General features: G+C 36.3%; 58 protein-coding genes and 1 tRNA gene (2 of these 59 cut by a window edge). 27 read left to right on the top strand and 32 right to left on the bottom strand.

The genetic code is table 11. The features are described from left to right. The 10 genes from FB2170_RS01970 to FB2170_RS01930 all read right to left on the bottom strand — a co-directional run. Positions 1 to 2,161: the 5' portion of a M14 family zinc carboxypeptidase gene (locus tag FB2170_RS01970; protein ID WP_013304818.1), read on the bottom strand. Its footprint begins 359 nt before the window's first position; 2,161 of the gene's 2,520 nt are visible here — the first part of the coding sequence; it begins with the start codon at positions 2,159 to 2,161; its stop codon lies off the left edge, out of view. 102 nt (positions 2,162 to 2,263) lie between these two features. Then, the gene (locus FB2170_RS01965; RefSeq protein WP_013304817.1) at positions 2,264 to 3,478 is read right to left on the bottom strand and encodes a sensor histidine kinase; all 1,215 of its coding nucleotides are present in this window, start codon (positions 3,476 to 3,478) and stop codon (positions 2,264 to 2,266) included. A gap of 197 nt (positions 3,479 to 3,675) precedes the next feature. Beyond that, on the bottom strand, positions 3,676 to 5,070 hold the full coding sequence (locus FB2170_RS01960; protein ID WP_041632637.1) for a Gfo/Idh/MocA family oxidoreductase: 1,395 nt from the start codon (positions 5,068 to 5,070) through the stop codon (positions 3,676 to 3,678). A 93-nt stretch (positions 5,071 to 5,163) separates the two neighbouring features. Then, positions 5,164 to 8,526: a preprotein translocase subunit SecA gene (gene secA / locus FB2170_RS01955; RefSeq protein WP_013304815.1), complete on the bottom strand. Its 3,363-nt coding sequence runs from the start codon at positions 8,524 to 8,526 to the stop codon at positions 5,164 to 5,166. A 294-nt stretch (positions 8,527 to 8,820) separates the two neighbouring features. Continuing rightward, positions 8,821 to 9,045: a DUF2795 domain-containing protein gene (locus tag FB2170_RS01950; RefSeq protein ID WP_013304814.1), complete on the bottom strand. Its 225-nt coding sequence runs from the start codon at positions 9,043 to 9,045 to the stop codon at positions 8,821 to 8,823. A gap of 114 nt (positions 9,046 to 9,159) precedes the next feature. Continuing rightward, positions 9,160 to 9,735, bottom strand: a complete 576-nt coding sequence (locus tag FB2170_RS01945) for a cob(I)yrinic acid a,c-diamide adenosyltransferase (protein WP_013304813.1) — start codon at positions 9,733 to 9,735, stop codon at positions 9,160 to 9,162. Between the two features lie 18 nt (positions 9,736 to 9,753). Continuing rightward, a complete protein-coding gene (locus FB2170_RS17405) occupies positions 9,754 to 9,903 on the bottom strand; it encodes a hypothetical protein (RefSeq protein WP_013304812.1) in 150 nt (49 codons plus the stop codon). A 54-nt stretch (positions 9,904 to 9,957) separates the two neighbouring features. Continuing rightward, positions 9,958 to 10,260: a hypothetical protein gene (locus FB2170_RS17275; protein WP_148232040.1), complete on the bottom strand. Its 303-nt coding sequence runs from the start codon at positions 10,258 to 10,260 to the stop codon at positions 9,958 to 9,960. A gap of 214 nt (positions 10,261 to 10,474) precedes the next feature. Beyond that, the gene (locus tag FB2170_RS01935; protein WP_013304810.1) at positions 10,475 to 12,355 is read right to left on the bottom strand and encodes an ABC-F family ATP-binding cassette domain-containing protein; all 1,881 of its coding nucleotides are present in this window, start codon (positions 12,353 to 12,355) and stop codon (positions 10,475 to 10,477) included. After that, complete coding sequence (locus FB2170_RS01930) at positions 12,352 to 13,461, bottom strand: DUF4105 domain-containing protein (RefSeq protein WP_237701151.1); 1,110 nt, start codon at positions 13,459 to 13,461, stop codon at positions 12,352 to 12,354. Before FB2170_RS01930 ends, FB2170_RS01935 begins: the two co-directional genes overlap by 4 nt. Before the next feature lie 180 nt (positions 13,462 to 13,641). Between FB2170_RS01930 and FB2170_RS01925 the strand changes: the two genes are divergently transcribed. Beyond that, positions 13,642 to 14,400 (top strand): CDP-alcohol phosphatidyltransferase family protein, encoded by a 759-nt coding sequence (locus FB2170_RS01925; protein WP_041632636.1) that lies wholly within the window; start codon positions 13,642 to 13,644, stop codon positions 14,398 to 14,400. Between the two features lie 4 nt (positions 14,401 to 14,404). On the opposite strand, the gene lptB is transcribed toward FB2170_RS01925, so the two are convergent. From lptB to FB2170_RS01910, 3 genes are all read right to left on the bottom strand, one after another. Continuing rightward, on the bottom strand, positions 14,405 to 15,145 hold the full coding sequence (gene lptB, locus FB2170_RS01920) for an LPS export ABC transporter ATP-binding protein (protein ID WP_013304807.1): 741 nt from the start codon (positions 15,143 to 15,145) through the stop codon (positions 14,405 to 14,407). 82 nt (positions 15,146 to 15,227) lie between these two features. Continuing rightward, positions 15,228 to 16,070, bottom strand: a complete 843-nt coding sequence (tatC, locus tag FB2170_RS01915) for a twin-arginine translocase subunit TatC (RefSeq protein WP_013304806.1) — start codon at positions 16,068 to 16,070, stop codon at positions 15,228 to 15,230. Continuing rightward, entirely contained in the window at positions 16,070 to 17,035 is a 966-nt protein-coding gene (locus tag FB2170_RS01910) for an SIS domain-containing protein (RefSeq protein WP_013304805.1), read from the bottom strand. The genes tatC and FB2170_RS01910 overlap by 1 nt, the downstream gene beginning before the upstream one ends. Before the next feature lie 211 nt (positions 17,036 to 17,246). On the opposite strand from FB2170_RS01910, the gene recQ reads away from it, so the two are divergent. Continuing rightward, the gene (gene recQ, locus FB2170_RS01905; RefSeq protein ID WP_041632982.1) at positions 17,247 to 19,442 is read left to right on the top strand and encodes a DNA helicase RecQ; all 2,196 of its coding nucleotides are present in this window, start codon (positions 17,247 to 17,249) and stop codon (positions 19,440 to 19,442) included. A gap of 75 nt (positions 19,443 to 19,517) precedes the next feature. On the opposite strand, the gene FB2170_RS01900 is transcribed toward recQ, so the two are convergent. The 5 genes from FB2170_RS01900 to FB2170_RS01880 all read right to left on the bottom strand — a co-directional run bounded on the left by FB2170_RS01900 (position 19,518) and on the right by FB2170_RS01880 (position 23,723). After that, a complete protein-coding gene (locus FB2170_RS01900) occupies positions 19,518 to 20,849 on the bottom strand; it encodes a carboxypeptidase-like regulatory domain-containing protein (protein WP_237701150.1) in 1,332 nt (443 codons plus the stop codon). 250 nt (positions 20,850 to 21,099) lie between these two features. After that, the gene (gene rluF / locus FB2170_RS01895) at positions 21,100 to 21,837 is read right to left on the bottom strand and encodes a 23S rRNA pseudouridine(2604) synthase RluF (protein WP_013304802.1); all 738 of its coding nucleotides are present in this window, start codon (positions 21,835 to 21,837) and stop codon (positions 21,100 to 21,102) included. A gap of 9 nt (positions 21,838 to 21,846) precedes the next feature. After that, the gene (locus FB2170_RS01890; protein ID WP_013304801.1) at positions 21,847 to 22,989 is read right to left on the bottom strand and encodes a serine hydrolase; all 1,143 of its coding nucleotides are present in this window, start codon (positions 22,987 to 22,989) and stop codon (positions 21,847 to 21,849) included. A 17-nt stretch (positions 22,990 to 23,006) separates the two neighbouring features. Next, complete coding sequence (locus FB2170_RS01885; RefSeq protein WP_013304800.1) at positions 23,007 to 23,249, bottom strand: hypothetical protein; 243 nt, start codon at positions 23,247 to 23,249, stop codon at positions 23,007 to 23,009. An 18-nt stretch (positions 23,250 to 23,267) separates the two neighbouring features. Then, complete coding sequence (locus tag FB2170_RS01880; RefSeq protein ID WP_041632635.1) at positions 23,268 to 23,723, bottom strand: SRPBCC family protein; 456 nt, start codon at positions 23,721 to 23,723, stop codon at positions 23,268 to 23,270. Between the two features lie 163 nt (positions 23,724 to 23,886). Between FB2170_RS01880 and FB2170_RS01875 the strand changes: the two genes are divergently transcribed. The 7 genes from FB2170_RS01875 (at position 23,887) to FB2170_RS17270 (ending at position 31,121) form a co-directional block, all read left to right on the top strand. Beyond that, positions 23,887 to 24,729, top strand: a complete 843-nt coding sequence (locus tag FB2170_RS01875) for a peptidyl-prolyl cis-trans isomerase (protein ID WP_237701149.1) — start codon at positions 23,887 to 23,889, stop codon at positions 24,727 to 24,729. Beyond that, positions 24,707 to 26,158, top strand: a complete 1,452-nt coding sequence (locus FB2170_RS01870) for a peptidylprolyl isomerase (RefSeq protein WP_013304797.1) — start codon at positions 24,707 to 24,709, stop codon at positions 26,156 to 26,158. The genes FB2170_RS01875 and FB2170_RS01870 overlap by 23 nt, the downstream gene beginning before the upstream one ends. Before the next feature lie 2 nt (positions 26,159 to 26,160). Then, positions 26,161 to 27,114: an AAA family ATPase gene (locus FB2170_RS01865; RefSeq protein WP_013304796.1), complete on the top strand. Its 954-nt coding sequence runs from the start codon at positions 26,161 to 26,163 to the stop codon at positions 27,112 to 27,114. Positions 27,115 to 27,286: 172 nt separating this feature from the next. Further along, positions 27,287 to 29,554 (top strand): aconitate hydratase, encoded by a 2,268-nt coding sequence (locus FB2170_RS01860; protein ID WP_013304795.1) that lies wholly within the window; start codon positions 27,287 to 27,289, stop codon positions 29,552 to 29,554. Positions 29,555 to 29,656: 102 nt separating this feature from the next. Further along, complete coding sequence (locus FB2170_RS01855; RefSeq protein ID WP_041632980.1) at positions 29,657 to 30,214, top strand: TlpA family protein disulfide reductase; 558 nt, start codon at positions 29,657 to 29,659, stop codon at positions 30,212 to 30,214. 7 nt (positions 30,215 to 30,221) lie between these two features. Continuing rightward, positions 30,222 to 30,782 (top strand): TlpA family protein disulfide reductase, encoded by a 561-nt coding sequence (locus FB2170_RS01850; protein ID WP_013304793.1) that lies wholly within the window; start codon positions 30,222 to 30,224, stop codon positions 30,780 to 30,782. An 87-nt stretch (positions 30,783 to 30,869) separates the two neighbouring features. Further along, a complete protein-coding gene (locus FB2170_RS17270) occupies positions 30,870 to 31,121 on the top strand; it encodes a hypothetical protein (RefSeq protein WP_148232039.1) in 252 nt (83 codons plus the stop codon). 137 nt (positions 31,122 to 31,258) lie between these two features. Here FB2170_RS17270 and FB2170_RS01845 read toward each other — a convergent pair. The 3 genes from FB2170_RS01845 to FB2170_RS01835 all read right to left on the bottom strand — a co-directional run bounded on the left by FB2170_RS01845 (position 31,259) and on the right by FB2170_RS01835 (position 32,624). Then, positions 31,259 to 31,342: transfer RNA gene (locus FB2170_RS01845), tRNA-Leu, on the bottom strand. 82 nt (positions 31,343 to 31,424) lie between these two features. Continuing rightward, the gene (locus FB2170_RS01840) at positions 31,425 to 32,366 is read right to left on the bottom strand and encodes a L,D-transpeptidase (RefSeq protein WP_013304792.1); all 942 of its coding nucleotides are present in this window, start codon (positions 32,364 to 32,366) and stop codon (positions 31,425 to 31,427) included. 21 nt (positions 32,367 to 32,387) lie between these two features. Further along, positions 32,388 to 32,624 (bottom strand): hypothetical protein, encoded by a 237-nt coding sequence (locus FB2170_RS01835; protein ID WP_013304791.1) that lies wholly within the window; start codon positions 32,622 to 32,624, stop codon positions 32,388 to 32,390. A gap of 160 nt (positions 32,625 to 32,784) precedes the next feature. Here FB2170_RS01835 and FB2170_RS01830 point away from each other — a divergent pair, with 160 nt between their 5' ends. The 9 genes from FB2170_RS01830 (at position 32,785) to FB2170_RS01790 (ending at position 40,898) form a co-directional block, all read left to right on the top strand. After that, positions 32,785 to 33,567 carry an MlaE family ABC transporter permease gene (locus FB2170_RS01830; RefSeq protein WP_041632979.1) on the top strand — a complete coding sequence of 261 codons (783 nt, stop codon included), beginning with the start codon at positions 32,785 to 32,787 and terminating at the stop codon, positions 33,565 to 33,567. A 1-nt stretch (position 33,568) separates the two neighbouring features. Continuing rightward, a complete protein-coding gene (locus tag FB2170_RS01825; protein ID WP_041632978.1) occupies positions 33,569 to 34,351 on the top strand; it encodes an ABC transporter ATP-binding protein in 783 nt (260 codons plus the stop codon). A gap of 4 nt (positions 34,352 to 34,355) precedes the next feature. Then, on the top strand, positions 34,356 to 35,336 hold the full coding sequence (locus FB2170_RS01820) for an MlaD family protein (protein ID WP_013304787.1): 981 nt from the start codon (positions 34,356 to 34,358) through the stop codon (positions 35,334 to 35,336). A 602-nt stretch (positions 35,337 to 35,938) separates the two neighbouring features. After that, positions 35,939 to 36,328 carry a DUF302 domain-containing protein gene (locus FB2170_RS01815; protein ID WP_013304786.1) on the top strand — a complete coding sequence of 130 codons (390 nt, stop codon included), beginning with the start codon at positions 35,939 to 35,941 and terminating at the stop codon, positions 36,326 to 36,328. Between the two features lie 126 nt (positions 36,329 to 36,454). Next, complete coding sequence (locus FB2170_RS01810) at positions 36,455 to 37,066, top strand: flavin reductase (RefSeq protein ID WP_013304785.1); 612 nt, start codon at positions 36,455 to 36,457, stop codon at positions 37,064 to 37,066. Positions 37,067 to 37,071: 5 nt separating this feature from the next. Beyond that, entirely contained in the window at positions 37,072 to 38,235 is a 1,164-nt protein-coding gene (locus tag FB2170_RS01805) for a M20 family metallopeptidase (protein WP_202795953.1), read from the top strand. A gap of 12 nt (positions 38,236 to 38,247) precedes the next feature. Next, positions 38,248 to 39,267: a hypothetical protein gene (locus FB2170_RS01800; protein WP_013304783.1), complete on the top strand. Its 1,020-nt coding sequence runs from the start codon at positions 38,248 to 38,250 to the stop codon at positions 39,265 to 39,267. A gap of 26 nt (positions 39,268 to 39,293) precedes the next feature. Beyond that, positions 39,294 to 39,941, top strand: coding sequence for a hypothetical protein (locus FB2170_RS01795; RefSeq protein WP_013304782.1), 648 nt, complete (start codon positions 39,294 to 39,296; stop codon positions 39,939 to 39,941). 213 nt (positions 39,942 to 40,154) lie between these two features. Then, positions 40,155 to 40,898, top strand: coding sequence for a slipin family protein (locus FB2170_RS01790; protein WP_013304781.1), 744 nt, complete (start codon positions 40,155 to 40,157; stop codon positions 40,896 to 40,898). Positions 40,899 to 40,929: 31 nt separating this feature from the next. Here the strand turns inward: FB2170_RS01790 and FB2170_RS01785 are convergent, their stop codons facing one another. The 6 genes from FB2170_RS01785 to deoC form a co-directional block, all read right to left on the bottom strand. Then, the gene (locus tag FB2170_RS01785; protein ID WP_013304780.1) at positions 40,930 to 41,697 is read right to left on the bottom strand and encodes a GNAT family N-acetyltransferase; all 768 of its coding nucleotides are present in this window, start codon (positions 41,695 to 41,697) and stop codon (positions 40,930 to 40,932) included. A 109-nt stretch (positions 41,698 to 41,806) separates the two neighbouring features. Next, entirely contained in the window at positions 41,807 to 42,568 is a 762-nt protein-coding gene (locus FB2170_RS01780) for an SDR family NAD(P)-dependent oxidoreductase (protein WP_013304779.1), read from the bottom strand. Between the two features lie 10 nt (positions 42,569 to 42,578). Beyond that, positions 42,579 to 43,220 carry a WG repeat-containing protein gene (locus tag FB2170_RS01775; protein ID WP_013304778.1) on the bottom strand — a complete coding sequence of 214 codons (642 nt, stop codon included), beginning with the start codon at positions 43,218 to 43,220 and terminating at the stop codon, positions 42,579 to 42,581. 32 nt (positions 43,221 to 43,252) lie between these two features. Beyond that, a complete protein-coding gene (locus FB2170_RS01770) occupies positions 43,253 to 43,705 on the bottom strand; it encodes a DUF2267 domain-containing protein (RefSeq protein WP_013304777.1) in 453 nt (150 codons plus the stop codon). Between the two features lie 113 nt (positions 43,706 to 43,818). After that, the gene (gene deoD, locus FB2170_RS01765; protein WP_013304776.1) at positions 43,819 to 44,517 is read right to left on the bottom strand and encodes a purine-nucleoside phosphorylase; all 699 of its coding nucleotides are present in this window, start codon (positions 44,515 to 44,517) and stop codon (positions 43,819 to 43,821) included. An 11-nt stretch (positions 44,518 to 44,528) separates the two neighbouring features. Further along, positions 44,529 to 45,173, bottom strand: coding sequence for a deoxyribose-phosphate aldolase (deoC, locus tag FB2170_RS01760; protein ID WP_013304775.1), 645 nt, complete (start codon positions 45,171 to 45,173; stop codon positions 44,529 to 44,531). Positions 45,174 to 45,350: 177 nt separating this feature from the next. On the opposite strand from deoC, the gene FB2170_RS01755 reads away from it, so the two are divergent. From FB2170_RS01755 to FB2170_RS01720, 8 genes are all read left to right on the top strand, one after another. Next, positions 45,351 to 46,205: a universal stress protein gene (locus FB2170_RS01755; protein ID WP_013304774.1), complete on the top strand. Its 855-nt coding sequence runs from the start codon at positions 45,351 to 45,353 to the stop codon at positions 46,203 to 46,205. Positions 46,206 to 46,213: 8 nt separating this feature from the next. Further along, on the top strand, positions 46,214 to 47,077 hold the full coding sequence (locus FB2170_RS01750; RefSeq protein ID WP_013304773.1) for a universal stress protein: 864 nt from the start codon (positions 46,214 to 46,216) through the stop codon (positions 47,075 to 47,077). Positions 47,078 to 47,227: 150 nt separating this feature from the next. Beyond that, the gene (gene pta / locus FB2170_RS01745; protein ID WP_013304772.1) at positions 47,228 to 49,324 is read left to right on the top strand and encodes a phosphate acetyltransferase; all 2,097 of its coding nucleotides are present in this window, start codon (positions 47,228 to 47,230) and stop codon (positions 49,322 to 49,324) included. A 5-nt stretch (positions 49,325 to 49,329) separates the two neighbouring features. Next, entirely contained in the window at positions 49,330 to 50,517 is a 1,188-nt protein-coding gene (locus FB2170_RS01740; RefSeq protein WP_013304771.1) for an acetate/propionate family kinase, read from the top strand. A gap of 137 nt (positions 50,518 to 50,654) precedes the next feature. Continuing rightward, positions 50,655 to 50,984 carry a YtxH domain-containing protein gene (locus FB2170_RS01735; RefSeq protein WP_013304770.1) on the top strand — a complete coding sequence of 110 codons (330 nt, stop codon included), beginning with the start codon at positions 50,655 to 50,657 and terminating at the stop codon, positions 50,982 to 50,984. Between the two features lie 6 nt (positions 50,985 to 50,990). Then, positions 50,991 to 51,335 carry a phage holin family protein gene (locus tag FB2170_RS01730; RefSeq protein ID WP_013304769.1) on the top strand — a complete coding sequence of 115 codons (345 nt, stop codon included), beginning with the start codon at positions 50,991 to 50,993 and terminating at the stop codon, positions 51,333 to 51,335. Between the two features lie 2 nt (positions 51,336 to 51,337). Further along, a complete protein-coding gene (locus tag FB2170_RS17675) occupies positions 51,338 to 51,565 on the top strand; it encodes a DUF6327 family protein (protein ID WP_013304768.1) in 228 nt (75 codons plus the stop codon). 103 nt (positions 51,566 to 51,668) lie between these two features. Then, positions 51,669 to 52,445, top strand: a complete 777-nt coding sequence (locus tag FB2170_RS01720) for a patatin-like phospholipase family protein (RefSeq protein ID WP_013304767.1) — start codon at positions 51,669 to 51,671, stop codon at positions 52,443 to 52,445. 107 nt (positions 52,446 to 52,552) lie between these two features. Here the strand turns inward: FB2170_RS01720 and FB2170_RS01715 are convergent, their stop codons facing one another. After that, complete coding sequence (locus FB2170_RS01715; RefSeq protein WP_013304766.1) at positions 52,553 to 53,020, bottom strand: Hsp20/alpha crystallin family protein; 468 nt, start codon at positions 53,018 to 53,020, stop codon at positions 52,553 to 52,555. Positions 53,021 to 53,224: 204 nt separating this feature from the next. On the opposite strand from FB2170_RS01715, the gene FB2170_RS01710 reads away from it, so the two are divergent. Continuing rightward, positions 53,225 to 53,923, top strand: a complete 699-nt coding sequence (locus FB2170_RS01710; protein WP_013304765.1) for a hypothetical protein — start codon at positions 53,225 to 53,227, stop codon at positions 53,921 to 53,923. On the opposite strand, the gene FB2170_RS01705 is transcribed toward FB2170_RS01710, so the two are convergent. The 4 genes in view from FB2170_RS01705 to FB2170_RS01690 are tightly spaced (at most 51 nt apart) and all read right to left on the bottom strand, a layout consistent with a single transcriptional unit that may run on beyond the window. Next, on the bottom strand, positions 53,910 to 54,371 hold the full coding sequence (locus FB2170_RS01705; protein ID WP_041632634.1) for a GNAT family N-acetyltransferase: 462 nt from the start codon (positions 54,369 to 54,371) through the stop codon (positions 53,910 to 53,912). The two genes, FB2170_RS01710 and FB2170_RS01705, sit on opposite strands and share 14 nt — an antisense overlap. A 51-nt stretch (positions 54,372 to 54,422) precedes the next feature. Next, positions 54,423 to 56,057, bottom strand: coding sequence for a S41 family peptidase (locus FB2170_RS01700; protein ID WP_013304763.1), 1,635 nt, complete (start codon positions 56,055 to 56,057; stop codon positions 54,423 to 54,425). Positions 56,058 to 56,074: 17 nt separating this feature from the next. Continuing rightward, on the bottom strand, positions 56,075 to 57,577 hold the full coding sequence (locus tag FB2170_RS01695) for a serine hydrolase domain-containing protein (protein WP_013304762.1): 1,503 nt from the start codon (positions 57,575 to 57,577) through the stop codon (positions 56,075 to 56,077). A gap of 19 nt (positions 57,578 to 57,596) precedes the next feature. Then, a protein-coding gene (locus FB2170_RS01690; protein ID WP_013304761.1) for a hypothetical protein crosses the window boundary here: on the bottom strand, positions 57,597 to 57,671 show its end. 123 nt of this gene lie beyond the right edge of the window; the window shows 75 of its 198 coding nt (coding positions 124-198); its start codon lies off the right edge, out of view — the gene reads right to left on this strand; the stop codon is at positions 57,597 to 57,599.

Raw genomic sequence — 57,671 nt, 5'->3', positions numbered from 1 at the left:
CACTTTCTTTGCCTAGATTTTCACGAGCATCAACATAGGGTTTTCGAACAGCTATTGCTGTGGTGTCTTTTTCTTTTTTAGTTAATTCTTCTTTTACCAATTTCTTGTCCACTGCCCATTTGGTGGCTGTGCCAATTGTAATCAATGTGTTGCCTTTGCTCACCCAAGATTTGATTTTGGCCAATTGTTTTTCTGTAAAACTATACCTACCAGATACCATTACCAAGGTCTTGTATTTGTCCAAACTGGCTTTGTTAAAATTTCGCATTGGGATTTTTGTAATTGGCATATGAACTCGAGTATCCAGTAAATGCCATACTTCACCAGCTTCATAAGAGCGAACTCCCTCACCAATGAGCATGGCTGCTTTTGGTTTTTTAAGCGGGGAAACATAACTACTTCCAAGGTCAATGCCTTTTAAGCTATACCCAGAATTCACGCCAAAGACCGGGACTTGGTATTTTTTTTGCACTTTTTGAACAAGCTGAAATACGGTGTTTGCATCCTTCTTTTGAAGACTTACCGGTATTACCAACGCCCCATAGTTAAAAGATTTTGAGTTTGAACCAACTTTTGCAGTGAATGGCTTAAATGAGGAGGAAACTGTTAAACCATTTGTTTGAAGGTAATTGAGTGCTGCAGGAGCATTGTAATCATCCCAGTCAACTATATAGGCATAATTGGATTTTTGGATTGGGGAAACCTTCACAAGGTTATCGGTTGTTGTGATTTTGTCTCCTATGTTCAATGATGTGACTGGTCGGTACTTCATGTTGTAAAAGTTACCTACAGACCAGGCGGAAGCATCATAATAAACACTGTCTCTATATTTAGAATAGGTTTCGAACATGGTCTGTACCATTCTGTATTGTGGTTGCTTCGTCGGTACCACGAATTTATTCCCCGATTTATACACATCTATCTTATGTAAGAGCAATTTATCAATGAAAGCCTTATTTCTATTTTGATCATGGGCATCACCAAAAGTGTATCCCTTTATCTTACTCTTAGAAGATTTGGTAATTGCACTTTTAAAAAATTCTTGTTGATACTTTCGCATATACGCCTTGTTCTTGACAGCTGTTTTTACCGTTGTGATACTTGAGGTGTATTGATTACGTATCGTGAACGGAAAAGTGATTTCCCCGAAAGCCGTTGTTTGCTTATGTCCTCTAGAGCTGGCCTGTTCAAACAACAACCCCAATCCCCCTTGCAAGTCTGGGTATGAAGAGCCATAGCCAGGGTAAGTACCGTCAAAAACTTCTTTTGTAAAATAAAAAGAGCCTATACTGTCCAAGGCTTTCGCAAATTGTGCTCCGAACATATCATTTAAATCTCTATAATTTTCTTTGGGCATGATTGGGTTCAATGAACCATTTTCTTTCATAGGCTCAAAGAAATAAGAGCTTTGGGTTCCCATTTCATGAAAATCGGTAACAACGTTCGGATACCACTCATGGTACCAAGTCAATTTACCTCTACTTTCGGGATTTATACCTAAAAGCCAGTCGCGGTTTAAATCGAACCAATAGTGGTTCGTACGCCCTCCAGGCCAATATTCATTATGTTCGGCATCCTGTGGATCCGCAACATTAGGATTACCTTGGTAGGTGTTTGCCCATTGCGTATGTCTATCTCGACCATCAGGATTTATCGTAGGATCAACAAAAATCACAGCATTATTCAAATAGTTTAAAATTTCTGGATTGTTTGATGCAGCGAATGTATAAGCCGTTAATAAGGCTGCTTCTGAACTTGAAGGCTCATTACCATGCACATTATAAGCAAGATTGATAAAAATTGGGATGTCATCATAATTAGAGACATTGTCATTGGGATTGGTAAATGCCAAATGTTGTTGTTTTAGATTGTCGAGGTTTGATAAGTTGTCAGGACTTGTGATTGTAAGAATCACCAATTTTCGACCTTCGTGTGTCTTTCCGTAGTAATGAATAGATGCCCTATCGGAAACTTCTGCTAGCTTTTCTAAATAGGCCACTATTAAGTCATGTCGCGTATGATGTTCACCAATACCATAACCCAAAAATTGCTCCGGAGATGGAATTTCTGAGCTAAAAGGATGGAATTTTTTAAAAAAATAATCTTGGCCGTAAAGTGTAGAGCCACAAAACAGCAACAAAAGGAGTAATCTCTTAAACATGGATGGGTATTTTGAATTAGTCGTTTAAATATAGGGAATATAACCAAAACCCCATTCGCTTTTCATGTCGAATGTTGAAGGTGATGTTGATTAATTATCAGCTTAAACGATTGAGCGAAATTCTTGCCCAACTTCAGTAAATTTTACAATGTAATTCGTGCCTTTTTTGGAATGGTCCTTGCTTATAGAACCTTTTAATTGGCGTGCCAAGTTGTGTATTAGTTTTAATCCTAATGACTTTGTGGTTTTATGATCTATTGTATCATCGAATCCAATACCGTTATCACCAATATTCAATACGTATTCGTTATTGGGTTCTTTTTTAATAGCGATATTTATTTCACCTTCATTATCGTCAACAATTCCATACTTAAGAGCGTTTGTAATAGCTTCATTGATTAATAAACCTAAGGGAATTGCAGTATCAATCCCCAATTTTATATCAGCAATATCTATGTTAAGCGTTATGTTGTTCTCCGCTCCTTTTAATGAGCGTATCAGATATTCGCTTAGTTCTTTTACATATGTTTTATACTCAATCTTAGATAAATCATCCCGCATATATAGCATCTCATGAACCATTGCCATGGAAATGACCCTGTTCTGACTACTTTTAATGATATTTTTCATTTTATCATCCTCTATACTCCTCGTTTGTAGGCTTAACAAACTAGATACGGTCTGAAGATTGTTTTTTACACGATGGTGCACTTCCTTCAAAAGTGTCTCCTTTTCATTAATTCTTTTTTGCAATTGGTTTTTTGATCTATATAGGGCATGGTGCGTGCGCAAGAGGTTTTTTCCAAAAACATGGCCAAGAAGATAAACAGCAAAAAGCACACTGCACAAGCCAAAAACATCTAGCGATTCTGAAGGAATAACATTGTGTGTAAAACTAAATTCGGGAAGGCTTTGTGAATAAACCAATATTATCAGAAAGAAAATTAAGTTTAAATAAATCTGCCCGTATTTTCTGGTAGTTACATAACCTGCAAATACAATAAGTGCCAAAATGAAAATAAATGGACTGGAAATACCCCCACTGTATAATGTTATGATCAAAGTGCTGATAAGTGCAAGTACAGAGGTGATGTTATATGTTGTTGTTAAGGATTTATGCTTTTGAAATAAAAAGGTATTAATCAAATTAGCTATACCAAAAGCTATAAATGCGTAAGGTATTATCTCCGTAATACCTAATAAAAAGTAACAAGCTATCCCAAAACATAAAGCAAGTGCAGAACTAAAATAATTGACCTTTAAGACCAATTTAATTTTATCATTCAATCGCTCTTGATTAATCGCGGTTTCAGACATACTTTAGGTTAATTATTTAGCCTCATTTAAATAAAACAACATCCTACAAAATATTGTTTTAATAAAAACTATGCTCGGTACCGTAAAACTAGTTATGTTTTACGGTTAAATCCAAATGGATGTCGATAAAATGATGGGAAAGTTAAACTCTTTAATAAAATTAGGTATTATCTGGTTATGAAAGTCCACAAAAGATGCTACCCTCTACTGATTCTTGGTTCAAGATCGGTTAGGTCACTAATTTTTATAGGAGATCCTTTTTCAATACTTCGTCGAGCGGCTACACCAATGAGTATCGACATAGCTCCATCCCTAACTCCGGCAGTTCTTCCGTAAGCATCAGCCATGTCTGGATTTACAAAAATTTTGTCATGAAGTCTTTTATCACCACCACCATGGCCACTTTTCTCCATGCCCACCTTAATTGTCTCATGTTTTGACCATAGTTTATGCAAAATCAATGGTTCATATTGCTTTTCCTCAGAATTGGTTTGTTCCATTTCCTTGGTATGCTTTTCAGCTTCACTAATGGTCATTTGTTTGTTATATGGGATGTCTTGCCAGGCTTCAATTCTACCTTCAGTGCCATTAAAAGAAACACGCCACCCTTCAAAGGGCGAATATGTGGTAAGTGAATAATTAAGAACAGTGTTGTTGGTATATTTTACTTGAGCAGACATTTTATCATAAATATCTATTTCATTTCGAAAAAGACAATTGTCTCTAATATAACCATCATGTTCCTCATGGTCTACATATAATTGCATTGACCTTTTGTCTTTGGTAATGTCCCAGTGGAAATCACAGTTTTTTTTATGATTGCAATTACGACAATTTTCACCTCGAAAATCTCCATTTTTCCCATAGAACTCCAAATCACCATAGGCAAAAACCTCATTGGGTTCAGAGTTGATCCACCAATTCAAAAGATCAAAATGATGTGTGGCTTTATGAACCCATAATGAACCTCCACTGTTCATTTGCCCATGCCAACGTCTAAAATATGAAGCACCATGATACGTATTTAAATACCAATGAAAATCAACAGAAACTAGTTTTCCAATAGATTTGTTCGCCAATAATTCTTTGATTTTTGTGGCGTAGGGACTCCATCGATAATTGAAACCAACAATCAGGTTTTTGTTTGATTTTTTTTCAGCATCCAAGATTGCCTGGCATTTGTTTTCATCTGTTGTCAAAGGTTTTTCTGTAAGTACATCACATCCCATTTCCAAACCTTTGATGATAAATTCATGATGGGTCGAATCCTTGGTGGTAACTATTACCAAGTCTGGTTTGGTGTCATGTACCATTTTCTCAAAGTCTGTAAAAGTAGGGCAGGAGGCCCCTATGTATTTTTTTCCATACGCCAATCGCCCTGGATTGATGTCACAAAGTCCAACAAACTCTAAAATATCAGAATACTCATCAACAAGTCGTTTACCCCAGAAGGATGTACCTCGGATTCCCGTTCCTATGAGCGCTATTTTAAGCTTTTTTGATTTTCCGAAATTGAAAGCGTGCAAAGGAATTGCGGTTGAGGCCGCCAGCATACTTATTGAGGAAAGGAACTTACGTCTAGTGGTATTCATCTTGAAAAGTTTGATTCTTCTAAAGATATTGAATTTTAATCAAAAAAATGGCGACCATTTGGTCGCCATATAAAGAACTCGTAACAGAGATTATTAATCTTCAGTCAAAACCCATTCCCCTTTATCAATTAAAGGTTCAGCTTGTTTGTATTTGACTGTCTTACTTTCACCAGACATAACATTTTTGATAGTCACACGTTCGTTTCGACCAATTTTTGGTCTTTCTCTTACAATAGTTTCAGTAACGGCAGGCCTTTGTCCTTGTGTTTGACCTGCAGCTCTATTTTGTGCCGCCAACTCATCACTATTGGGAATTTCCTCTTTACTGGTCTGTAAGTTTTCCTTTGGCCTTCTGACATTACCTGCATTTTGGATTTCATTCGGATTTTCAGTTGGTAATTCTCCCTTGAAAAGGAAAGAGACAACTTCTTTGTTCACTTTATCTATCATGCCCTTGAATAGTTCAAAAGCTTCGAATTTATAGATTAAAAGGGGGTCTTTTTGCTCATGCACGGCCAACTGAACAGATTGCTTCAATTCATCCATTTTACGCAAATGGGTTTTCCAAGCATCGTCAATTATTGCAAGTGTTATGTTCTTTTCAAAATCGGTCACTAATTGTTTTCCGTCAGAATCATAAGCATCCTTTAGATTGGTTACAACATTCAAACTCTTTATACCATCGGTAAACGGAACAACGATTCGCTCAAACTTATTCGAGTTATCTTCATATACTTTTTTGATTACCGGAAAGGCAGTGGCCGCATTGCGCTCCATCTTTTCCTGATAATATTCATACGCGGTTTTGTAAATGGTATTTGAAATTTCCTTAACTGGCAGTTTCTCAAATTCTTTTTCAGTTATTGGAGAGGTAATTGAGAAATACTTAATCAATTCAAATTCAAAGTTTTTATAATCAGTGGCCGCTTTGTTGGTATCTGTGATGACCTCACAAGTATCATAGACCATATTGGCAATATCTACCTTTAAACGTTCTCCTTGCAAGGCGTGACGTCTTCTTTTGTAAACAACCTCACGTTGGGCATTCATAACATCATCATATTCCAGTAATCGTTTACGTACCCCAAAGTTGTTTTCCTCAACTTTTTTCTGAGCACGTTCTATTGATTTGGTCATCATGGAATGCTGGATCACCTCTCCATCTTCCAAGCCCATTTTATCCATCATTTTAGCTACACGGTCAGAACCGAATAAACGCATAAGGTTATCTTCTAAGGACACATAGAATTGTGAACTTCCAGGATCACCTTGACGACCCGAACGACCTCTTAGCTGCCTGTCTACACGTCTAGAATCATGTCGTTCTGTACCGACAATGGCCAAACCGCCTGCTTTTTTAACTTCATCGGAAAGTTTAATATCAGTACCACGACCAGCCATATTCGTTGCTATAGTAACAATGCCGGCATAACCTGCCTCAGCTACTACGTCTGCTTCTTTTTTATGTAACTTGGCATTAAGTACATTATGAGGTACCTTTCGAATGTTCAGCATCCGCGATAATAACTCCGATATTTCAACTGAAGTGGTACCTATTAGTACGGGTCTTCCGGCATGTGATAACTTCGTTACTTCGTCTATAACTGCATTATATTTTTCACGCTTGGTCTTATAGATCAAATCGTTTCTATCATCTCTGGCGATAGGCCGGTTTGTTGGAATTTCCATTACATCCAACTTGTAGATTTCCCAAAATTCCCCAGCTTCAGTAATCGCAGTACCTGTCATACCAGACAATTTTTTGTACATTCTAAAGTAGTTCTGTAAAGTAACTGTGGCGAAGGTTTGAGTCAGCGCCTCGATCTTTACATTTTCTTTAGCTTCGATAGCTTGGTGTAAACCGTCTGAATAACGACGACCATCCATAATACGGCCTGTCTGTTCATCAACGATCATTACTTTGTTATCCATAACCACATACTCTACATCTTTTTCAAAAAGAGTATATGCCTTCAACAATTGGCTCATGGTATGAATGCGCTCACTTTTTACTGTAAAATCTTTAAAAAGTTCTTCCTTTAGCTCAGCCTCCTTTTCAATTTCAAGACCTTGATTTTCAATTTTGGCTATTTCCCCACCAATATCGGGCATCACAAAGAAATCTCTATTTTGCTCTCCAGAAATATAGTCTACACCTTTATCCGTAAGTTCAATCTGATTGTTTTTTTCATCAATAACGAATAAAAGATCCTCATCTACTTTAGGCATCTCGCGGTTGTTGTCTTGCATATAGAAGTTCTCGGTCTTCTGTAACAGTTGTTTCACCCCTTCTTCACTTAAATATTTGATAAGTGCTTTGTTTTTAGGTAAACCTCTGTAAACACGGAGCAATAAAAAACCACCTTCCTTTGCGTCATCGGCAGCAATGGCCTTTTTCGCCTCAGCTAAAACCCCGGTTAAATGTTGCCTTTGTTTTTGAACGATATCACCAACTTTAGGCTTGAGTTCATTAAATTCATGACGATCACCTTCGGGAACGGGTCCTGAAATAATTAGTGGTGTACGTGCATCATCGACTAAAACAGAATCCACCTCATCAACAATGGAATAATGGTGGGGCCTTTGAACCAAATCTTTTGGTGTATGGGCCATATTGTCACGCAAATAGTCAAATCCAAATTCATTATTTGTACCATAAGTGATATCGGCATTGTAAGCTGCCCTACGCCCTTCAGAATTAGGTTTATGGTGGTCTATGCAATCTACCGACAGTCCGTGGAATTCAAAAATTGGGGCCATCCAAGCACTATCCCTTTTTGCCAAATAATCATTAACGGTTACCAAGTGGGCTCCATGGCCTGAAAGCGCATTTAGATACATTGGCAGGGTAGCGACCAAGGTTTTACCCTCTCCTGTTTGCATTTCGGCAATTTTACCTTGATGCAACGCAATACCACCTATCAACTGTACGTCGTAGTGTACCATGTCCCATGTTACTTCTTTCCCCGCAGCATCCCATGAATTTTTCCATACGGCCTTATCACCATCTAAGGTCACGTAATCTTTAGCGCCAGATATTTTTCTGTCGAATTCTGAAGCTGTAACTTCAAGTGTTTCATTGGCGACGAACCTTTTCGCTGTTTCCTTAACTACAGCAAATGCCTCAGGTAAGATATCGTTTAATGTATCTTCAGATATTTTATATGACTCTTCTTTAAGGTTATCTATTTCAGCATAAATTTCCTCATTCTTGTCAATATCTGTTGACGCATGGACTTTATCATTCAACTCAGCAATTTTGTCATCGAGATCTTGGCTGTCATTTTTTAGTCTTGCCTTGAATTCGGAAGTTTTGGCACGTAATTCATCTATGCTCAAATTCTCCAAAGCTGTTTCAAATGATTTTATTTGATTGAGAATTGGTTGTAATTCCTTTACATCTTTTTTCGATTTGTCACCGACAAACGCCTTTAGTACTGAATTTAAGAAACTCATATTTTCTAATATTATATTGAAAGTTACCCGAACATGGTTCTTTGAACTTTAAAGACTTTTATATTTTTTTGCAAGGTCAATGCCTGGGTAGAGCAAAAGGCATTCCATACTATGAATTATTGGGAAATGACTTATTTAACTGCCAAAATTACCGAGAACTTACCCTTGGTTTTTCTTTTCCCTGCGAAGTTAACATTTTGAATACTATTTTCTTCTTTTTTCTTGGGTAGGCAGTGGTAATAAAATCATAAAAAAAAGCCTCCGAGGAGACTTTTTGTTTTTTTGATACTGTTATTAATATTCATCCTCATTCCAGAGGTAATCTTCTTCTGTTGGGTAATCGGGCCAAATCTCTTCGATGGACTCATAAATTTCTCCACCTTCTTCTTCCATTGCCTGTAAATTTTCCACAACCTCTAAAGGGGCTCCGGTTCTAATACAATAATCGATTAACTCGTCTTTGGTAGCTGGCCAAGGTGCATCGCTTAAATAAGATGCTAGTTCTAATGTCCAATACATGGTAATAAAATATATTTATAATTTTTGCAAAAGTAATTTTTATCCTGATATACCCAAGATATTTTTCTATTATTTCTGCTTTAATAGTTTGATAACGAAGAAAATCGGTATTTATTAGCCTTTTTTTTCAGGAATCCACTTGATTTCTTCTGCTTTTAAATCTTTAGACAATTTTCGTGCCAAGACAAATAGGTAGTCCGAAAGTCTATTGATGTAAGATAATACATTGTCATCAAAAGGTTCTTTCTCGAAAAGTTGGGTGGCCATGCGCTCGCCTCTTCGACAAACTGTGCGGGCAATATGACAGTATGACACAGTAGTGTGACCTCCAGGAAGAATAAAATGGGTCATGGGAGGTAATGACTTGTTCATCGCATCCATTTCCTTTTCCAATAATTCAATGTCAGTATTGTCTATTTTGGGTATGTTAAGGCGTTCTTTTCCACTTTTTAGAACTGCTTTTTCAGGATCGGTTGCCAAAACTGCCCCAACCGTAAAGAGTTTGTCTTGGGTGATGGCAAGCGTATTCTTGGAACGCTCATCGATTTCTTGGTCCCGAATTAATCCTAGCCAAGCATTTAACTCATCGATGGTGCCATAACTATCAATTCTAATATGATGTTTAGAAACCCTTGTTCCACCAAAGAGTGCGGTTGTGCCTTTATCTCCAGTTTTTGTATATATCTTCATTCTATTTTCTACGGTTTTTTATTCATTGTTGGATTTTCGATCTTGACGTTCGTATCCATCCATGAATTTTTTTGATCTTCTTCTTTTGGATTTTTTTCTATTGTAAATCGTAATAAAAAGATATATTACAAAAAGTACACCGAGAACCGTATATATGGGATATTCCATGTTATTTAATTTAATGAATAATCTTAGACGAGTTCAGTAACTAAAGTTAAGAGTTTATATTCTAATCTTAAAATGTTCTTTTGTTTGTTCTTGTCTAAAGAATAAAGCCCCGCAATGAAACATATCTATAGAAGCCGTGATTTCGACATTACTCTTAATTAATTCCCAAGATTGCGAACTGTCTTTACTTTGGTATATGTTTTTAACCAATAGCATACTATTATTATGGTATAATCTATTTTTGAGTATACCGTTGAACATTTTGGTATTTGGCAAATCCATATAAATGATATCATATGGTTGCTCATTAAAATCTATTTGAGGGTATGTATTTTTTATCAAACTTTGAACATGCATATTTTTTGGGATGATACTTATTTTCTTCACATTGAAATATGAGCAACTTTCAAGTAAAACCCTAAAAGTTTTGGGGTGTTTGAATTTAGATTTTTTATACAGACATTTCGTAACGAAATTGTAAATGAACGGAGAATGAACTCCGTGCTGGTTGGTCGCCGTGAAAATAAATTTTAAATATGAGAAGATTTTGTAGAGCATTTTGGATTTATTATTATCCTTCCATTATAGCCGATAATTCGAACCAGCGCTCGGTTTTTGTTTCAATGGCTTCAGCTATTTCTTTAAGCTCAATTGACAAAGCATCTATATCTTCACCTGTAAGACCATCTTTTGTAAAATTGTTTTGAACTTCCTCTTTTTTTTTCTCTAATTTTTGAATTTCTTTTTCCAGTGATTTGTACTCTTTTTGTTCTAGATAGGAAAGCTTTGCGGAACTATCGGTTTCTTTCCAAGGACTTTTTGCTAAATTATTCTCTGAGGTTTTACCTTTATCTGCTCTGTTTTCTAACACCTTGCTATCCTCATACGCCCTAAAATCAGAATAATTGCCAGGAAAATCTTCAATCACGGCATTTCCTCTAAAAACAAAGAGATGGTCAACAATCTTATCCATAAAATAACGATCATGGGAAACAACAAGAAGACAACCAGGAAAATCCAATAGAAAACTTTCCAAAACATTTAAGGTGACAATATCAAGATCGTTTGTTGGTTCATCCAAAATCAAAAAATTTGGATTCTGGATTAAGACAGTGCATAAATACAACCGTTTACGCTCACCACCGCTTAACTTTTCTACGAAATCATATTGTTTTTTTCTATCGAAGAGAAAACGTTCCAAAAGTTGTTGCGCGGATATTTGCCGTCCTTTCTTTAACGGAATATAGTCTCCGAACTCGCGTATAACATCTATGACTTTCTGCCCTTGCTTTATGGTAATTCCCTTCTGTGTATAGTAACCGAATTTTATTGTGTCACCAACAACAACTTTACCACCATCGGGTTGATCATTTCCAGATAGTATATTCAGGAAAGTTGATTTGCCAGTTCCGTTTTTCCCAATAATACCAATACGTTCACCTTTGGTGAAGGTATATTCAAACTGATTTAAAATGGGTTTATCGGGATATGATTTTGATATCTTATGTAACTCCAGGATTTTACTCCCAATACGTTCCATATTAATTTCCAGCTGAACCTCATGTGTTTTTCGTCGTTGATGGGCTTTCTCTTTGATTACCTTAAAATCATCGATTCTGGATTTTGATTTTGTAGTTCTGGCTTTAGGTTGTCTACGCATCCAAGCCAATTCCTTTTTGAATAGTAACTTGGATTTATGCTGTTCAACATTTTCTTGTTCAATTCGGGCTTCTTTCTTTTCAAGATAATATGAATAATTGCCTTTGTATGGGTATAATTTGCCGCCATCAAGTTCAATGATTTCGTTACATACGCGTTCTAAGAAATAACGGTCATGGGTAACCATGAACAAGGTCATGTTTTCTTTAGCAAAATAATGCTCCAACCATTCGATCATTTCTAAATCAAGATGGTTGGTGGGTTCATCCAAAATCAATAAATCAGGTCTATTTATGAGCGCATTTGCCAGGGCCAGACGCTTTTTTTGACCACCTGAAAGCAACCCTACCTTTGCATGGATATCTTCTAGTTTTAGTTTAAACAGGATTTGTTTGTATTGGGTCTCAAAGTCCCAAGCATCAAAGCGGTCCATGGCTTCGAAAGCCTTTTGATAGACTTCTTCATCCTCTGGGTTTTCCAAAGCTCTCTCATATGCAAGAATAACCTTGAGAACATCATTGTCTGAAGCAAAAATGGTTTCTTCAACTGTTAAGTCTGGATTCATAGCCGGTTCCTGTTCCAAAAAAGACACTCGAACACCTTTCCTGTAATTAACTAGACCAGAATCTGGGGTGTCCTTGCCAGAAAGAATATTGAGGATAGATGTTTTTCCATCTCCATTTTTTGCAATCAGGGCTATTTTCTGGTCTTTGTTGACCCCGAAAGAAAGATTGTCAAAAAGTACAAGTTCGCCATAAGATTTTGCTATGTTTTCAACTGAAAGTAGATTCATTTAGATTTTTGGGAATTTTGATTTCTATTGCTGAAATATAAAAATGTATACCTAGCTACAAGTGCCAGTAGAATTGGAATAATTACAGGTGAAAATATTTGGATTCCTAGTAACCATATTATTGCTGTCACCACTAAAAAGAAGAGGAGGATTAGAATATACCACTCAATCAACTTTGAAAAAGGTTTAACTCGCCAAACAAAAAAGGCAAGATTTAAATTTAGAGGGAAGGCCCATAATATATTATAGTTGCTTGCAGTTGCCGTATGATCGGTTAAGAACCAAAGAAAAAAGATAATTACTCCTGCAACTCCAGTGAATAATAATAGACTAAAGTCCAGCCACCCGCTTCTTTTTGCTTTCTTGAAATCGAAGTAAGTGACAACAAAAACGATTGTCATTAAAACCAATGACCAAAAAAGCGGTGTTAGAAAAAAGTTGTTTGTATTCTCTATTGGCGTAGGTTTATAAATAGCTATTTGCTGAGGTGCTATGGCTTCAGAGTCCAATAAAGAAGTATTCAATTGCTGCATTATGTATGAAGGCAAGAACATATGTTCCTTTGGTGTTGCCATATCATCGATTACTGCCCCTAAGGCCAAATCAATACCAAAAGCAGACCATGAATTTGTTGGCATGTTCTGGTGTATGAGCTCTCGATGGGTAAACTGTTTTTGCAGGTAATTTTCGTCTATTGATAATCTATTTCCGAATACATTCTTTAAAACATCCCAAATTTTGGTTGAACAGTTATTATAGAAAAAATCATATTGATAGGCCCTGTTTTCTGGGAGATAGTTGTTCTCTAAAAATTTAAACAACTCATTTCGTTCCAATTGCGTTAGTTCAAGTTGCTGTTCATTCACCCAGCGTTGATCATATTTATATTCACGAATGAAATTTGAATACTGTTGTCTGGCCAAGGTGTAATCTAACTTTCCCTTCGCAAACTTCCCATAAAAGTTTTTTGATCTAAAGTCAAAAACTCCATAATTATATACTACATCAATTCCGACCGCCTTGTCTTGAACCCGAAATGCACTATGGCCAAACGTAGAATATAACTGATCGCCTGACCCACAGGTAAGCACACTTATTTTTGACAATGGCGACAGCTCAGGTATTTGTGAGTAAATCGCAAGTGAAAACAAAAACGTAAAGAAGAAAAATAACTTTTTTAACCACATAATTCCTTGTCAATAATGTTCACTCGCAAATATCTGAATAAATTGTGGGACGAAAACAATTCATGGAAATTTGTCTTATTTTTACATAAACGACTACCAATGAAACGCCATATTCCCAATCTGATTACTTTAATGAATTTGTTATGCGGAAGTATTGCTGCGGTGTTTGCGGTACTTAATCAATTAGAGCTTGCCGCATTTTTCGTTCTTCTTGGAATTATTTTTGATTTTTTTGACGGATTGGCTGCAAGATTGCTCAATGTAAAGAGCGATTTAGGCTTACAATTGGATTCGTTGGCAGATATGGTGACGAGTGGACTTGTTCCTGGAATTGTAATGTTCCAACTATTGGGAATGTCTATGACCGGTGGATGGAATGTGGATTTGTCTTCGCAGGCAGCGAATGATACTTTTTGGGTAGGGCTTAAAGTTGCGCCACTACCATTTTTTGGGTTTTTAATCACTTTAGCCTCGGCATATCGTTTGGCCAAGTTCAACATAGATGAAAATCAAGTCAGTTCTTTCATTGGTTTACCGACACCGGCAAATGCCTTATTGATTCTTTCTTTGCCTTTGATTCTTTTGTATCACAGTAATGATTTGTTGAACGGAATTATTTTGAACCAATGGTTTCTTATTGGGGTAACTATTTTAAGTGCCTATTTATTGAATTCGAAGATTGAGTTGTTTTCTTTGAAATTCAAGAATTGGAGTTTCAAGGAAAACTCTCAACGTTACATTTTTATAATAGTGAGTTTGGTACTTCTTATGACCATGAAGTTCTTGGCAGTGCCTGCGATAATCACTTTTTATGTTTTAAGTTCTTTAGTCGGTACAATGGGAGTGAAAAACAATTGATGAATTAAAAATCCAACTTCTTCTTACGTAGCTCAAAATTCTGCCCAAGATATACCTTGCGTACCATTTCATCCGCGGCTAAATCTTCAGGTACACCAGATTTCAAAATCCCTCCTTCGAACATTAAGTACGATCGTTCGGTAATCGCCAATGTTTCCTGAACATTATGGTCTGTTATGAGAATACCAATATTTTTGTCTTTAAGGTGGGCGACAATACGCTGAATGTCTTCGACGGCCACAGGATCCACACCAGCAAAGGGTTCATCAAGTAAAATAAATTTTGGGTCAGTGGCAAGTGCACGAGCAATCTCAGTTCTACGTCGTTCACCACCTGAAAGTAAATCTCCTCTATTTTTTCGAATATGACCTAAACCAAATTCCTCGATAAGAGACTCCATTTTCATGAGCTGCTCTTTCTTACTTAGGTTGGTCAATTGCAATACACTCAATATATTTTTTTCAATGCTAAGTTTCCGGAAAACCGATGCTTCCTGTGCCAAATAACCAATACCATTTTGAGCTCGTTTATACATCGGAAATTTTGTGATTTCCATATCATCCAAGAAAATATTTCCGCTATTGGGTTTTATGAGACCCACAATCATGTAGAATGAAGTAGTTTTACCGGCACCGTTTGGACCTAATAGCCCTACAATCTCGCCTTGGTTCACTTCCAAAGAAATGCCCTTCACTACTTGGCGCCCTCTATAGGCTTTCATAATGTTTTCTGCTCTTAGCTTCATACTCGGATCCGTATATTACCCAATAATTATTACCTCAAATCTAGATCTAATAACTGGGCAATGGATTCTTATTCACGGTTTTTTAACCTTTTTTAAGTTTAGCCTCTTTTTTGGCTTCACGTTTTAGCACCATTTTAGAAATGTAAATACTTATTTGGTAAAGAATTAATACCGGTACTGCAACGATTATCTGACTTGCCACATCTGGAGGAGTAATTACCGCTGATAAAATCAGAACAATGACAAGAGCAATCTTACGATACTTTTTCATTATTTCGGGAGTAATCAATCCGACTTTTGTCAAGAAGAATATTATTATAGGTAGTTCAAACAAAACTCCACAAGCGATAACAGCAGACCTAACAGTGGCCACGTAAGAAGCCAAATCGAATTCATTCGTAACCTCTGCACTGACTTGATAGGTCCCTAAAAAGTTTATGGACAATGGCGCAACAACATAGTAACCGAACAAGACACCTAAAAAGAAAAGAAAGGATGCAATAAGAATAAAACCTCTCGAATTTTTTCGCTCTTTTTCATACAGTCCTGGACTAATAAATTTCCACATCTCATATAATACATATGGAAAACCTATGATGAATCCTGCCCAAATCGAGGTCCAAATATGGGCAGAGAATTGCCCAGCCATTAGACGACTTTGTATTGTAAATGGTAGTTTGTCGGCGCAGAAAGCAGAATCAAAACCCAAAAAGGTGGCAGCTTTGCAAAAAAAGCGATAAGTAGGGAAATCCATTTTCTTAGGGCCAAATAATATCGTGTCGAAAATGAATTCGCGCATGACAAAAGCAATACACCCTATTATAACAACAACAAAAACTGAGCGTATTAAATGCCAGCGGAGTTCTTCCAAATGATCCAAAAACGACATTTCGTTATGAGGCTTCGTATTCTTCTTTTTCGCCATTATAATATGCCCTCGTTTATTAGATTATGTAAATGTACCACACCCTTATATTCGTCATCCTTAACGGCCAGTAGTTGTGAAATTCCTTTATCCTGCATTAATTCAAGTGCCACAACGGCAAGTTTGCTAACATCAACAGTTTTTGGGTTTGAAGTCATGATGTCTTTTGCCGTCAATCCATTTATACTGTCATACTTATTCAACATACGGCGAATATCTCCGTCGGTGACCACTCCAACAATTTTATTTTCATGTATAACGGCAGAAACACCCAACATTTTTTCAGAAATCTCAACGATGACTTTTCGAACGTCGGTGTCCAGACTAACTTGTGGCTTAGCGTTGATTTGTACAATGTCATCAACCGTAAGGTAGAGGCGTTTGCCAAGAGCACCTCCAGGGTGATATTTTGCAAAATCTTTACTACTGAATCCTTTTAGTTCTAACAAACAAATGGCCAATGCGTCACCCATTACCAATTGTGCGCTGGTACTGGTGGTCGGAGCTAGATTGTTTGGACAGGCCTCTTTTTCAACAAAGGTGTTTAAATTAAAATGAGCTTGTTGTGCTAAAAATGAACTTATATTACCCGTCATTCCAATCAATATATTACTCCCTCTTTTAATTAAGGGGACCAACATTTTTATTTCGGGTGTATTACCACTTTTGGAAATACAAATGACCACATCATCTTCTTGTATGGTTCCTAAATCTCCGTGAATGGCATCACCAGCATGCATGAAAATCGCAGGTGTGCCTGTTGAATTCAAAGTCGCTACAATCTTGGTTGCAATAATTGCACTTTTACCAATTCCGGTTATGACAACCCTACCTTTTGAATTTAATATACTTTCCACCGTTTTGGAGAAATTGCCATCAAGTAAACTTGCCAGATTGCCAATAGCTTGACTTTCGGTCTCTATAGTTTTTTTGGCTAGATTAAGAATCGTTTCGGAATTGTTCAATGTATAATTATTGTTAAGAATTGTAATCCTAAAAGATTGTATTATATTTAAGTTTACAAAATTACATAAACTTAACTTTATAGAATAGTTTAAGTTTTTTAAGGATATTTAAGAACTATTTGTGTGCTTGGATAAAACGCCTTAACTTATATAAATAATTGGTAGATGACTCATAGTCATTGATTTAAGAAAATAAATGGTGAAACATGGAATGGGGCTTAACGAAATTGATTTGCATGCCTCGTTAAAAAAGTATTTTGGTTTTTCCCAATTCAAGGGGCTTCAGGAAGAAGTCGTCAAGAACATTGTCCAGGGTAAGAATACCTTTGTGATAATGCCAACAGGAGGTGGAAAATCACTCTGTTATCAATTACCTGCTTTGATGCAAAATGGGACGGCGATTATCGTATCTCCTTTAATTGCTTTAATGAAAAATCAGGTCGATGCCATTCGAGGAATATCTTCAGAGTACGGTATTGCCCATGTATTGAATTCTTCTTTGAATAAGACTGAGGTGAAACAGGTAAAAGAGGATATAACAAATGGGATTACCAAATTGTTATACGTTGCTCCGGAATCTTTGACTAAAGAGGTGTATATTGAGTTTTTAAAGTCGGCTGGAATTTCTTTTGTGGCCGTTGACGAAGCCCACTGTATTTCTGAGTGGGGCCACGATTTTAGGCCAGAGTATAGAAATTTAAGAACTATCGTTGCTCGTTTGGGTGATAGCATCCCAATAATTGGTCTTACTGCAACTGCTACTCCTAAAGTACAAGAGGATATCATTAAAAATCTGGGTATTACTGATGCTAAGGTTTTTAAGGCCTCATTTAATAGAGCCAATTTGTTTTATGAGGTTCGGACCAAAACAGCGAATGTAGATTCAGATATTATTCGCTTCGTGAAACAGAATTCTGGTAAATCTGGAATTGTTTATTGTCTTAGTAGAAAGCGCGTTGAAGAATTGGCTCAGGTTTTACAAGTAAATGGAGTAAGTGCTGTTCCTTATCACGCTGGTTTCGACGCCAAGACCCGTTCAAAATATCAAGACATGTTTTTGATGGAGGATGTAGATGTGGTTGTTGCTACCATTGCCTTTGGAATGGGAATAGATAAACCAGACGTTCGTTTTGTGATTCACCATGATATTCCCAAAAGTATTGAGAGTTACTATCAAGAGACCGGTCGTGCAGGTCGTGATGGTGGTGAAGGGCATTGTTTGGCCTTTTATTCTTATAAGGATATTGAAAAACTTGAAAAATTCATGTCGGGTAAACCTGTTGCGGAACAGGAAATTGGAAATGCCTTACTTCAAGAAGTTGTGGCCTATGCAGAAACCTCGATGTCAAGAAGAAAATTTATGCTCCATTATTTTGGGGAAGAATTTGATGAGGTCAATGGAGATGGGGCAGCTATGGATGATAATACCCGCAACCCAAAAGAAAAGCAAGAAGCGAAGGATGAAGTTTTAAAGCTTTTACGAACTGTTGAAGAGACAAGCGAAAAATTCAAATCCAAAGAAATTGTAAAAACAATTACAGGACAGGTGAATGCCCTGGTTTCTTCACATAAGGCTAATGAAAAATCTGTATTCGGTATCGGTTCAAATCAGACCGAGAATCATTGGATGGCCCTAATTAGACAAGTTTTGGTTGCCGGGCTTCTTAAAAAGGAAATAGAACAGTACGGAATTCTACATATTACAGAAAAAGGAAAAGAGTTTTTATCAAATCCAACTTCCTTTATGATGACCAAAGATCATGAGTATAGTAAGGAAAGAGATGAAGCAATTGTGAGTGCATCCAAAGGAGGGGTTTCCGATGTTAAACTATTGAAGATTTTGAAATCTCTTCGTAAATCCCAAGCAGATAAACTTAGTGTTCCCCCTTTTGTTGTATTCCAGGATCCATCATTGGATGATATGGCATTGAAATATCCTATTACCATGGAGGAAATGTTAAATATTTATGGGGTAGGGGAAGGCAAGGCAAAAAAATATGGCAAACCTTTTGTTGATGCCATTGTCGTCTATGTTGAGGAGAATGATATTTTACGCCCGGACGATTTGGTCGTAAAAAGTACTGGAGCCAATTCAGGTTTGAAACTCTATATAATTCAAAATGTTGATAGAAAATTGAACCTGGAGGATATAGCCTCTGCCAAAGGACTCGAGATTCCAGAACTAATCAAAGAGATGGAACAAATAGTCTATAGCGGAACAAAATTGAATATTGGTTATTATCTTGATGAGGTTTTGGATGAAGACCAGCAAGAAGAAATTCATGATTATTTCTTGGAAGCCGAAACAGATGATTTAGAAGAGGCAATGGAAGAGTTTGATGGCGAATACGAATACGAAGATTTAAGACTTTATAGATTAAAGTTTATTAGTGAGGTGGCAAACTAATTTACTCATTGGTATAAATGAAAAGCGTCCTGATTGTAAAATCAGGACGCTTTTTTCATTTAGACGAAATCCTTTTTAAGGAGCAGAAGTGCCTCCACGAGTTTTAGATTTTTTAAGTTGTCGTTGAATTTTCTTAATCGCTGATTCTATAGATTTTTCAGGTTCAATAATATTATATTCACCCCAAAAATCAGGATCCGCAAAACCTATGGCTTCATCACCTAAAATAATAGAAGTTTTTATTCGCTCTTTGGATTTTGGCATTTCGTTAGATAGATTCTTTTCCCAATCGGTTACAGCCATTTCACAGGTCATGCTATATACAGAATTAAATAACTTTTTATCCCAATCAATTTTAAACTCCAAGAGTACATTGCTATAGCCGTAATACCATCTTCCGTTTTTCTCTCGATAATCAACCCTATAAGCAACCTCGTTTGGCCATACTTTGGCATTTCTTGGTTTTCTTCTCACGAATAGCTTAGAAGCTTCATGTTTATTTGTAATGTTCAAAGCGTAAATGGCACTGGTCAATATCTTGTTTTCAGCATCTATATATAATTTACCTTTATATAATTGCTCGTGAACAGATGGTTTTTGAATAAAATTAACAACAAAAATTTGCCTGTCCTTTACTTTAGTAGAACGGTCAAAACTAAAATCATACTTGTTCAATGAATTATCTGCGAAAATATATTCAGGATACTTCATTATGTCTACAAATAGGGCATTAAAAGGACCTCCTTGAAGTTTAAGGGCAATTGTATCCAATTTGCTGTAATCCGTACTTTTTCGAGCTTTATATAACTGTACGGCATCTTTTCTGCTCGATGTGTAAGGGGTCTTATATATATTTACTACTGCTTCGGAAAGTGAGACATTCCTTTTCCTTTTTTTAATGGTCTCTCTGTAAAAGGCGGTCATTAATGTTGGGTCATCAAAATAATTTTGCCCTCTTTTCTTTAAAGTTTCTCTCACCAGGCCCTCCGCATTGGTAGGGATACTCAGACTTACTTCAGACAATTCAACAATTGAGATGTCCATATAAATTTTATTGTTACCATCTTTAAACTGTGCCAATGGTAACAACTTGGTTTTATATCCTAAAAAAGATATCAAGACGTTCCCTTCACTCATATCTTTTGGAACTTTCAGGGCGAATTCTCCCTCTGTATTGGAAATAGTACTGATATTGGTCCCTTCAACCGTTAAGGTAGCGAACACCAAGGGTTTTTTATTGTCTGCATCTCTTATTTCACCCTTATACTGTTTAAAGTTTATTTCTTGTTCCTGTTCATCTTGAAAAAAAGCCGATGCATTGGGAATACCGGCCATTCCAATAAATAGTATCGCAAGAATAATTGCAGAATACATCTTATTGGTTCCTTGAAAGAGTTTATTCGTCATGATTGATAATTTTAATATTGAATCTTTAATATTGATTTTATCTAAGTTAATGATAATTAGCGACATAAGCTGTTAAAAAATAGCTTATAAAATGTTGGCGCAGACCTAGTTTTTGAAACGGAATGCACCAATTTCGTGCAAAGATTGATAACAATTTTCTAATCGGCAATGACTAATATCATGATACCTTCTAAACATCTTTTTAATTTGTCGTTTAGAAGTGAATTTCTTGTCAATTTGGTTATGATATTTATTTAATCTTGTTGTGGGTTTTGGATGAACCTGAAACCAATCGATTAATTTCTTGTAATTCTGAATTGGTCAGATTACGCCATTTTCCTATTGGCATGTCCAGTTTTACATTCATTATACGAATTCGTTTCAACTTTTTCACATTGTAACCTAGGTATTCACACATGCGACGAATTTGTCTATTTAAACCTTGGGTAAGAATAATTTTGAACTGGTATTTATTCACTTCGGTAATTTCGCACTTTCTTGTAACAGTGTCTAAAATGGGAACACCACTTGCCATTTGATCCAAAAATTTTTTATTGATGGGTTTGTCTACAGTTACTAAGTACTCCTTTTCATGATGGTTTCGGGCACGTAGAATCTTGTTTACTATATCCCCATCATTTGTTAAAAAAATCAGCCCTTGACTAGGCTTGTCTAAACGGCCAATAGGGAAGATACGTTTCGGATAATTAATAAAATCAATGATATTGTCTTTTTCAACCCTTGTGTCTGTAGTACATACAATTCCGATGGGTTTATTGAACGCAAGGTAAACAGGTTTCTCTTTTGGTTCTGAAATCAACTCACCATCTACGCGAACCTCATCGCCCGATATAATTTTAGTGCCCATTTCAGGTACTTTACCATTTATGGTAACTCTTCCCTGATCAATTAGTTTGTCAGCTGCCCGCCGGGAACAGTAGCCTACTTCACTTAAATATTTGTTTATTCTTGTCTCTTTTTGTGTCATCAGATCCGCCTATTTTTTCTTTCTTTTGAGTTCGTATTTGTAAATAACCCTTCCTAATTCGGCAAGGAATGGAATACCAACGTCCTCGTACTCATAAACATTATCGTTGAAAATGCCGTCCTTATTTACTAAAATAGTAGTGGTGAGCATAAATTCTATATTGTTCTTGGCGTCAAGAATATAGGCACAATCAGTCAAGGTTCCATATGCATATCCCACCTTATTATAAACCTTAATATTTTCCGGCATATTTTCCCTACTATCACCAAACATTAAAAACTTAACATAACTGTCGTAATATTCTATAGGGTCATAACCAACGTTCTTGGGTAAAGTATGCATGGCTTCAAGGATGAATTCACGCTGTTCATCATTTAAATTGAATCGTTCATTTTCATTAAAGACTTCCGGAAAAATCATTCGTTTGAGAACCGAATGTTGTGCATTGATGGGATAATAGTTTTTTAATGCAAAACTGAAAGGGCCTGTCATTAGAGAGTCTTCGGCATAATAGCCTATACCTTTTTCGGTTCTTTTTATTTCAAGTGGTTTAGCTGATGTATTGATTGTACCATTTATCGAGGCTGTTGTGCTATCATTTAAATAAACGATTAAAGGTTTAGTAGTGATCTCATCAGCATTTTCGGTAGAAAGCCTATGAGCAATCCTTACCGGAGTAATTCCTTTTAACTCTAAATTCTTATTAATTGCATCTTGACCTATAAATTCCAATAATCTGTTGTTTGCTAGATTATCACTTACGGCAAAAATTTTAGAAACATCATTTGCGAATGTGGTTTCAATGGAATCTCCTTCCACATAAAATCTGGTATTCATGTCAATTGAATCCAATTTATTTAATTTTTCCATTGCCAAAACGGCGATTGGGAATTTCACCGTACTGGCAGGATAAAAATAATTGCTTTCATCAACCTGAAAATCATAATCTTTAAAGATGATACTATCCTTTACACGGTTGATTTGGGATAGCTTAATTTGAACCTCGTATTGTTCCAAACTGTCCACGACCCTTTTAATATTTATGTTTTCAGAGGTAAGGGCATATTCAATAGGGTTTTTTATCACACTTTTCTCAGCGCAAGAAATTGTTATGCAAAAAACCAGAAATATTGTAAGTTGATTTTTGATCATAAAGGGTTTTATCAATTCTATTGATCGCTATATACTTCTCCGCGATGGGGTTTTAATGCATCGCGAACTGCAATCATGTCAGCCTCCTCAACAACCATAAAGGCTATACTATACATTTCATTAATGTCTTGAAACCCTGTTATATCCAAAGTCAGTTTTTCAATGGCAATGTATTCTTTCAAGTGTTTCTCATGGTGTTCCGCAGTTTTACTTGCGGCAGGACCTCTAAAGTCCCAAATAAGCTTGATTTTTCTATGCACAGATAATGGTCTATTGAATTATGAATTAGCGACGGAAACACCTTTTTCGGCAAATGCTTTAAAATCCTTTAGGTATTTCAAAGATTGCTTTTTAAAAGCACCTGGCATAAAAAATGCCATTAATTTCATCATAAAGCCTGAAAATTGAAACTCAGCTTCTGAAATCCATTTAGTTTGGCTGGCACTAATCTCCTTGAAATAGTTCTTTTGAACATTATGAACCCCCTTGGTATCATAAGTGGTATGAAATTCATAGGGCAGATTTCTTTTAAGTATGGTTTCCACCATTACAATCTTTCGCTTGCCCATTTGATATCGTAACTCCATTTTCCCTCCTTCTTGACCAGGTGCTCCAGAAATGATGTTGTATTTTACGAGACCTTTTTGCCAATGTTTCATGTTGTCAGGATTATCCAATTTTTTTATGAATTCGTTCAAGGGCAAATCAATCAAAATTTCGGTGGTGTATTTCATCTTTTCAAACTTTGCAATACTAATGTAATAAATATTGTTTGCGGTCGCCAAAAATGTGTTAATGAAAGCATATATAACTTGTTTAACATGAAGTAATTGTTATTTTTGCGGGATGTTTTTTAGGTTAAAAAAGTCACTATTCAATAAATTTTCATGGGTGTTCATGGCATTTTTCTTTGTGGCATGCAATTCCGTCTGGAAAGATAATTCAGGTGAAGGCCCAATCGCCAGAGTAGGGGAAAGCTATTTGTATAAAGAAGATGTTGTTCCTTTTTTAACCGAGGGCATGACCAAAGAAGACAGTACCTCTTTGGTTACTGGTTATATTAATAATTGGGCCTCAAAACAGTTATTACTTTCTAAGTCCAAAATCAATCTATCTGAAGATAAGCTTGCCGAATTTGATGCTTTGGTTAATACTTACAGAACTGACTTGTACACTAGAGCCTATAAAGAAGCGCTTGTTCAACAGGGCAGTGACACTGTTGTTAGCCAATCTCAAATGGAAGGGTTTTATAAAAAAGAAAAAGAGAACTTTAAGTTAAAAGAAAAGATAATAAGCCTACGGTTTATAGAATTACCATTGCAATTTCTGAATAAGGAAACTGTCATAAGTAAACTCAAAAAATTTGATGATGATGATGTTACCTATTTGGATTCTATTGGCGTACAATTTAAAAAGCTCAATTTTAACGATTCAATATGGGTGAGTGCTTCGCGGGTTCGAGAGGAAATCCCACCGTTGACCCTTGAAAATCAGAATAGATACTTAAAAAAATCACAATTTTTTGAATTGCAGGATTCATTAGGGGTATATTTGGCAAAGATTACCGGGGTACTCGAAATCAACGATATTGCTCCGTTGTCATATATTGAACCCTCTATTAAGCAGGTACTACTAAACCGCAGAAAGTTGGACTATATTCGAAGGTTGGAAACCGAGATTATAGATGAAGCTATTAAAGAAAAAGAATTCGAAGTCTATGTACAAGACAAAAAAGATTAAAGCATTATTATCATTTCTATTTATTACTAGTGTAGTGGTTTCCCAGGTGACTGAGCAAATCCCAGATACACAAATTGAACCACCAGAGCCAGAACTTCAGGCCGATATGGGTATCAAGAAAGACTCCGTGAGTAATTTCAAAAAATTAAAATTGGATGGTATCGCTGCTGTAGTAGGGGACTATGTTATTTTGGAATCTGATATTGAAAAAACGCTCATTGATCTCAAAAGCCAAGGAGCAATGACCGAAGACATAACTAGGTGTGGGCTTTTGGGTAAATTGATGGAAGATCGCCTTTATGCACATCAAGCAGTTCAAGATAGTCTTTTGGTTTCAGATGATGAGGTAAGTTTGACCACTGAGAGACAAATACAATCTTTCGTTGCACAGATGGGTTCTATGGCTAAATTGCTGAAGTTTTATAAAAAAGAAAATGAAGCTAGCTTAAGAGAGGACATTAATAAAATTAATAAGTTAAGGATGCTTTCGGAAAAAATGCAGAGTAGTATTGTTTCCGAAATTGAGATTACACCAGAAGAAGTGCGTCAGTTTTTCAATAAAATCCCAGAGGATGAGCGGCCTGTTTTTGGGGCTGAAATGGAGATTTCACAAATTGTAAAGCAACCCAAAGCAACGGAAATTGAAAAACAGAAGGTTATTGATAAGTTGAGTGCAATAAAAGCAGATGTTGAGGATAACGATGCAAAGTTTAGCGTAAAGGCAATACTATATTCACAAGACCCTGGTTCAAAGTCAAAAGGTGGTTTTTATAGTATTACCAAGGATACAGGTTTTGACAAAACTTTTAAAGATGTTGCATTTAGCATGCAAGAAGGCGCGGTTTCAGAACCTTTTGAAACCATGTTCGGTTTCCATCTTATTTATATCGAAAAAATCAGGGGGCAAGAACTTGACTTACGCCATATTTTGATTACCCCAGAGATTTCACAGGAATCATTGGACGAGGCAAAAACCGAATTGGATTCAATACGTAAACATATTGAAGAAGGCAAGTATTCTTTTGCCGATGCTGCACGAAATTTTTCTGATGAAAAAGAAACCAAATTTGATGGTGGACTTTTAAGAAATCCTATTACTTATGATTCAAGATTTGAGTTGACCAAAATGGACCCAGCGCTTTATAATCAAGTAAGGACCCTTAAAGATAATGAGATTTCCCATCCGATACTAGAGCAGGATCCAAGGGGTGGCGGCCCAAAATACAAATTGCTCAATATTACCAATAGGTACGATGAGCATGTGGCCGACTTTGCGAAAGACTATACAAAAATTCAACAGTTGGCACTTACCGAAAAGCAATATAATGCGATAAAAAAGTGGATGAGTGAGCATATTGATGAAACTTACATTAGCGTAAATGAATCGAATAAGGGCTGTGATTTTGCCAATAATTGGGTAAAAGAATAGAAATGTCAGATGTAGCCGCCATAAATGACCTTGTTAAAAAACATGTTGCCTTAAAGCAAGAGATTGCCAAAGTCATAATTGGTCAAAAAGACGTTATTGATCTTATTTTATTATCTATTTACACAGGCGGGCATTCATTGTTGATAGGTGTTCCAGGATTGGCAAAGACTTTGATGGTGAATACCATAGCACAAACTTTGGGACTCGATTTTAAGAGGATACAGTTCACTCCAGATTTAATGCCCAGTGATATTTTAGGAAGCGAAATTTTAGACCAAAATCGAAATTTCAAGTTTATTAAAGGCCCCGTCTTTTCCAATATCATTTTAGCAGATGAAATAAACAGAACCCCACCTAAAACCCAAGCGGCTTTGCTTGAGGCAATGCAGGAACGGGCAGTGACCATTGCCGGTAAGCAGCATAAACTAGAACTACCTTATTTTGTGTTGGCCACACAAAACCCCATAGAGCAAGAAGGTACTTATCCTTTGCCAGAAGCACAGTTAGACCGTTTTATGTTTGCCATAGAACTCAAATACCCTTCTGTTGAAGAGGAAATTGCGGTTGTTAAAGCAACAACATCAGATGATACGGTCAAACTCAATAGCCTATTCAATGCTGAAGAAATATTAGAAGTTCAACATTTGATTCGTCGCATACCAGTGCCGGATAATGTTGTCAACTACGCTGTTACTTTAGTGAACAACACTAGACCAAACCTCGAATCATCTCCAGATTTTGTTAAAGAGTATTTGGATTGGGGAGCAGGACCGCGAGCTTCACAAAACTTGATATTGGGAGCGAAGGCGCATGCAGCCATAAATGGAAAATTCTCTCCGGACATAGAAGACGTTCGAGCCGTGGCAATGGGAATTCTTAGACATCGAATCATTAAGAACTACAAGGCTGAGGCAGAGGGTGTTACTGAAGAGGATATTGTTTATAAATTGTTCTAGAACCTCAATGTAAACTGAACCGTTTATCTAAGGTAATTTCAAGATTTTTACAAAAGTATAGGCTGGTATTTGTCAAATTATCAAAATGGCAGTAATCCTGGTGTAAAAATTTTATTTGCCCCTTGGATTTTACTAAATTCGCTGAATTACTTAAACCAAAATATTTCATCATATGGCATTTGATATCGAGATGATTAAAAGTGTTTACGCGAAAATGGCTAGCCGGGTTGATAAGGCTCGTGACATAGTTGGTAAACCACTTACCCTATCTGAGAAAATTTTATATTCCCATCTGTGGGAAGGTACCCCTTCAAAGGCATTTGTTAGAGGTAAAGACTATGTAGACTTTGCTCCGGACCGTATAGCCTGTCAAGATGCTACCGCGCAAATGGCCCTATTGCAATTTATGCAAGCAGGAAAGCCTAAAGTAGCAGTGCCAACCACAGTACATTGTGATCATTTGATTCAGGCAAAGACGGGAGCTGCAGCTGATCTAAAAGTAGCAAACACTACTAGTGCTGAAGTTTTTGATTTCTTGGAATCTGTTTCCAATAAATACGGTATTGGTTTTTGGAAACCAGGTGCAGGTATTATTCATCAAGTAGTATTGGAAAATTATGCTTTCCCAGGAGGAATGATGATTGGAACTGATTCGCATACCGTTAACGCAGGTGGCCTCGGGATGGTTGCCATTGGAGTTGGTGGGGCAGATGCAGTTGATGTTATGGCAGGAATGGCTTGGGAACTGAAATTTCCTAAATTGATTGGGGTTAAGTTGACAGGTAACATATCTGGATGGACCTCTGCTAAAGATGTTATTTTAAAGGTTGCTGGGATTCTTACGGTAAAAGGAGGAACAGGTGCCATCATAGAATATTTTGGAGAAGGTGCTAAAAACCTTTCCTGTACTGGTAAAGGAACAATCTGTAACATGGGAGCAGAAGTTGGTGCTACCACTTCCACTTTTGGTTACGACGAATCTATGGAGCGTTATTTAAGAGCTACGGATAGAAATGGAGTTGCTGATGCCGCTAATGCCGTCAAAGAATATTTGACAGCGGATGATGAGGTTTATGCCAATCCTGAGCAGTATTTTGATGAAGTATTAGAAATAAATTTAGATGAATTAAGACCTCATTTGAATGGCCCTTTTACTCCAGATTTGGCAACTCCAATTGGTGAATTGGGAGCTAAGGCTAGAGAAAATGGATGGCCTATTCAAGTTGATTGGGGATTGATAGGTTCTTGTACGAACTCTTCCTATGAGGATTTATCTCGTGCGGCTTCTATCGCCAAACAGGCTGTTGCTAAAAAGATAAAACCGAAATCGGATTTTGGAATCAACCCTGGCTCCGAGCAGATTAGATTTACTGCACAACGCGATGGGCTTTTGGAAACTTTTGAAAATTTAGGAGCAACGGTGTTTACGAATGCTTGTGGGCCTTGTATTGGACAATGGGATAGAAGTGACTTAAAAGGTGATGAAAAGAACACTATTGTGCATTCTTTCAACCGTAACTTTTCTAAAAGAGCTGACGGTAACCCTAATACCCACGCATTTGTCGGTTCACCAGAAATGGTAGCGGCAATCGCAATTTCAGGTAGGTTGGATTTTGACCCAATGAATGACACATTGATCAATGAAGATGGTGAAGAGGTAAAATTGGATGAGCCAATGGGTATAGAACTTCCGCCACAAGGATTCGCTGTTGAAGATGCAGGTTATTTGGCTCCGGATGAAGATGGATCAGGAGTTGAAGTTAAGGTTAGTCCTACATCAGAGCGACTACAATTACTAGAACCTTTTATGCCAATTAAGCCTGAGCAATTACAAGGAGTTAAATTACTGATAAAAGCTTTTGGAAAATGTACTACAGACCATATTTCTATGGCAGGACCTTGGTTACGTTTTCGTGGACATCTAGATAATATTGCCAATAACACTTTGATTGGTGCGGTTAATGCTTTTAATAAGAAAACCAATTTCGTCAAGAATCAATTGACTGGTGAATATGGTGGTGTTCCTGATACGCAAAGAGCTTACAAAGCGGAGAATATAAAGTCGATTGTCGTAGGTGACCATAATTATGGTGAGGGTTCGTCTAGAGAACATGCAGCAATGCAACCAAGACAACTTGGTGTAGCTGCAGTACTGGTTAAGTCATTTGCTCGAATTCATGAGACAAACCTTAAGAAACAAGGTATGTTAGGTTTGACTTTTGCAAACGAAGCGGATTATGATTTAATACAAGAAGATGATACTTTCAACTTTGTTGATATTGCTGATTTTTCTCCAGGAAAACCTTTGACATTGGAGGTTGTTCATGCTGATGGTACTAAAGATACCATTATTGCAAATCATACGTATAATGAGTCACAGATTGGCTGGTTCAAACAAGGTTCAGCTTTGAACGTAATTAAAAGAGAAAACGCAGCTTAAGCAATGGTTTAGAATTGCCTAAGTGTAAATAATATACTTTTTAATAATAAAAACTCTCGATTTTTATCGGGAGTTTTTTAGTTTTGGATAAAACCCCATATGATGATAATAAGCAAAAAAACACTTCTTAATATTCTGCTTATTGCGTTTGTTTTGGCTTTTTTTGTGACACCTTTGGGTCATTTTGGAAAGGTTTTTCTCAATCAAATTTTTGCTGGTACTCCTGTAATAATTGAAGAATCATCCAGACAGCAGTTGCAATCTTACAATTGGAAATTAAAAGATCCCAACTGGGATTATTTTAATCTAGATCGATCAAAAGGAAAAGTGTTGTTCGTTAATTTTTGGGCATCTTGGAGATTGCCCTGCGAAGCAGAATTAAAAGGAATACAGAAATTATATAATGATTATGGTGATAAAGTGGATTTTTACATCATTACCAATGAAGAAAAGGCGCCTGTGGAGGAGTTTATGAGATTGAAGAAATTTGATTTTCCTCTTACTTATTTGATTATTGGAGAACCAGCACCTTTTGAAATTTTAGAACCACCTGCATCTTATATTATTGACAAAAATGGATTTATTGTTGTTAAAGAAAAGGATATTGCTAGTTGGGACACAGGTAAAATTAGGGAGTTATTGGATAATTTGATCAAATAAGGGCATTATGAAATTAGGTAAAAAACAATGGCTTAATATCGCTTTACTCATTGGGGTAGGTTTGTTTCTTTTTACCCCAGTGGGCTTTCATGCTCGCGTGTTTGTTGGGAGGTTACTTTCGACTAGCGCCTCGGTTATAAAGCCAGAACTACAAATGCCTATAGAAAATTATGATTGGCAATTGGTTAATGACAAAGGTCAGAACTTCAATTTCAAAAGTACCAAAAACAAAGTTGTTGTAATTAACTTTTGGGCTACATGGTGTCCACCCTGTATAGCAGAAATGCCAAGTTTTCAGAATTTGTATGATGACTATAGCGATAAGGTTGATTTTATGTTCGTGGCCAAAGATAAAGCTGAAAAAGTATCAGCCTTTATGATAAAGAAAGATTATAATTTACCGGTTTATTATTCAAAGGATGAGGCCCCGAGTTTGTTGACATCGAAAACAATACCAACTACCTATGTGTTGGATAAAGAGGGTAGAATTGTTGTAGCAGAGACAGGCGTAGCAGATTGGAATAGTAATAAGATCAGAAAACTTTTAGATGAACTTATAAGAAAGTAATTATCATTTTAATTATGATACTTGTCATATTTACCGCAGAATTGTGTGTGTAATTTTATACTAAGATGCTGATTTTTATTTGCTGTTATGGTGATAGAGGATTACAAAACACTTTCGATTCCCGAACAATGGTTCGAGGTTTTTGGGTATGGGAGATTCTTGATCACTATCCAGACCCCCATGTGCAATTATTCCCTCTATTCACTGCATAGCTTTTTTGTCGAGGTCGTTTCTGACCCTTTATCTAATAATCCAATATCGAGCAAGCCTTTTTGTGATGGGAGTGATTTGGAAAAGTACATCAATGATTTTGATGTCAAGTGTTTTGAATCATTATGATAGCTTGTTGAACTTCCTTAATCAACAAGCAACTTAGATGACAATTGGTCAAAACCACTTAGAAATTTGCTTTGAAACACTTTTCTTTTTTTGGAAAATTAGTACCCCATAAACATTTGTGATTTACGGGTGCTTAGTGCGCACGAGAAGACTCGAACTTCCACGACCTAATGGTCACTAGCCCCTCAAGCTAGCGCGTCTACCAATTCCGCCACGTGCGCATGAATTTTGGTCTGCAAATATAGGAAGGTGTAATTGAAGATAAAACTTATTGTTTGTTTTTATTTTAGTGGAAACTTAAGTTCATGGGCTTATTTGATAAATGTCTTTCAAGAGCACTTCGGCACCATTGTCATCGATAACTTTTAAATTGTATCGAATAACAATTTCAGTCCCGATCGGGCATTGATAATAAATTCGCCATGCATCTGATTCTTTGACACCAATACAGCCGTTTGAATATGCCTTACCAAGCGATTTAGGGTTTGTGGTGGGGTGAATAAGCTGTCCATTCCTAATACCATTGATTTCTGTAACTATCCATGGTATTTGCGGCATTAAAGTTGTTTTGCCATCATCCCTACGTGTTCTAAAGAATTGTGTACCTGTTACTGGATTATAAAAATCGGGATTTCTCCTATATTCGATTACCATCCCATTACCTTGTTTTGTTCTAAGATCGGTGAACCTGTCACCCATTTTTAAGTATTTTATTCTATTCTGGCCTATTCTTATTGGGTATGTAGATAAAAGAAGTGAGTCTTTGTAAACGCGTAGCTTGTATTCGGGCAAGTTTATATCTATTCTAATCTTGTCAAAATGCTCTGAGATGGTACACGCTTCCAATGAGTCGGGAATAATTATGCTATCTCTTGGTTGAAAGACAATCATTCTTTGCTGATTGTAAACAAAAGAATCCCTTTGCATCATATTATAATAATCAGTGTGTGCCAAGGTATCTATTATCCAAGAATTTGACTTTACCAGTATATGTTCTGAGAGTTGGTAAGGGGTTTTTGATTCGTGAACTGCGACCAATGAATCCATGAAATCAAAATACCGAGCAATGGGAATGGTGTCATTGATAGTTACATACTTTTTAGATATGGTTTTTTCTATTACAACTGGATCTAGAATAGGTTCGATGGCGTTCTTCTCTCTTCTTATTTCCAACAGTTTAGAAATCGTAATTGTAATCAAAAGTAGCAGAAGCAAAGTCAATGTATATCGAAGTCTTTTAGACATTTGGTCAATAATTTGATTATTTCAAGGCTTACGGTTTTTATCTAACTCATGGGTGTTGTTGATAACATGATATCCCATTTCACCAAGTTCCCTGCGGACCGTCTCAAGTACATTTCTGTTTAAATACTCAAAAGATATAAGTCGATTCTCTGGATTCACGCTGGCATTCCAAATATTCATTCCAAATTGAAATCGTTCTAAAATCACTTTTTCATCCAAAGGGGAAATGGCCTGTTGTACTTCAAAAGTTGTTTTCATGATGTTTTGATCTTTGCACTAATTTATTTGATCATTAGAACGTACGAAATGAGCAAGGTCATATTAACATTGAATGACATCATGGAAGGTGATCCAAATCATTTAGTAAAAACTATGTTGAAACTATATTTGATTGATTCCTTTTCAAATGTATTTGAAGATGGCATACACAATTCAATCCGTCCAAAAGTTAAGGCAGTTCTTTGTTGAAATAGGGGAACTTTCCAATTTTGCTATGCGTTTTTTTAAAGAAGCATTGAAACCCCCTTATGAGTTCAAAGAGCTATTACGCCAGTGCTATAATATGGGTAATAGATCACTAGTTTTAGTTGGGGTAACTGGCTTTATTATTGGTTTAGTACTCACTTTGCAGTCGAGACCCACACTTATTGAGTTTGGGGCTGTTTCATGGATGCCCAATATGGTGGGTATCTCTATTGTGCGGGAAATTGGACCGGTAATAACTGCATTGATTTGTGCCGGGAGAATAGCTTCTGGGATAGGGGCAGAACTGGGTTCTATGAGGGTAACTGAACAAATAGATGCTATGGAAGTCTCTGGCACCAATCCTTTTAAATATTTGGTAGTTACACGAATAATGGCAACAACTCTTATGCTCCCTTTATTGGTGATTTTTGGTGATTTAGTTGCGCTATATGGATCGGCCCTGGTTGAAAATTTAAAAGGGAATGTTTCATTTCAGCTTTATTTCAATACCGTTTTTGATGCCCTTGAATTTGGAGATTTAATACCCGCTACCATAAAATCCTTTTTCTTCGGATTCACCATTGGTTTAGTTGGTTGTTATAAGGGATATTATAGCAAAAAAGGAACAGCAGGTGTAGGGGTTGCCGCTAATACCGCCGTGGTATTGGCATCACTGCTGTTGTTTTTTGTGGATTTTATAGCAGTTTTTGTATCTGATATTTTTTATGATTTGTGATATGCTGGAAAAAGAGAAAATATTGAAAAAAACATCCGTGGTAATTGGGAATAAACCAGTTATAGACATTCGTGATCTAAGGAAAAGCTTTGGAAATAATAAGGTTCTAAATGGTTTTTCCTTGAAGCTTCATGAGGGTGAAAACCTTGTGGTCATGGGTAAATCCGGTTCTGGTAAATCTGTGATGATTAAATGCCTGGTAGGCCTTATGCAAGCAGATAGTGGTTACCTCTCGGTAATGGGTAAGGAGATTAAAACTCTAGACAGAAAAACTTTGGACGAATTACGTTCAGATATTGGTTTTTTATTTCAAGGGAGTGCCCTTTATGATTCTATGACAGTTCGTGAAAACCTTGAGTTTCCTATGCGAAGACATAAAGAGAAATTAGGAAGTGTGGTAGATACGACGCCATTGGTATTGGAGGCACTTGAAAATGTTGGTCTGGCAGACACTATGGATCTAATGCCATCTGAGCTGTCAGGTGGCATGAAGAGGCGTGTAGCACTGGCCAGGACTTTGATTTTAAAGCCTAAAATTATTTTGTATGATGAACCAACAAGTGGTTTGGACCCAATTACGGCAAAGGAAATAATAGAACTCATGCGAAGTATTCAAAAAAAGTACGGAACCTCCTCATTGATAATTACCCACGATGTTGATTGTGCTCGGGTTATCTCGGAACGTATGGTCTTACTGGTTGATGGTATTAATTATGCGGAAGGTACGTATAGTGAATTATCAAAATCTACCGACCCAAAAGTCGAGGCATTTTTTAAAAAATAAAATTATGGCTAAAACATCTTTAGAAAACTTGAAATTGGGAGTATTTGTAGTATTCGGAACCATTCTGTTGGTAACCGTTGCTTATTTGATTGGTAACAGACAGAACATGTTTGGACAAACCTTTACAATCAGTGCAGTGTTCAATAATGCAAACGGACTCCAAAACGGAAATAATGTTCGTTTCTCTGGTATTAATGTGGGAACCGTAAAAGCTATAGATATGGTTAATGACACTACTATAAGAGTTTCAATGATAATTGAAAAAAAGATGTTGAACCATATTCGAAAAGACGCCATAGCAACTATTGGATCGGACGGTCTGGTGGGGAGTATGATTCTTAATATAATCCCGGGTGAGGGGTCGTCACCTTTAATAGTTGAGGGTGATAAGCTGCAATCCTACAGTAGAATTGCGACTCAGGACATGTTGAGTACTTTGAATACCACCAATGAAAATGCAGCAATTTTGACTGCCAATTTGTTAAAAGTGACACAAGCCATGACGAAGGGACGGGGAACCATGGGTAGATTATTGAATGATACTTTAATGGCAGGTGACTTAAAAGCAACTCTTGAAAATTTAAAAAATGCCAGTCATGAAGCTAACAATATGATTAAGAAACTAAACCTAACGATAAGTAAAATCAACAATGAAGATAGTGTCTTTGCAGTATTGTTAAACGATTCGCTAAACGGGGTGAAAATGAAAAACATACTTTCCAATATGGAAAAATCCAGTATCGATATTAATGAACTAACCAAAAACTTGAATGTTGTTGTAGATGATATGACAAATGGTAAGGGAGCTATGAATTATTTGGTTATGGACACTGTCTTGGTAAAAAGCTTAAAGAATACTATTAGGAATATAGAAGAGGGTTCAGGTCGCTTTAATGAAAATATGGAGGCATTGAAGCATAATTTTCTTACCAGAAGATATTTTAAAAAAATAGAGAAAAGAAAAGAGAAAAGTCAAGTAGATTAATGAGTATTTTAACTTTCTTGTATTCAATGATTTAGGACCTATATTAATTTATTTTTATACCTGTCTGGAATGTATAATTGCTCTAATGGAAAAAAATTACCTGAACTGATCTATATCATTTCATTTGAGAAAATCAGATTATATATTTGGCTAATTGTTATAGTAAAAGTTCATTTGACATTCGAAAAACATACTTGTTATTCATGGGGAGTAATAAGGGTTTGTATATGAAGATATAAAAGATACCATTGCACTGGGCGTTTTTTTGTAATGGCTTGGCAACAAGTTCGGAGAATAAACTGCCAACAAGTGTTTATTAGGCAGAATTTATATCTTCTGGAAACCGGGACACGAGGTGTTCCGGTTTCTTTTAAAAAATTAATGACATTGATTTTTATTGTCGCAAGACCGTATAGATCATAGTTGGGAAGTCAATGTAGTCATTTGCAAAAAAATCAATTGGTTAAGTTGTTTTAGTAATAACGTGATTTAAAGAATTGTTTGATTGTTTTGATGAATATGATTTCCTAATAGGAAACGGGCACGCGTAGCGTGCCTGTTTCTGCTTTGGGTCGTATCACAGATTACCTTAATAAAATAAAATGGATTATTATTTCAACAAAACACTTACTAATTTGTCTTTCGACGAAGTAGTTGACAAAACAACGCTAGCCTTAAAGGAAGAGGGTTTTGGTATACTCACCGAAATAGATATTAAAACGACATTGAAAAATAAATTGGATATCAACTTCCCTAATTATAAAATCCTGGGTGCTTGTAATCCACCCTTTGCACATAAAGCCTTACTGGCCGAAAACAAAATTGGAACGATGTTGCCCTGTAATGTAATTGTCCGCGAAACTGAAAATGGCAGTATTGAAGTTGCTGCCGTAGACCCTATTGTATCTATGATGGGTATAAAGAATAAAGACCTTGGTGAAATAGCTAATGAGGTTAGAAATAAGTTAAAAAAAGCAGTTGATAATTTGTAGGGCACACAATTAATCATAATTAGTTGTTTGGTTCCATTATCGTTGGTCACCAGCTGACCAAAATCATTACCTCCTTTTGTATTGAATTGTATTTTTATTGATAGTGGAATACAATTGTAATACATCATGGATGTTCTTCAAAAAGATAATATAATCTCGTTGGATGTTAGGTTGCCTATCTGGGAACACTTTTTTACTGTCGCTCCTTTAGTTGTCATTGGCACTAAGGAAAAAGAGGGGTATGATCTTGCGCCAAAACACATGGCCACACCTTTAGGGTTTGGCAATTATTTTGGTTTCGTTTGTACACCTAGGCATGGTACATATCAAAATGTGAAGACAAACAAGGAATTTTCGGTCAGTTTTCCGAGACCAGATCAGATAGTAACCACCTCTTTAACCTCATCCCCCCGTTCTGAACAGATTTCTAAATCGCATGCAATTATTGAGGTATTGCCAATTGTCAAGGCAACCACAATGGATGTGCCAATGATTAAAGATGCTTATTTGTTCTTTGAATGTGAACTATTCAAAATAATCGACGGTTTTGATGATTATTGTATCATTTCTGGCACGATAAAAGCAGCACATGTGCATAAGAATTATCTTAGGGTATTCGAAAAAGACGAACAGGAACAGCTGCATGAAAATCCATTGCTGGCTTATATAGCTTCAGGTCGTTTTGCAAAAATTTCTGATACCTACAGTTTTCCATTTCCTAAGGACTTTAAAAGATGATTGCGATGACCATAAATATAGCAGCGGAGATTTTAGCATATTTCAAGGCAAATAAAGATAAAATGATCGGTTTCCTTGAAAAATTAGTCCAATATGAGTCCCCATCTGATGACCCAAATTCACAAAAACCAATACTAGAATTCTTGGAAAGTAAACTGAACTCTCTTGGATATTTTACGCTTTTTGTTCCTGGAAAAAATACTGGCGGATTTTTATATGCCAGACCGCAAAATAGGGATAGAAAAAAAAACTTACAATTATTATTAGGTCATTGTGATACTGTATGGACAAAGAATACATTGCTAAAGATGCCTATTTCAGAAAATAACGGTAAGATGACCGGTCCTGGAGTTTATGACATGAAGGCAGGATTGACCCAAATATTATTTTCGCTAAAGGCAATTCATGAGATGTCTTTGCAATCCCATCTCACTCCCGTAGTCCTAATCAATTCTGATGAGGAAATTGGCAGCAGGGAATCATGGCATATTATCAAGAGACTATCAATTATTTCCGAACGTACATTTGTTATGGAACCTCCTTTAGGTCTTGAAGGAAAATTGAAAACCGCCCGTAAAGGATTAGGACGATTCACAATAACGGTTAATGGAAAGGCCGCCCATGCTGGTTTAGATCCTGGAAAGGGGATAAATGCAATTGTAGAACTTTCACACCAGGTACAAAAATTGTTTGCCATGAACGATTTTGATAAGGGGATAACAGTAAATGTTGGAACCATTCAAGGAGGTATTTCTCCGAATGTGGTGGCACCTGAGAGTAAGGCTGTGATCGATGTTAGAGTACAAAATAAAGAAGACGGAGAATTAATAACGAAACAGATTTATGGGTTAGAACCGAGCATTCCTGATGTGGTAATTAAGATTGAGGGAGGAATTGGCCGACCGCCTATGGAGCGTACAACTCGAAACCAGAAACTATGGCAACTCGCTAAAACCAAAGCCTTATTATTGGGTTTAGAACTGCAACAAGCTACTGCCGGTGGAGGTTCAGATGGTAATACTACGAGTACATATACCGCTACTCTGGATGGTCTAGGCACAACGGGAGATGGCGCACATGCACTACACGAGTTTATATTTTTAGACCAGTTACCAGAAAGAGCAGCCTTGCTAACATTATTACTATTGTCAGATTCATTGGAGAATTAAAGAAGCTCAATTATGAACTATAAATACATATTTACATCCTTGACACGAATTTCTGATTTGGCAGAAAAAGAATTTCAATTGAAAGAACTACCAAAGAAACAATGGGAAACTGGGGATTATGTGGTATGTAAAATAGTGAATGCAGGAAGTGAAACTTTGAAGTTGGAGTTGCCAAATGGAAGAATGCGTGGGATAATCGGGGGAGAGACTATTGTTGGAGCCCTAGGTGACCGTTTTGCAACTTTGGAAGCCACCGGGACCTGGAGAAACGTTGAAGATGACCTTAAAATGACCGTATTGACAGGAGCTGGATTATTGGGTAAAATGACATCAAAGTCAGTTTTTATACCTCAAATGATGCAAGTGATTTATTTAGGACATGCCTTTAGGGGGGCAAAAAAACTGACCATGGAAAGTTTTGTTAAGCCAATACTCACTCTTCCATACAAAACACCTGTGGTGCTGTTTGTTGGCACGTCAATGTCAGCAGGTAAAACCACTTCGGCTAGAATTGTTACAAATTTATTCAAACAGGCAGGTCATAAGGTAGTTGGGGCCAAACTTAGCGGGGCAGGAAGGTACAAGGACATTCTGGCGATAAAGGATGTTGGTGCTGACGCTATTTATGATTTTGTTGATGTAGGATTGCCTTCATCTATTTGTCCACAGGAGAAATTCCAGAAAAAATTAAATCAATTATTGAGTAGAATTGAACTGCATAAAGCGGATATTGCTATTGTTGAAATAGGTGCCTCACCTTTGGAACCGTATAACGGGGATGTAGCCATTGAAAGGCTTCGAGAGCATATTAAATGTATAGTTCTTAGTGCCTCTGACCCCTATGCTGTTTACGGATTGATGAAAGCTTTTGATATTGTCCCAAATATTGTAACCGGTGTTGCAAGTAATACTTTGGGAGGCAAAAGATTGGTTGAGCAACTTTGCAAGGTTAAAAGCTTGAATTTAATTGATTCAACAACAACTAAAGAATTGAAACGAATCATAACGGCTACCACTGGTTTCAGTTTATAAAAATTTGGACACTGAACAAAGAGTTCATGAAAATCACGCCTAAAGCTCCTAAGCCCAAGATTTTGTTATTACCATTAATTGGTATGTTGCTCTTTGTCATTCTCTACATTTTGGCCGCCCTGGACTATCCGGGTGGTTCATGGTTAATGCCCGATCAAAATGGTTTTAGTTTTTGGAACAATTATTTATGTGACCTATTAGATGAAAATGCTATTAACGGCGAATTTAATCCTGCCCGTTATTATGCTATAGCCTCATTGACGTTACTTTGCTTTAGCCTTGCGTTACTATGGTATTACTTACCTAATCTATTTAGCGGGGAGAATTTTAATCAGAATATTATGTGGCTATCAGGAATTGTGTCCTTGATTGTTACTGCGTTTCTGTCCTCGGGAACTCACGATGTTACGGTCCGGATTGCTGGTGTTTTTGGGGTTATTGCTTTTATTACATGTTTTATGGAATTATATATGGAGAAGTATTTTAAACTTGTTATCTATGGGGGTATATGCCTTCTAATTTTTTTGACCAACTACTATATCTATGAAACAGGAATATTTCTTAATGCCCTTCCAGTAATCCAGAAAATAACTTTCATAAGCTGTATCATTTGGTTTGTATCATTGGATTTAGCTTTTTATAAAAAATTGCTAACGGATCATGCAAACAAGTAGGAAAAGGCTTGAAATAGAGGTGTTGTGATAGCTCTTATACCGTGTTTTTTTCGTAACTTTAAAAGAATGGTTAATTGGCTAACATAAGTTAAAAGCATACTTCTGGTTTTGTTGGGTTTTATCAGTTCTTAGCCAAATTTCATTATGATTTGCATATTATTGATACCGTTGGATTGTCCAAAACGGTACAAAACATCACATAAATTCTACATTATGAATCCATTAGTATTGTTCTCCATTATTTTCATTTTATTCATTGCGGCGGGAATTAGAATTGTCTTTGAATATAAAAGAGCCTTGAAATTTCGTTTCGGCAAGTATGTGAAAACATTACAACCAGGTTTCCGATGGATTATCCCCTTTGTTGAAACCATCCAGGTGGTAGATATTCGTGTTATAACCATTAATGTGGTTTCACAAGAAGTTATGACCGAAGATAATGTGCCTTGTAGTATTGATGGTGTTGTATTTTTTAAGATAAGTGATCCAGAAAAGGCCGTTTTGGAGGTAGAAGAGTTTTCCTTCGCCATTACCCAACTCTCACAAGCAGCCCTTAGAGATGTTTGTGGTAAAGTAGAACTTGATACCATTTTATCCAAACGGGAAGAAATGGGCAAGAATATCAAAAGTATTGTGGAGACTGAAACCCATCATTGGGGCATTGAGATTATTGATGTAAAGATCAAGGATATTCAACTTCCTGAAAACATGAGAAGAATGATGGCCAATCAAGCTGAAGCCGAGAGGTCAAGAAGAGCCAGAATAATTCTGGCGGAAGCTGAGGAACAAGCTGCAGCAAAGCTGCTGGAGGCCGGCCTTCAAATAGATAAATCTCCATCTGCGATAAAGCTAAGGTTATATCAAACATTATCTAATATAGCCGCAGAAAAGAATTCTACAATTCTATTCCCATTCCCTGAGGAAGTTTTGCCAAGAAATAAAAAAGGGGAAGAGTAGGGTTGTAATGTGAGTTTCGTAACGCTTGATGCTATTTAATTTTGAGTTCTTTTTTTAAAATATTCCTGAAGCGGGTAGCACTTAGATAGTGATCCTCTAGTAGTTTTCCATCATGAATGAGACCGAATACTCCATATCCAGAGGGCGCATTTTGCGCTTCCCGTGCTGTTTTAAGTTCAGTTACTTTTAAATCTATGTCATAGTCCATGGCTGTATTCAATAGCGCTGCTACAGATTTTTCATGCCAGGGGCATTGATTTGCATAAATCAAATTCCAACCCTGATGTTTAGATTGCTGTGCGTTCCAGTCAATAAACTTGGGTGAATTTGCTTTGGGATCCCATTGCTTCGTAAGCAGCTCGAACCTTCCTTTTTTGTCAATTTGTGCATAGCCACTATTCTCAAAAATTTCTTTAGAGGCAATCCAAGTGCCTTTGCTGGTCATAACACATACACCAGCCAGCCCTTCTTGTTTAGCGTCCTTTTCAACTTCATGAATAAGTAGTGACCCATAACCTTTGTTTCTGTCTTTTTTTGAATACACTACAATACAATGAATAAACATAAATTTTTCTGCTTCAATAGGTCGCCAAGCATTTGTTGCGGGGATATATTCGATGAATCCAATCATTTTGTCTTCCCCATTTTTAAGGATTTTCAGGTGTAATCCTCTTTTATATTGTTTTTCGAACCAACTCTTTTTACAATTGAATCCAGAGTTTTTAATATTCTTTACGCAGAAGAGAGTTTCTTCTTGAACATTTTTGGGTGTTACCTCTATTATTCTTAATTGAGCCATAGTATTGGTTCTACTAAAATTCTTGCGCTTTAAACAAAAAAGCTTTCATCAAAAAATGGATTTGGATTTCAACTTAATCCCAATCATCTTGTAAGTAATATTAGTCCGGTTATGAAGCTACCATGCCACCATCGATGACATAGGTGCTACCTGTAATATATTTACTTTCATCCGAGGCCAGGAACAACACCAAATCGGCGATTTCCTCTGCCTCTGCATAACGCCCAAAAGGTACTCCGGCTTCAAATCCTTTTTTCGCTTTTTGAGCATTATCGGGTGATATGTCCTTTTCAATGTCCCTCATCATGCGGGTATTCACTGGCCCGGGATGAATCGTATTCACTCTGACATTCCTGACTGCAGATTCCAGGGCGGCAACTCGCATGATACCAATTACACCATGCTTACTGGTTGTATAAGCCCCTAAGCCAGAAAAACCTTTTAAACCTGCAACTGAAGATGTGATTATCACACTTCCTCCATCATTCAGTCTAGGAATACCGTATTTACATCCTAACCATACCCCTTTTAAATTAATTGCAATTACCGAATCGAACATTTCTTCAGGGTAATCCGCAATAGGACTGAAAGGGCCTTCTATACCTGCATTAGCAAATAGAATATCAATTTTGCCAAATTGGTCCAATGTTTCTTGTAGATATAGTTTGGTATCCGTTGTTTTTGATACATCAGCAGTACAATAACGAACATGGGGGCTATTTAAATCGGATGTGGCTTTTCTAAGAGTACTTTCAGTGCGGCCTACCAACATAACTTTAGCTCCTTCTTGTATGAAAATTTTAGCCGTGCTAAAACCTATTCCACCTGCACCTCCTGTAATGATTGCGACCTTATTTATTAAGCGATTCATATTCTGTTTTTTATAGACTAATATTCAATTTTTTGGTCTCCCACTTATCATCCTTGGTTCTGTATACAAGAAGATCTTTTGCTATTAATTTAGCCTTTAACTCGGGCGTTTCATAACGTCTTTTGGCAGTTAAAATATGTTCCCGTTCTGCAATTGGCCAAATTATTTCACCACTGATATTCACTACAACTTCAGTAAAAATGTAGTCTATAACCTTTAATTTGATTTCATTATTTCCTTGAAAGGCTTTCCGCACATAAATTCCTATGGCATTTTCGTGGTCGAATTGGGTAATATTCAAATACTCAGGCTGAATTATAATTTCACCAGATTGGTCTATAAACCCATAATATGGGATACTGTCCTCCTTTAGAATTTGTATCATACACCTGCCGTTCTTAAATTCTGGATAGCGAATGCCTAAAACCCCAGGTACACTGGTGTCAGCATCTTTGTTCCATACTAAATCATCCCTAAAATCCAGGACTAATTCCGCATTCTCATTTATAAAACCCCATTGGTTTTCTATACGAACTGCGGCGAGGCCTTCACTAAAAGGAGCGACTTCATCAAAAACGGTATTTACTGTTTGTGCCAATGCCAATACAGGTATTATTAATATTAGCGATAGAAATGTTATGGTATTTTTCATGACTGTATTTTTAAATAATGTTATTCATTTTTTTAAAACATGATATTAGAGTAAATCATGCTTTTTAAATCTTTGGGTAAACCATCTCTAATATCTTCCAGTTCTCCCAAGGAAATATATTTTCTTAATAGAATAAAGGTTGTGTCTATGTACTGCTCCGCAACATCATCGCTATATTCAAAGTCGTTTATTGCAGATGGTCCGTCATGTTTTCTTACCAAATCAATGAACTCTGCCATTTGTTTTATTCTTGGCCTATCTCTTTTTATGGTCCAGCCATTTACGTAGACGGCCTTTAAGAACATTGGGAATTGAGCGATAAGCTGTAATGATTCTTCTGTAGGTATAATATCGCGAAGTGCATGAAGAATGGCTGATAGAATTCTACCCGCTTTGTCTTTGTCTTCACCAAGATTCATTTCCTTGGTATAATTTTTTATAAATGTATTTCCTTCCGTTGCGTATTGATTAAAATTAAGTGCCATAATATCCTCTTTTAAGTTGAACTTAAAGTTGGCGACAATAACTTTAATAAGAAATGACCTAGGTCATGTATGTCGTTGAAAGGTAAGTGTATATAGAATATTGAGTATTTGAATTAGGTAATGTTCAAAGCAATCTCGACCATTTCATTAAACGAGGTCTCCCTTTCTTTTGATGACGTTTTTTCCCCGGTGACCAATGAATCAGAAATTGTGAGTATGGCCAAGGCCCTTACGTTGAATTTAGCGGCAATCGTGTATAGGCCAGATGCCTCCATTTCAACACAAAGAACACCATACTTGGCCCATAGTTTGTATGCGTCAGGGTCATCTTCGTAAAACTCGTCCGCAGAAAGAACATTTCCTGCTTTAATCTTTATTCCATTTTTCTTTGCATATAAGGATGCGTTCAACAATAAATCAAAATTTGCAGTTGGGGAATAGTCAGAATTTATAAAACGTGAGTTATTTATTCCTGAAGTGGTTGAGGCAGCCATGGCGAGAACTATATCCCGTACTTTAATATTTTTTTGAAAAGAACCGGCCGATCCTACTCGGATTAGGTTTTTAACCCCATAATTATTTATCAATTCATGATAATAGATCATTGCGGATGGGATTCCCATTCCGCTGCCTTGAACCGATATTTTTTTGCCTTTATAAGTTCCAGTGTATCCCAACATTCCACGTACTTTGTTATAACAAAATGGATCTTTCAAAAAAGTTTCTGCAATCCACTTGGCACGTAGGGGATCTCCTGGCATTAATACGGTTTCTGCAATTTCTCCTTTTTTGGCTTCAATATGTACGCTCATAGTTTCGCTAATTATTCGGTTGATGAGATGGTAATCCCTGCGGATGTTCCTATTCGTGAAACCCCAAGGGCAAGGTATTTAAGAGCTGTGGCTCTATCTCTAATACCACCGGAAGCTTTTATTTTTGCCATGTGCCCAACTACATCTTTCATAAGTTTAACATCTTCCAAGGTTGCACCCCCAGAACCAAAACCAGTCGAGGTCTTTACAAAGTCTGCACCCGCTGCAACAGCAAGTTCGCATGCTTTTATTTTTTCTTCATGGGTTAAATAGCAAGTTTCTATGATTACTTTCAAAACCTTTTTTCCAATTGCTTTTTTTATGTTGGAAATCTCTTGTTCAACTAAATCTGTTTTACCGGATTTTAACCATCCAACATTGATAACCATGTCAATTTCATCAGCGCCATTGGCAACGCAATTCTTGGATTCAAAAATCTTGGCTTCCGTGCTCATGGCCCCTAAAGGAAAGCCTATTACCGCTGCTAGGTTTACCGAACTGTCCAATAATAATTCTTTGGCAGATTTAACATAACAGCCGTTTACACAAACAGCGAAGAACTTATGTGCAATAGCTTCGTTACATAGTTTTTCAATATCGGCAATTGTTGCTGTGGGCTTAAGTATGGTATGGTCAATATAATCTTGGATGTGCATAGAATCGGAAATTATTTAACTAGGAATAACTAGTAGGAATATAATTCAAAAATACGATTCTACCTTTAGATTTTTCATGATAATAGTCAGTTAAAATAAACAAGGACTCGACTGATTTAAATCATGGTTCTTTTTTTAGAAAGACCATAATTTTAAGTATTACTAAAGCCGCTTCTCATGAAAACAATCCTCATTCCCACCGATTTTTCAGAAAATGCTTGGAATACCATTTCGTTTGCACTGCAATTTTTAAAAAATGAACGCTGTACATTCTACTTTTTACATACCTATACCCCTGCTTTTTATCGTATGGATTATGTGCTTGGAGGTCCAGAATTCAGTGCTATTGCTGATAAAGGTGTTGACGCATCTTTGTCTGGGCTGGAAATGACCTTACAGAAGGTTAAGGCTAATTTCAATAACCCTAAACACATTTATGAAACCGTCTCCGCATTCAATGTTTTGACCGATGAAATAACCGAATTGAGTCATAGCAAGAGTGTTGATTTAATTATCATGGGAACGCAGGGAGCTTCTGGGGCAAAAGAAATATTTCTTGGAACCAACACTGTTCATGTTATTCGAAAAGCTACTGTTCCAATTTTGGCGATTCCTGCCGGTTTTGTATACAAGCGAATAGAAAAAATACTTTTTGCTGCGGATTATAAGTCAAAATACCATAGGAAGGAACTGTACACTGCCATTGAAATAGCGAAAATATTTGATGCCTTGATTACTGTACTACATATAAAGGAGGAGTATGAGCTAAGTAAAGTTCAGAAGGAGAATAAAGATTTCTTAGCACTTTGTCTTGCACAGATTAAGTTTGAATTTAAAGAAGAAAGGGGTTCTTATATGCCAGAAGCCGTCATTGAATATGTAGAAGAACATGACTTTGATATTTTGGTAATGATGAACAGAAACCATTCGTTTTTTGAGCGGATATTGACGAAACAGAACATCGACCAAATTGGTTTTCACATACAAGTTCCATTTTTGGTGGTACCTGATAATTCCAATTCTTCTAAATAAAAGCCGAAATGAAAAATATTATTTTACCTACGGATTTTTCCGATAACGCGTGGAACGCGATTTTCACGGCCTTAAAAATATTTGAGAACGTAGATTGCAATTTTATATTATTGAACACCTACGAACCAAAAATGACAAATTTATTGGGAAAAAAAAGCAGGGAAAGGTTAGGGGTTATTTATGATTCCTTATCTGAGAACTCAAATATTCAATTAGATAAGTCAATACAATATCTTTCTCAAAATCATAAACGAACAAACCATGAATTTGAATTGGTCTCGGTTTCGAACAATGTAGATCAGGCAATCAACCAGCTGCTCCTTGAAAGAGAAATAGATCTTATTGTTATGGGCACTAAAGGTGCGTCTGGGGCTAAAGAGGTATTCATGGGAAGTAATACGGTAAGGGTGATCAAGAAAATAAGGTTCTGCCCAATTTTGGCGGTTCCTGATGAACATGATTTTAAGAGGTTGAATGCAGTGGTCTTTCCAACTAATTTCACCCACGTAATCGGTGAAGAAGATTTACAAAGTATACTTGAAATGGCTTCTATTTGGAATGCTAAAATAAATGTTTTGCAGATTGCTGAGGAGTATGTTTTGAGTGAAATGCAAAAGAAGAACAAAGAATTATTGTCAAAACGATTAAACGGCCTGGACCATCAATTCCACCGAGTTGAAATGTGGAACAATGTAGCTGATGCAGTCAATGATTTTTCTAAAAAAGAGGATATTGATTTAATTGTATTGATAAACTATCCGCATACTTTTTTGGAGAAATTAACAAGAGAATCGGTCATTAGAAAAATGGCTTTTCATACCAAAATACCAATCTTGATTTTACCAGGAATTCAATCATTGATATCAAATTGAAATTATTGTATAGTTAATATAATATCTAGGGTTTTATTATGTTATTTTAACGTTGGAAGTTATATACTTTCTTCAATAAACAATACTTACAATAAGATTGTTTTTTACGGTCTTAAAATTTTAAATTTGCATATTAAACACTGATTGCTAATGAGCAAAGCCATTTATATTGCCACAACAGAACCTAACAGTGGCAAATCAATAATTTCTCTGGGTCTAATGCAAATGTTATTGGGAAAAGCAGCTAAAGTCGGCTATTTTAGACCTATTATCGATGACTACACGAATGGTACAAAAGATAACCACATAAAAACCATTATTTCCTATTTTAATTTGCCAATTGCCTATGAAGACGCGTTCGCATTTACACGCAGCGAGGTTATTCAGATGAATAATCAGAATAAAGAAGATGAGGTTCTTGATAAGATTATAGAAAAATATAAGAGCATAGAAGATCAGTTTGATTTTGTGCTGGTTGAAGGCACGGACTTTTCTGGAGAAGGAGCGATCATTGAATGGGATATCAATGTACTTATGGCAAAGAACCTGGGTATTCCAACACTCATATTGACAAGTGGTGTTGGTAAAACATTGGATGAGTTGGTAAATAATGTCTACTTGGCCTATGATTCATTTAAGGATCATGGTGTTGAGGTTCTTATGGTTGTTGCCAATAAGGTTCAAGAGAAAAATTTAGAGCTGGTAAATGAGAGTTTGCAAAAAGTTATACCTGAAGAGGTATTGGTAGGGTCAATACCAATGAATCCTGTTTTGGGCAACCCTACCATAAAAGAAATTGTTGATGTTCTTGAAGGTAAAGTTCTCTTTGGTGAAAAATATTTAAATAATCAAGCAGGGCATTTTGGCGTAGGGGCCATGCAATTACGCAATTACCTCACCCATTTAAAGAAAGATGGACTTGTAATTACTCCTGGTGATAGGGCCGATATTATTCTTGGAGCCTTACAAGCAAATTTATCTGCTAATTACCCTACTGTATCTGGGATGATTTTAACCGGGGGAATAATTCCTGAAGAACCTATTGCCAAGCTTATTGAGGGGCTTTCAGACGTTGTGCCCATAATTTCTGTAGAAGAAGGAACTTTTTCAATAACAAATCGAATTGGGGCGATCAGACCGAAGATATATGCGGAGAACACTCATAAAATAATGACCTCAATTCAGGACTTTTCAAAATATATACCTGAGGAAGTGCTGGCCAAGAGATTGATAACATCGAAGTCTAAAGGAATTACACCTAGAATGTTTCAATATAATTTACTGAAGCGGGCAAAAGCAGATAAAAAAAGAATTGTACTTGCAGAAGGATTGGATGAACGTGTATTAAAGGCAACAAAGCAATTGCTAGATGCCAATGCCGTTGAAATCACCTTACTAGGTGACCCAATACAAATAGCAGACAAAATATCACTGATGGATTTAGATCTTGATCTTAATAGTATTGAGATAGAGAACCCAACTGAATCTAAATATTTTGATGAATTCTCCGAAACCCTATATGAATTGAGAAAGCATAAAAATGTGAATTTGGCAATGGCCCGTGATCTTATGGAAGATGTTTCATATTTTGCTACCATGATGGTTCATAAAGGTTATGCAGATGGCATGGTATCGGGTGCAATACATACTACAAAACACACCATTCTTCCTGCATTACATTTTATAAAAACACGACCAGATGTTTCTGTGGTTTCTTCAGTCTTTTTTATGTGTCTTGAAGATAGGGTTACACTCTATGGTGATTGTGCCATAAACCCGAACCCAGATGCAGAACAATTATCAGAGATTGCCATATCTTCAGCTGAAACAAGTCAAGCATTTGGTATTGACCCAAAAATCGCAATGTTATCATACTCCTCAGGTAGTTCAGGAGTGGGCGAAGATGTTGAGAGAGTACGTAATGCAACCAAATTGGTAAAAGAGAAACGACCTGATCTAAAGGTTGAGGGGCCAATACAATATGACGCAGCTGTTGATATAAATGTGGGCAAAACCAAAATGCCAGGGTCACAAGTGGCCGGTGAGGCATCAGTTTTTATTTTTCCAGATCTTAACACAGGGAACAATACCTACAAAGCCGTTCAAAGGGAGACGGGAACGATAGCAATCGGTCCCATTTTACAAGGGCTTAACAAACCTGTGAATGACCTAAGCCGAGGTTGTAATGTGGACGATATCTTTAACGCTGTGATTATTACTGCAATTCAGGCACAAGATTTAGAATAACTTATATGAAGGTATTGATATTAAATTCGGGCAGTTCTTCAATTAAGTTCCAACTAATTGAAATGCCAGAGGAAAAAGTGATCTGTGGTGGCTTGGTCGAACGTATTGGATCTCGTGATTCGGTTTTGGTTTTTAATCTTTCTGGGAAAAAGCATAAAAAAAAATTGCCGATAAATGACCACAAGGAAGGTCTGATTAAGATTTCCAATGTTTTACTTGATGTGGAAAACGGGATTCTAAAAAGTACCGAGGAAATAGAAGCTGTGGGCCATAGGGTTGTTCATGGTGGGAATGCGTTTTCCGAGACAACATTAGTGAATAAAGAGGTGAAAAGAATAATAAAGGAAAATTTCAGCCTAGCACCTTTACATAATCCACATAATCTATTGGGAATTGAAATTGCGGAACAAATATTCTCGAATTCAAAACAGATTGCAGTTTTTGATACGGCATTTCATCAATCAATACCTACTAAGGTGCGCAAATATGCCATTCCCAATAAGTTCTATGAAGAAAACGGAATCCAACTCTATGGTTTTCATGGTACTAGTCATAAGTATGTTTCGGAAAGAGCCGCGGATTATTTAGGTAGAGAGGATGCAAAGCTAATTACAATCCATCTTGGTAATGGTTGCAGTATAAGTGCAGTAAAGAATGGAAAAAGTGTAGATCATAGTCTTGGGTTCGCACCTTCGAACGGACTGATCATGGGTTCTAGAAGTGGAGATATAGACCATTCTATTGTCTTTTATTTGGTGAATGAACTGGGTTATTCTTTAGATGAGGTGAATAATATGTTGAACAAAGAAAGCGGTATGTTGGGTTTGACCGGTTATAGTGATTTAAGGGATATTGAGTCTGAAGCGGAGAGAGGTAATCACGCTTGTAAGTTGGCTTTGGAAATGAATGCGTATCGAATTAAAAAATATATTGGAGCCTATGCGGCCGCTATGAATGGTCTTGATGCCCTAATTTTTACGGCTGGGATTGGGGAAAACTCTGAACTGATACGTAAAATGGTCTGCAATGAAATGCAATTTTTAGAAATAGAAATAGATGATTTGTTTAATTCCAGGAAATCAGCCCATCTCCGAGAGATTAATACTTCAGATTCAATTGTAAAGGTTTTGGTTATTCCAACCAATGAAGAGTTGGAAATAGCTAAGCAAGCATTTCATTTGCTTGAAAACTGATTTACTACAGTTATAAGAATACCCATTGAATGGTTTTGAAACCCTCTTTTTTTTGAAATGATTTAAATCATTTCAAGTGATGACTCATTGAATTACTTTGGTGTATAATTTAATATGAACCATAAAATTCAAGAATCATGTCAAACGATAGTGGAAACATCATGTTAGCCTTATTGACAGGAGCTGCAATAGGGGCAGGGGTAGGTATTTTGTACGCACCCGACAAAGGGACGAAAACCCGTAAAAAAATCAAGGAAAAAGCCATGGAGACAAAGCACGAAATAGCAGAGCGTGTCTCGCATGCCAAGGAAGAGCTTACTAAAACTGCTCAGGAAAAGAAAGTTGAGTTCGAGCAAAAGTTAGAAGATACCATTTCAACAATGAGTTACAAAGCGGATGATATCATCGCAACTTTGGAGCGTAAATTGGAAGAAATGAAAAAGAAAAATACGCAACTACAGAAATAGGTTCTTATGGCTTTTGATGAATTAAAGAAGGATCTAATAGAGGCCGATGTCGATATTAGATCCTATCTTGAGAATAGTGAAGAATACTACAAACTGAAAGTATTCAAAACCTCAATGAGAGGAATTACTTCCTTAACTCATGTATTGGTCATAGGGGCAATTGCCTTTTTGGCTTTATTCTTATTGTCATTGACCGCGGCGTATGCCATAGGTAATGCGATGAATGAGTTCTACCACGGATTTCTGATAGTGGGACTATTTTATGTTGTAGTTGCCATACTATGCTATATTTTCCGTAAAAAAATGGACACACCTTTGTTGAAGAAATTCTCAAAATATTATTTTGATTAATTATGAAAACTTATAACTCATTTTCCGAAATAGATAAGCAATTAAAAATCTTAAGCCTTCACCGAGAAATAAATCTGGAAAGCTTCAAGTTGAATCTACATAGATGTAAATCAGATTTAACTCCTTCACATTTACTGGGCGGGTATAAGGGCATTCTTCAAAAAAGCCTTTTGACCCTCGTGCTCAGGCAATTAAAAAAAATGCGTAGTGCAAAACAATTGGCAGGTTAGTCTGCGCCATGTTTTGATTCCCGACTATACAAAATTTAAACCTTCCCATATTTTTTTTAGACTGAATGTGGAATATTCATAGTTTTGATATTAAATTTCAAGTATGAATATAGGCCTGGTCCTTTCTGGTGGCGGTGTTCGCGGTGTGGCTCATATTGGAGCCATCAAAGCTTTGGAAGAGCATGGTATTTTCCCAAACCATATTGCCGGTGCCAGTGCTGGTGCCATTGTAGGGGCATTATACGCCAATGGGAATACGTGGGAAGAAATATTGGATTTTTTCAAGTCGGTACAGATTTTCAAGTTAAATAAGTTTGCCCGCAATAAACCGGGCTTCATAGATACCGAAAAATTATATGACAGTTTTAAATCTTATCTGGTAGACGACAATTTCAGCTCTTTACAGATGCCGCTGGCCATTACAACCACTAACTTGCTAACCGGTACTTTAAAGGTTTTTGATGCGGGAGAATTGATTCGGCCAATTTTGGCATCCGCTGCCTTTCCAGGGGTTTTCACTCCTGTTGAGATAGGTGGTGAACATTATATAGATGGAGGTACGCTCAATAACTTTCCTGTAGATTTAATTAAAACATCCTGCGATACTATAGTTGGAGTTTATGTAAACCCATTTGAGGTGCTTAGGATCAATGATCTTAAATATTCTTTTAGCATTTTGGATAGGGCCTACAAAATCAAAACGGCTCATGAATCTATTGAAAAATTCGAGGATTGTAATTTGGTAATAAGTCCAAAAGATTTGAAGAAATATGGTACTTTCTCTGTGAAGGACATTGATGCTGTTTTTGATTTAGGGTATAAAGCGGCGAATGAGGCTTTGACAGAAGATATGGTGTCAGTTCTTTTGGGTGATTCCTAATCTGTTCTAGCAATATTTTACCAAAAGGGGAATGCCCCCAAATCTAACCCCTACAATACATGGACGCTTTAAGATCAGATAAGAAGGCATTCATAAACAAATGAGATTCAAGCAATCTCAACTACTTTTGGTTTAGCCTTTTTGGCCTCTTCCATTTTTTCTAACTTAAAACTAAGAATGCCATCTTTGTATTTAGCTTTAATTTCTTCTTCTTTCACATTTTCAGGCAATTGCAGTGATCTTTCAAATGACTTGTAGCTAAACTCCCTACGAGTAAAATCATCTTCTTTTTCTTCTTCAGATGTAGATTTCTTCGCAGAAACATTCAAGTACCCATCGTCAATCGTGATTTCAAAATCTTTTTTTGCAAAACCTGGAGCGGCCAATTCAATTTCAAAATTAGCTTCGTTCTCTTTTATGTTTAGGGCCGGTTCCCCTTTTCTTCCATTCCAAAAACTGTCATTGACCAGTCCTTGGTTCCAAAATCGGTTGTCAAAGAAATCCTCCATATCAAAAAAATCAGAGGTTACCAGACTACCAAAAGGTCTTCTTTTTCTAAATTTTACTAATGACATGATATTGATTTTAGATTAAACAATTATTTGAGAGCTAAAATAGAGTAGTGATTATGCTTTTCAAATGATGTAGGTCAGTTAACAATTATTTACGATTTTGAATAGGTCGATCATTGATTTACTGATATATATCATTTTTATCGAAGGTATTTGAACTTAGTTTTAAAGGAGGAATTATTAATGCTAACTTCAAAATAGAATGCCATGCTAGTAAAACAACTACACGTACATAAAGAGGAGAATGATTTTAATGAGTTTTACAGTAAAATATCATCTTTTGCTCCCAATTTAAAAAAATTCATGAGTCGAAGTTTAATGGCGGCAGAGGCCCAAAGTTCAATTGATCGGGGCTTTTATAATGCTGAAGGAATGTTGGATGAGATTTATCTAGAAGTATTTAAAGACCTCTCAAAGTTTTCTGATGAGGAAAAATTGAAGACCATCTTATTTGCCAAGGCCGTTCAAAAAATTGAGGAGAAAAAAATTCTCGAACAGGAAAACCCTGATTATCTGAGTACAGAATCATTATTGAAACAAGAATTGAATAGGTTGGATGAATCATTCACTACCCAAGCAGACGGCGATTTGATTTTAAACACAGAATTGGATGATATTTCATATAAGCAGACGAAAGAACGTTCTTCTAAAGTTATTCTTGATGAAAGTTTGGAACAGCAGTTGATTAAGAAGCTAGATATGCAGGATGAATTATTGCCATCATTTGAGCATAGGGCTCTATTTGGTACGTTATACAGCAATATACCGCTGCGAAGTAAATCGGTACTGGAGTTGTACACTTTTGGTAATCAGAGTATTCATGACGTATCAGAGATTCTAGAGGTACCTGAAAATGTAATAGAACATATTCTTGATAAACTAAAAGAACGGTTTAGGTTGTTGTGAAGTGCATTTTCATTCCTTCATGCGTAGCGGTGAAGCCCAAGTTTAGATAAAAATCGAGGGCATTTGGTCGCTGTTTGTCAGTTGTTAATTGTAGCACATGAGCATTTTTATCTTTTGCCCTTTGAATGGCCCATTTGAACATTTGAGTACCTAACCCTGTTCCTCTGTTATCTTTTCGTATTCGAACAGCTTCAATTTGTGCTCTTATGCCACCACAATAGGTAAGATATTGAATGAATGATATTTGTAAAGTTCCCACAATGTCACCATCTTCGTTTTCAACTACAATAAGTTCTTGGTTTGGGTCATTGTTAATGTTATTAAAAGCATTGATGTACTCTTCGGGCAAGGGTATGCGGTAATTTTCCCTTTTTTTGCCCAATTCATCATCGGCGAGCATTGCAACTATGTGCTTAATATCTTGTTCGATTGCTTTTCTGAACTTCACGCCTCTATCTTTTTATTTGTTTTCTGTAAACTTAAAATAACATTTATTCGCCTAATTATTAATGTCGCTTATTATCCATTGCATCATATTATCAATTCCCTTAGAGTAACTTTTCCATTCATACTCTATAAATACATCGGGCTGAACTCCTTCTGTTGACTTGTCTTGAAACTTGAATAGTCTTTTAGAATGTGTAACAATTATTCCAGAATTTGGAAGTGTAAACTGCCCCATATCTTGGTATCCAGTAGGATTTGAACCTGTTGGCTCCCCGACAATTTTTGCATTGAGCATTTGTCTAAATTGAGATGCATTACTCGTAGCTGCGGAAAAGGTTACCTTATCCGTTAGCACGTATACTCCAGATTTCCAATCAATACTATCAGCTAAATTAAGATAGTAGGCTAAAAAGGTCCCGACAAAAAAATCACCTCCACCGTTATTTCTTAAATCAATAACCACATTTTCGGTGTCATTTTCATTTATGAATTCTAATACGGACTCTCCAAACTCCTCCATTTCTTCGAAAGACGGATAACTCTCAAATTTTATATAAACCCCTTTTGCGTCTTTAATTGGGCTAAACCAAAGATAATCGTGTTTAGTATCGGTTGGTTTTTGAACTTGGGGAATCGTTGTTTGAAAAAATCTAAATTCAGTATTTCCGTAATACTCTTTATTACTTATAGCTCGCAATAGAATATTGTTTTTTTCTCCTGTTGAATCATCTAGAAACGTAAACCTTGCCTTAAATTCACTATCTGTAATATTTAGTCCATGAAGTAATTCTGATATCATTGAATATTCTCCTGTTCTAATTATTTTAGACTGCTTATTTTCAATGTATTGCGCAACTTTTGAAACTTCCTTACATATTCTATTAAATTTTTTTCCATCAATCCCCACCAATATTTTGCCCAATAAATATTCATACTCTTTGGTGACCTTTATTACTCTCCACTTCCCATTAACCTTATATATTTCAATTGGGAATAAATGTGTTTCCACTCCTCTCAAAGAGAATGCCGTGTGACCATCGCCAATTTTATGGGTTAATTGCATTAAATCTATGATAATGGCAACGTCATTTTTTGACTGTATATCAGTTTTTATTTCATGTATTTCATTTTCAAATTCAACTTTGCTGATCTTATTATATAAATCAATATGCTTTTGTTCTAATTGCGATTTATACAAATCAATATCTTCTATCCATTGTGATTGGTCAACGGATTGTGAAAATGTACTTGAAGCAAAGAGGAAGCAAAGAGTAACTGTAAAAAAATTAACCCCATTATTCTTGGGGGTTTTTGTTTTTATTGTGGCCAATAAGAGTATAAAGGCTATTCCAAATCCTAGGACACCAATATTAATTCCTAGAAGTGTTTTTTCGCTTCCATCAAGATATTTCATTGAACCACCATAAAGGTCTTTTATAAAGTAGGCTAATAAAAACCCACCAGTGATAAGCATACTCAATAGGGCGCTAATTTTTAATTCATTTTTGAACCAAACCAGCCAAAGGCAAAGTATACCGATTCCTGTATTGGTGATAAGTTGCCAAACTTCGTGTATTCTAACATGTGGAGTCCAATCTGGATTAAATACGTGAGTATTGTTCAACTCCAAAAATGGAACCGCAAATGCATAAAGAACAATGCTAAAGGAGATGATGTATTTTTTCATTTGTACTAGATTAGTAATTAATGGTTTTTAAGTAAATTAAGCTTATTATTGGAGTTTTTACACCAATGACAATTATCTATTGGTTTTAATTCCAAAGCTCTAGTAAAAGCCTGAATTGTATTTTCTCTTTGGTTGTACTTGAAATATGCATCTCCAAGTGAATCAAAAAGATTACCGTCATTTGAGAATATTTCTACATTTAGTTTGAGTAGTTCTAATCCCCAGCCTGGATTGTTTTCTTTTTCCAGTAGTTTATTTCCTATTCTATTGAATACCGCTCTATCATTAAATTTTTGCCCTATGTTCTTTTCTAGAAAACTAGATATCAGTTTTACGTTTTCTACTTCATTGGTTTTCATAAAGTCGTAAACAAGTTCATATACTGATTTTGAAATTGGTTTTGGAATATAGTTCTCATCAAAAACTATATCACTGATTCGCCAAGCAACACTTTCAGTTTCCTTTCCTAGAATTGCATTTGATAATTCAATAACAACAACATCGTCATCAATATACCTAATGAAGTTTGCAAAATAAATGCCGTTGCTACCATTATGGGTTACAGTTTTAGTGTTTTGTTTACTCCTGAAAATTGCCCATCCGTATCCGTAATGAGAAGTTCCAGCTACGTCTTCTGCAACATATGGGGTTTCAAACAATACTTTGGATTTTGCATTTAGTATTTGACCGATATTTAGTGCTACATGCCATTTGTAAAGGTCCTCAACGGTGGAATGAATGTCCCCTTTGCCTATGCTATACCAATGATTATCAGTATAAGGTAAATGTTCTTGAGTTGTTCCCCAATCTTTCCAAATGCCATCAGAATAATTGAAATAATATCCATGAGCAAGTTGCTCACTATTAAAAGAAATACTTTTATAGCCAGTATGAAACATTTTGAGTGGTTTCCAAAAATTGTCGTTTAGGAAAGTCGTGTAATCTTGTTCGGAGACCAATTCAATAATGGCCGAAAGCATAATATAGTTTGCATTGGCATATTTATGTTTTGTACCTGGTTTTGATTGCAGTGAAGCTTCAAAAAAAGTATTAATGAAATGTTCTTTACTGGCTTCATCATATCTATAACCACCGGTTTTTGGAGATATTCCTGATGTATGTGTAAGTAATTGATGAATGGTTATCTCTTTTTTATCTAATGGTGCTTTTTTAAAGAACTGACCAATGTTGTCCGAAGTTTTAATTTTTTCTTGCTCAATTAACTTTAGAATAGCAGCGGCAGTAAATTGTTTTGTTACTGAACCTATATTGAAAACTGTTGAGGATGTGTTGTTGATTTTTCTTATCCTATCTGACCAACCATAACCTTTTGATAATATAATCTCTCCATTTTTGGCCACTAGTACGGATCCTGAATATCCATTGCTTACACTATTGTTTAAATAAGTGTTGATTTTAGTTTTAAGCTCAGTATGTTTAAATGATTCCTGTCCAGATAAAGTGCTTGCTTCTAAAGTAAATAGAATTACAAGGATAATGTAAGCGAGATTTATTTTCATGATTAGATATTATAATTATTCATTTTTGATTCAATTTATCGGTTGCCTTTTTAAGATCTGCTATTGTTAAAATAGCATGTAAATTATCGCGTAA

The organism is Maribacter sp. HTCC2170, from assembly GCF_000153165.2.
GTDB lineage: Bacteria > Bacteroidota > Bacteroidia > Flavobacteriales > Flavobacteriaceae > Maribacter_A.
The sequence above is the reverse complement of the archived record's forward strand: the minus strand, read 5'-3'. Positions and strand labels throughout refer to the sequence as shown.

Excerpts from the sequence above, each read along its gene's own strand:
- FB2170_RS01965 (WP_013304817.1), bottom strand. The coding sequence starts at position 3,478 with ATGTCTGAAACCGCGATTAATCAAGAGCGATTGAATGATAAAATTAAA.
- FB2170_RS01960 (WP_041632637.1), bottom strand. The coding sequence starts at position 5,070 with ATGAATACCACTAGACGTAAGTTCCTTTCCTCAATAAGTATGCTGGCG.
- secA (WP_013304815.1), bottom strand. The coding sequence starts at position 8,526 with ATGAGTTTCTTAAATTCAGTACTAAAGGCGTTTGTCGGTGACAAATCG.
- FB2170_RS01950 (WP_013304814.1), bottom strand. The coding sequence starts at position 9,045 with ATGTATTGGACATTAGAACTAGCATCTTATTTAAGCGATGCACCTTGG.
- FB2170_RS01945 (WP_013304813.1), bottom strand. The coding sequence starts at position 9,735 with ATGAAGATATATACAAAAACTGGAGATAAAGGCACAACCGCACTCTTT.
- FB2170_RS17405 (WP_013304812.1), bottom strand. The coding sequence starts at position 9,903 with ATGGAATATCCCATATATACGGTTCTCGGTGTACTTTTTGTAATATAT.
- FB2170_RS17275 (WP_148232040.1), bottom strand. The coding sequence starts at position 10,260 with ATGCATGTTCAAAGTTTGATAAAAAATACATACCCTCAAATAGATTTT.
- FB2170_RS01935 (WP_013304810.1), bottom strand. The coding sequence starts at position 12,355 with ATGAATCTACTTTCAGTTGAAAACATAGCAAAATCTTATGGCGAACTT.
- FB2170_RS01925 (WP_041632636.1), top strand. The coding sequence starts at position 13,642 with ATGAAACGCCATATTCCCAATCTGATTACTTTAATGAATTTGTTATGC.
- lptB (WP_013304807.1), bottom strand. The coding sequence starts at position 15,145 with ATGAAGCTAAGAGCAGAAAACATTATGAAAGCCTATAGAGGGCGCCAA.
- tatC (WP_013304806.1), bottom strand. The coding sequence starts at position 16,070 with ATGGCGAAAAAGAAGAATACGAAGCCTCATAACGAAATGTCGTTTTTG.
- recQ (WP_041632982.1), top strand. The coding sequence starts at position 17,247 with ATGGGGCTTAACGAAATTGATTTGCATGCCTCGTTAAAAAAGTATTTT.
- FB2170_RS01900 (WP_237701150.1), bottom strand. The coding sequence starts at position 20,849 with ATGACGAATAAACTCTTTCAAGGAACCAATAAGATGTATTCTGCAATT.
- rluF (WP_013304802.1), bottom strand. The coding sequence starts at position 21,837 with ATGACACAAAAAGAGACAAGAATAAACAAATATTTAAGTGAAGTAGGC.
- FB2170_RS01890 (WP_013304801.1), bottom strand. The coding sequence starts at position 22,989 with ATGATCAAAAATCAACTTACAATATTTCTGGTTTTTTGCATAACAATT.
- FB2170_RS01880 (WP_041632635.1), bottom strand. The coding sequence starts at position 23,723 with ATGAAATACACCACCGAAATTTTGATTGATTTGCCCTTGAACGAATTC.
- FB2170_RS01875 (WP_237701149.1), top strand. The coding sequence starts at position 23,887 with ATGGCATTTTTCTTTGTGGCATGCAATTCCGTCTGGAAAGATAATTCA.
- FB2170_RS01870 (WP_013304797.1), top strand. The coding sequence starts at position 24,707 with ATGTACAAGACAAAAAAGATTAAAGCATTATTATCATTTCTATTTATT.
- FB2170_RS01865 (WP_013304796.1), top strand. The coding sequence starts at position 26,161 with ATGTCAGATGTAGCCGCCATAAATGACCTTGTTAAAAAACATGTTGCC.
- FB2170_RS01860 (WP_013304795.1), top strand. The coding sequence starts at position 27,287 with ATGGCATTTGATATCGAGATGATTAAAAGTGTTTACGCGAAAATGGCT.
- FB2170_RS01855 (WP_041632980.1), top strand. The coding sequence starts at position 29,657 with ATGATAATAAGCAAAAAAACACTTCTTAATATTCTGCTTATTGCGTTT.
- FB2170_RS01850 (WP_013304793.1), top strand. The coding sequence starts at position 30,222 with ATGAAATTAGGTAAAAAACAATGGCTTAATATCGCTTTACTCATTGGG.
- FB2170_RS17270 (WP_148232039.1), top strand. The coding sequence starts at position 30,870 with ATGGTGATAGAGGATTACAAAACACTTTCGATTCCCGAACAATGGTTC.
- FB2170_RS01840 (WP_013304792.1), bottom strand. The coding sequence starts at position 32,366 with ATGTCTAAAAGACTTCGATATACATTGACTTTGCTTCTGCTACTTTTG.
- FB2170_RS01835 (WP_013304791.1), bottom strand. The coding sequence starts at position 32,624 with ATGAAAACAACTTTTGAAGTACAACAGGCCATTTCCCCTTTGGATGAA.
- FB2170_RS01830 (WP_041632979.1), top strand. The coding sequence starts at position 32,785 with ATGGCATACACAATTCAATCCGTCCAAAAGTTAAGGCAGTTCTTTGTT.
- FB2170_RS01825 (WP_041632978.1), top strand. The coding sequence starts at position 33,569 with ATGCTGGAAAAAGAGAAAATATTGAAAAAAACATCCGTGGTAATTGGG.
- FB2170_RS01820 (WP_013304787.1), top strand. The coding sequence starts at position 34,356 with ATGGCTAAAACATCTTTAGAAAACTTGAAATTGGGAGTATTTGTAGTA.
- FB2170_RS01815 (WP_013304786.1), top strand. The coding sequence starts at position 35,939 with ATGGATTATTATTTCAACAAAACACTTACTAATTTGTCTTTCGACGAA.
- FB2170_RS01810 (WP_013304785.1), top strand. The coding sequence starts at position 36,455 with ATGGATGTTCTTCAAAAAGATAATATAATCTCGTTGGATGTTAGGTTG.
- FB2170_RS01805 (WP_202795953.1), top strand. The coding sequence starts at position 37,072 with ATGACCATAAATATAGCAGCGGAGATTTTAGCATATTTCAAGGCAAAT.
- FB2170_RS01800 (WP_013304783.1), top strand. The coding sequence starts at position 38,248 with ATGAACTATAAATACATATTTACATCCTTGACACGAATTTCTGATTTG.
- FB2170_RS01795 (WP_013304782.1), top strand. The coding sequence starts at position 39,294 with ATGAAAATCACGCCTAAAGCTCCTAAGCCCAAGATTTTGTTATTACCA.
- FB2170_RS01790 (WP_013304781.1), top strand. The coding sequence starts at position 40,155 with ATGAATCCATTAGTATTGTTCTCCATTATTTTCATTTTATTCATTGCG.
- FB2170_RS01785 (WP_013304780.1), bottom strand. The coding sequence starts at position 41,697 with ATGGCTCAATTAAGAATAATAGAGGTAACACCCAAAAATGTTCAAGAA.
- FB2170_RS01780 (WP_013304779.1), bottom strand. The coding sequence starts at position 42,568 with ATGAATCGCTTAATAAATAAGGTCGCAATCATTACAGGAGGTGCAGGT.
- FB2170_RS01775 (WP_013304778.1), bottom strand. The coding sequence starts at position 43,220 with ATGAAAAATACCATAACATTTCTATCGCTAATATTAATAATACCTGTA.
- FB2170_RS01770 (WP_013304777.1), bottom strand. The coding sequence starts at position 43,705 with ATGGCACTTAATTTTAATCAATACGCAACGGAAGGAAATACATTTATA.
- deoD (WP_013304776.1), bottom strand. The coding sequence starts at position 44,517 with ATGAGCGTACATATTGAAGCCAAAAAAGGAGAAATTGCAGAAACCGTA.
- deoC (WP_013304775.1), bottom strand. The coding sequence starts at position 45,173 with ATGCACATCCAAGATTATATTGACCATACCATACTTAAGCCCACAGCA.
- FB2170_RS01755 (WP_013304774.1), top strand. The coding sequence starts at position 45,351 with ATGAAAACAATCCTCATTCCCACCGATTTTTCAGAAAATGCTTGGAAT.
- FB2170_RS01750 (WP_013304773.1), top strand. The coding sequence starts at position 46,214 with ATGAAAAATATTATTTTACCTACGGATTTTTCCGATAACGCGTGGAAC.
- pta (WP_013304772.1), top strand. The coding sequence starts at position 47,228 with ATGAGCAAAGCCATTTATATTGCCACAACAGAACCTAACAGTGGCAAA.
- FB2170_RS01740 (WP_013304771.1), top strand. The coding sequence starts at position 49,330 with ATGAAGGTATTGATATTAAATTCGGGCAGTTCTTCAATTAAGTTCCAA.
- FB2170_RS01735 (WP_013304770.1), top strand. The coding sequence starts at position 50,655 with ATGTCAAACGATAGTGGAAACATCATGTTAGCCTTATTGACAGGAGCT.
- FB2170_RS01730 (WP_013304769.1), top strand. The coding sequence starts at position 50,991 with ATGGCTTTTGATGAATTAAAGAAGGATCTAATAGAGGCCGATGTCGAT.
- FB2170_RS17675 (WP_013304768.1), top strand. The coding sequence starts at position 51,338 with ATGAAAACTTATAACTCATTTTCCGAAATAGATAAGCAATTAAAAATC.
- FB2170_RS01720 (WP_013304767.1), top strand. The coding sequence starts at position 51,669 with ATGAATATAGGCCTGGTCCTTTCTGGTGGCGGTGTTCGCGGTGTGGCT.
- FB2170_RS01715 (WP_013304766.1), bottom strand. The coding sequence starts at position 53,020 with ATGTCATTAGTAAAATTTAGAAAAAGAAGACCTTTTGGTAGTCTGGTA.
- FB2170_RS01710 (WP_013304765.1), top strand. The coding sequence starts at position 53,225 with ATGCTAGTAAAACAACTACACGTACATAAAGAGGAGAATGATTTTAAT.
- FB2170_RS01700 (WP_013304763.1), bottom strand. The coding sequence starts at position 56,057 with ATGAAAAAATACATCATCTCCTTTAGCATTGTTCTTTATGCATTTGCG.
- FB2170_RS01695 (WP_013304762.1), bottom strand. The coding sequence starts at position 57,577 with ATGAAAATAAATCTCGCTTACATTATCCTTGTAATTCTATTTACTTTA.